The 46135-nt window shown below is 37.6% G+C and carries 33 protein-coding genes and 1 pseudogene; 22 read left to right on the top strand and 12 right to left on the bottom strand.

Going from position 1 to position 46135, the window contains the following annotated elements; genetic code table 11:
* Window positions 1-133 (bottom strand): helix-turn-helix domain-containing protein (locus tag BT112_RS19495; protein ID WP_175545829.1); only part of this gene is annotated, 133 nt, incomplete at its 3' end.
* A gap of 169 nt (window positions 134-302) precedes the next feature.
* On the opposite strand from BT112_RS19495, the gene BT112_RS19490 reads away from it, so the two are divergent.
* Window positions 303-512, top strand: coding sequence for a hypothetical protein (locus BT112_RS19490; protein WP_072319142.1), 210 nt, complete (start codon window positions 303-305; stop codon window positions 510-512).
* A gap of 14 nt (window positions 513-526) precedes the next feature.
* Here BT112_RS19490 and BT112_RS19485 read toward each other — a convergent pair whose 3' ends face one another.
* A complete protein-coding gene (locus BT112_RS19485) occupies window positions 527-817 on the bottom strand; it encodes a hypothetical protein (RefSeq protein WP_072319141.1) in 291 nt (96 codons plus the stop codon).
* A gap of 97 nt (window positions 818-914) precedes the next feature.
* On the opposite strand from BT112_RS19485, the gene BT112_RS19480 reads away from it, so the two are divergent.
* The 19 genes from BT112_RS19480 to BT112_RS19390 all read left to right on the top strand — a co-directional run bounded on the left by BT112_RS19480 (window position 915) and on the right by BT112_RS19390 (window position 29985).
* Window positions 915-1463 (top strand): AAA family ATPase, encoded by a 549-nt coding sequence (locus tag BT112_RS19480; protein ID WP_072319145.1) that lies wholly within the window; start codon window positions 915-917, stop codon window positions 1461-1463.
* Between the two features lie 100 nt (window positions 1464-1563).
* Window positions 1564-2478 (top strand): toprim domain-containing protein, encoded by a 915-nt coding sequence (locus BT112_RS19475; protein WP_072319140.1) that lies wholly within the window; start codon window positions 1564-1566, stop codon window positions 2476-2478.
* 236 nt (window positions 2479-2714) lie between these two features.
* A complete protein-coding gene (locus BT112_RS19470; protein ID WP_072319139.1) occupies window positions 2715-3104 on the top strand; it encodes a plasmid mobilization protein in 390 nt (129 codons plus the stop codon).
* Window positions 3092-4396: a relaxase/mobilization nuclease domain-containing protein gene (locus tag BT112_RS19465; protein ID WP_072319138.1), complete on the top strand. Its 1305-nt coding sequence runs from the start codon at window positions 3092-3094 to the stop codon at window positions 4394-4396. Before BT112_RS19470 ends, BT112_RS19465 begins: the two co-directional genes overlap by 13 nt.
* 18 nt (window positions 4397-4414) lie before the next feature.
* Complete coding sequence (mobC, locus tag BT112_RS19460; protein WP_072319144.1) at window positions 4415-6397, top strand: conjugal transfer protein MobC; 1983 nt, start codon at window positions 4415-4417, stop codon at window positions 6395-6397.
* 141 nt (window positions 6398-6538) lie between these two features.
* Window positions 6539-7111, top strand: a complete 573-nt coding sequence (locus tag BT112_RS19455) for a restriction endonuclease subunit S (RefSeq protein WP_072319137.1) — start codon at window positions 6539-6541, stop codon at window positions 7109-7111.
* A gap of 3 nt (window positions 7112-7114) precedes the next feature.
* Window positions 7115-7540, top strand: a complete 426-nt coding sequence (locus BT112_RS19450) for a hypothetical protein (RefSeq protein WP_072319136.1) — start codon at window positions 7115-7117, stop codon at window positions 7538-7540.
* A 1-nt stretch (window position 7541) separates the two neighbouring features.
* Window positions 7542-9077 (top strand): type I restriction-modification system subunit M, encoded by a 1536-nt coding sequence (locus BT112_RS19445; RefSeq protein WP_072319135.1) that lies wholly within the window; start codon window positions 7542-7544, stop codon window positions 9075-9077.
* Window positions 9070-10341, top strand: a complete 1272-nt coding sequence (locus BT112_RS19440; RefSeq protein WP_072319134.1) for a restriction endonuclease subunit S — start codon at window positions 9070-9072, stop codon at window positions 10339-10341. Before BT112_RS19445 ends, BT112_RS19440 begins: the two co-directional genes overlap by 8 nt.
* Window positions 10342-10348: 7 nt before the next feature.
* The gene (locus BT112_RS19435; RefSeq protein ID WP_072319133.1) at window positions 10349-12640 is read left to right on the top strand and encodes a Piwi domain-containing protein; all 2292 of its coding nucleotides are present in this window, start codon (window positions 10349-10351) and stop codon (window positions 12638-12640) included.
* The gene (locus tag BT112_RS19430; RefSeq protein WP_072319132.1) at window positions 12628-13491 is read left to right on the top strand and encodes a hypothetical protein; all 864 of its coding nucleotides are present in this window, start codon (window positions 12628-12630) and stop codon (window positions 13489-13491) included. The genes BT112_RS19435 and BT112_RS19430 overlap by 13 nt, the downstream gene beginning before the upstream one ends.
* Window positions 13492-13600: 109 nt before the next feature.
* A complete protein-coding gene (locus BT112_RS22015) occupies window positions 13601-17341 on the top strand; it encodes a YecA family protein (protein ID WP_072319131.1) in 3741 nt (1246 codons plus the stop codon).
* Window positions 17342-17353: 12 nt separating this feature from the next.
* Window positions 17354-20593, top strand: a complete 3240-nt coding sequence (locus BT112_RS19420; RefSeq protein ID WP_072319130.1) for a type I restriction endonuclease subunit R — start codon at window positions 17354-17356, stop codon at window positions 20591-20593.
* Complete coding sequence (locus tag BT112_RS19415; RefSeq protein ID WP_072319129.1) at window positions 20586-21296, top strand: M48 family metallopeptidase; 711 nt, start codon at window positions 20586-20588, stop codon at window positions 21294-21296. Before BT112_RS19420 ends, BT112_RS19415 begins: the two co-directional genes overlap by 8 nt.
* Before the next feature lie 145 nt (window positions 21297-21441).
* Window positions 21442-24693, top strand: a complete 3252-nt coding sequence (locus BT112_RS19410; RefSeq protein ID WP_072319128.1) for a DEAD/DEAH box helicase — start codon at window positions 21442-21444, stop codon at window positions 24691-24693.
* Between the two features lie 49 nt (window positions 24694-24742).
* Window positions 24743-26497 (top strand): AAA family ATPase, encoded by a 1755-nt coding sequence (locus BT112_RS19405; RefSeq protein ID WP_072319127.1) that lies wholly within the window; start codon window positions 24743-24745, stop codon window positions 26495-26497.
* On the top strand, window positions 26490-27803 hold the full coding sequence (locus BT112_RS19400; protein WP_072319126.1) for a 5-methylcytosine restriction system specificity protein McrC: 1314 nt from the start codon (window positions 26490-26492) through the stop codon (window positions 27801-27803). The genes BT112_RS19405 and BT112_RS19400 overlap by 8 nt, the downstream gene beginning before the upstream one ends.
* Before the next feature lie 102 nt (window positions 27804-27905).
* Entirely contained in the window at window positions 27906-29255 is a 1350-nt protein-coding gene (locus BT112_RS19395) for an ATP-binding protein (protein ID WP_072319125.1), read from the top strand.
* A gap of 223 nt (window positions 29256-29478) precedes the next feature.
* Window positions 29479-29985, top strand: a complete 507-nt coding sequence (locus tag BT112_RS19390) for a nucleoside deaminase (protein ID WP_072319124.1) — start codon at window positions 29479-29481, stop codon at window positions 29983-29985.
* A gap of 538 nt (window positions 29986-30523) precedes the next feature.
* Here BT112_RS19390 and BT112_RS19385 read toward each other — a convergent pair.
* The 9 genes and pseudogenes from BT112_RS19385 to BT112_RS19345 all read right to left on the bottom strand — a co-directional run bounded on the left by BT112_RS19385 (window position 30524) and on the right by BT112_RS19345 (window position 42498).
* On the bottom strand, window positions 30524-31096 hold the full coding sequence (locus BT112_RS19385) for a DUF2652 domain-containing protein (protein WP_072319123.1): 573 nt from the start codon (window positions 31094-31096) through the stop codon (window positions 30524-30526).
* 11 nt (window positions 31097-31107) lie between these two features.
* The gene (locus BT112_RS19380) at window positions 31108-31827 is read right to left on the bottom strand and encodes a ferredoxin reductase domain-containing protein (RefSeq protein WP_072319122.1); all 720 of its coding nucleotides are present in this window, start codon (window positions 31825-31827) and stop codon (window positions 31108-31110) included.
* A gap of 4 nt (window positions 31828-31831) precedes the next feature.
* Window positions 31832-34961, bottom strand: a pseudogene (locus tag BT112_RS19375) (efflux RND transporter permease subunit).
* Window positions 34962-34973: 12 nt separating this feature from the next.
* The gene (locus BT112_RS19370) at window positions 34974-36038 is read right to left on the bottom strand and encodes an efflux RND transporter periplasmic adaptor subunit (protein WP_072319121.1); all 1065 of its coding nucleotides are present in this window, start codon (window positions 36036-36038) and stop codon (window positions 34974-34976) included.
* A gap of 7 nt (window positions 36039-36045) precedes the next feature.
* Window positions 36046-37398, bottom strand: coding sequence for a TolC family protein (locus tag BT112_RS19365; protein ID WP_072319120.1), 1353 nt, complete (start codon window positions 37396-37398; stop codon window positions 36046-36048).
* Window positions 37399-37517: 119 nt separating this feature from the next.
* Complete coding sequence (locus tag BT112_RS19360) at window positions 37518-38123, bottom strand: TetR/AcrR family transcriptional regulator (RefSeq protein ID WP_072319119.1); 606 nt, start codon at window positions 38121-38123, stop codon at window positions 37518-37520.
* Window positions 38124-38502: 379 nt separating this feature from the next.
* Window positions 38503-40092, bottom strand: a complete 1590-nt coding sequence (locus BT112_RS19355) for an MFS transporter (RefSeq protein ID WP_072319118.1) — start codon at window positions 40090-40092, stop codon at window positions 38503-38505.
* Between the two features lie 2 nt (window positions 40093-40094).
* Window positions 40095-41141 (bottom strand): HlyD family secretion protein, encoded by a 1047-nt coding sequence (locus tag BT112_RS19350; protein ID WP_072319117.1) that lies wholly within the window; start codon window positions 41139-41141, stop codon window positions 40095-40097.
* Window positions 41142-41151: 10 nt separating this feature from the next.
* The gene (locus BT112_RS19345) at window positions 41152-42498 is read right to left on the bottom strand and encodes a TolC family protein (RefSeq protein ID WP_072319116.1); all 1347 of its coding nucleotides are present in this window, start codon (window positions 42496-42498) and stop codon (window positions 41152-41154) included.
* Between the two features lie 121 nt (window positions 42499-42619).
* Here BT112_RS19345 and BT112_RS19340 point away from each other — a divergent pair, with 121 nt between their 5' ends.
* Both BT112_RS19340 and BT112_RS19335 read left to right on the top strand, forming a co-directional pair.
* Window positions 42620-43408, top strand: a complete 789-nt coding sequence (locus BT112_RS19340) for an AraC family transcriptional regulator (protein ID WP_072319143.1) — start codon at window positions 42620-42622, stop codon at window positions 43406-43408.
* Window positions 43409-43839: 431 nt separating this feature from the next.
* The gene (locus BT112_RS19335; RefSeq protein WP_072319115.1) at window positions 43840-45678 is read left to right on the top strand and encodes a sulfatase family protein; all 1839 of its coding nucleotides are present in this window, start codon (window positions 43840-43842) and stop codon (window positions 45676-45678) included.
* Between the two features lie 163 nt (window positions 45679-45841).
* Here BT112_RS19335 and BT112_RS19330 read toward each other — a convergent pair.
* The coding region (locus BT112_RS19330; protein WP_139276312.1) for a transposase at window positions 45842-46135 on the bottom strand (294 nt) is incomplete at its 5' end.

Below are 46135 nucleotides of genomic sequence, written 5' to 3'. Positions count from 1 at the left end.
AGGTCAGCTGGTAACGTTGAAAAAAAGCGATGTACTTGCTTACGGTATTACGGGAGATCCCCAACTGGGAACTGATCCGGCGCTTACTGACCCCGGCACTGTATAACTTGAATATCTTTTTTACTTTTCGCATTTCTATTTGTTTGTTGGCCATAATCTTTTTAACAAAAAAAGACTATTGCGCACACTTCAAATAGAATCGATTTTTAGTGGTTCACTTTCATCCGTTTTAGGTGGTTCACTTTCACCCGCTGTGCTATGCTCACTTTCACCCGTTTTTAGTGGTATACTATATCCGTTTTTTGCAAGCAGCCGCCCAGCATTTTCCCGGATTTCATTATTCAGCTTCAGAACTCCTCAAATACATTACCGTAGCTAAAGATTTTACCTTAATGCTATCCTCAGGAGAATTTATTAAATTTACTCCTATTAACGATTCATTATTTGAAGATTGGCTCATAGCAAATAAGGTTCAAAATATCAGAAAAGAAGAAGGCTGGATAACCGAATAACCAGCCTGAATACTTTACTTCCCTTTTCCTAACTCATTCAACTTTTCTTTGAGTTCAATAAGTCCAGCTTTTTCGAGATATTGACCGGCAATACTTTTCAATTCTACCAGGTTTTCTTCGGGCACATTAGATAGAAGTCCATCATTTTTCTCATCATCTTTCACGACCAATCCACGCTCAATTACATGGTTTAGTAATAGCACATTTTTACGTGAGATCCTCAAATCAATCTTCACTGTGTCATTCATGCCAGGGATACTTAAGATCGTATCATAAACTTTGGCTACATCATTTGTTGTCAACATAATCACACGTTTTAAATCATTCAACATTAATAACAAAAGTATTAAGAGTAAAAGAAATCATCCTCATCAAAATATGAAGGAGATAATTATTAGAACTATGAAAAACAAATCAAGCACTATTATTATTACAGGAGGTCCCGGAATGGGAAAAACATCCGTGTTAGAACAACTTTCAATTATGGGATATCATTCCGTTGAAGAAACCGGTAGAAGCATTATCCAAAAAGAACTTAAAACAGATGGAAATCGTTTACCTTGGCTTGATAAAGAAGGGTTTGCAATGGCTATGTTTCAGCAATCCCTTAAAGATTTTCAAAATGTATCGGAGAAGAGTGGATTAACATTTTTTGACCGTGGTATTCCCGATGTTATCGGATACCTAAAATTGTGCAATATTTCCATTCCTGAAACAATGTGGCAGGCAGCGGAAGAAAAGCGATACTATCCTAAGGTTTTTATTACCCCACCTTGGAAATCAATTTATGTTAATGATGCCGAGAGAAAACAGACTTTTGAAGAAGCGGTTGCCACGTATCATATAATGAAGGAAACCTATTCTTTCTTGGGATATGAATTGGTTGAATTGCCTAAAACGACAGTTTTAAAAAGAGCAAAATTCATTCTTAATTATCTTTTAACCTATTGATTACCATCCCATTCAAAATATAGAGAGGATAGGTAGAAGCCATACCACTTGTTTAACTTTACGTCAGTAAACTGAATAGTGAAGGTGAAAATGTGTGGTTATGGATTTCAGGAAACAAAAACTTTCCATTGCGGAAGCAAAAGAAATGGACATGGTTCAGTACTTGTCCTCATTAGGTCATGAACCTTCGAAAATCAGGAACAATGACTACTGGTATCATTCTCCGTTAAGGGAAGAAAATACAGCCTCATTTAAGGTAAATCGAAAGCTGAACCGATGGTACGATCATGGCCTTGGTGAAGGAGGCAATATTATCGATTTTGGGATTGCATATTTTGGTTGTTCCGTTGGAGAATTTCTAATAAAATTGGATAGCGGTATTTCTTTTCAAAAGCCATTTAAAAATCGCTCCAAAACAGAAAATCAACCGGAGCATCTACTTAAAATTGTAAAGGATGATGAGCTCAATTCATACGCATTGATTCACTATTTGGAACAGCGAAAAATCCCTGTTGAAATTGCAACCCAATATTGCCGGGAAGTATATTATGAATTGAATGCAAAAAACTATTACGGGATTGGTTTTAAAAATGATTCCGGTGGATTTGAAATACGTAATCCTTATTTCAAAGCAAGCAGTTCTCCAAAGGACATTACGAAAGTAAAAAATGCTTCCGATGAGGTGACCGTATTCGAGGGCTTTATGGATTTTCTTTCGTTCAAATGTATCAGTAGAAATGAGCTAAATAAGACTCCTGATTTTGTCATTTTAAATTCCCTTTCCCTGTTCGAAAAAGCACGTCCATTTCTGGAATCGCACAAGTCAATAAACCTGTATTTGGACAATGATGCTGCCGGGAAAAAAGTTGCCAGGGAAGCATTGTCTAATAGCAAGAGATATAACGATTATAGCAAGCTTTACCAAAACCACAAAGACCTTAATGACTGGTTGGTGCATATTGGAAAGCAGAAGAAGAAGAAGAAGAAGAAGAAACGCTTAGGGAATAAACTGTAATAGTGTTTCTAAGCATTTTTGAAAACTTCACTATTTAGTAAATCGCCGGAATCCCTGAAAGTACATAATAAGCCTCTGGGAGACTTTGACAAAACGATGAGTTTGCTACGTTCCTGCAAACGGCAAGATGAACGGTTGTTAAACAACCGACATCTTGCTGCCTATCACTCGGAACTCGTGGGCAGGGCGTATAGAATGAATTTTTTGAGTTTGATAACAGGATAAAGGAAAAGAAGATGGAAGGAAAAAAATCAAACAGAACACGCATTATCGGGCTGCGTTTAACACCCGATGAGTATGCGAAAATCGAAAAGAAATGGCAACACAGCACCTGCCGAAAGCTAAGCGAATATGTTCGTCACAGTCTTTTTGAAAAGCCTATTGTAACTACATATCGCAACCAATCTGCCGATGATTTTATGGCAGAAATGGCTCAGCTTAGAAAAGAACTTAACCACGTAGGCAACAACTTTAATCAGGCAGTAAAAAAGCTCCATACGCTTCAAAAAGTTACAGAATTTAAAAGCTGGCTGATTGCCTATGAAGTGGAAAAAAGAACCCTGTTCAATAAGGTGGATGAGATTAAAAATCACATCAAAAAAATGGCGGAAATATGGTTGCTGTAATCAAAACAGGAAACTCCATTCACCGCATTTTAAACTACAATGAGAACAAAGTGAAACAAGGAGTTGCGGAATGTATTGGGGCAGGAAATTATCCTGTTGATCCGGATAAAATGAGCTTAACCATGAAGCTGAACCGCTTTTTAAAACAGATGGAATTAAATGAAAAAACAAAGCGAAACAGCGTCCATATTTCGCTCAATTTTGATGTTTCAGAGCACCATTTATCAAAGCAAAAACTGCTTGAAATAGCTGATAGTTATCTGGATAAAATCGGTTTTGGGGAACAACCTTATTTGGTCTATCAGCACCACGATTCAGGGCATCCACATATCCATTTGGTAACTACCAATATTGAAGCGGATGGCAAACGAATTGACTTGCACCATTTGGGTATCCGTAAATCTGAACCCGCTCGTAAAGCATTGGAAAAAGAGTTTGGTTTGGTGCAGGCTGAAGCTCAAAAAAAGGATGAAAATTATAAGTTAAAATCTATAGCTGTCGGCAAGGCAATGTATGGTAAATCGCAAACTAAAATGGCTATTCAGAACATTCTGGAAAATGTGTTGAATCCATACAAATATACCAGTCTTCCGGAGCTGAATGCAGTACTTAATCAATACAATGTAAAGGCAGAACGGGGGACAGAAAATTCAAAAGTTTACCAAACAGGTGGATTGCTATATCGGGTACTAGATATTGATGGTAATCCGATAGGTGTCCCTATCAAAGCCAGTCTGTTTTATAACAAGCCTACCCTGAAATTTCTGGAGCAGAAATTCAAAGAAAATGTGGCGAAACGAACACTTTTTAAACGACGGGTTAAAAATGTGGTGGATAAGGAATTGTTATCAAAAAAATCATCCATTCCAGAACTAATATCTGCGTTGAAAAAACAGGGTATTCAGATCGTACTCAGGCAAAATGCTAACGGAATTTTATATGGAATCACCTATGTGGATCACCAAACCAAATGTGTTTTTAACGGAAGTGCTTTGGGCAAAAGATACAGTGCCAAAGCCATTCAGGAAAGGTGTTTACCGGAAGGAGTTTCGGGACAGGATTTGCTAAGGCATCCCGACCCGAAACAGACCATTGGGTTACAGCCACAGACTACCGCTGCGGCAGAAACCAAAGAAGCTGATAAAGAGGTTCAATCTGCTACTATACCAACAGGAAAAGAAAATGTATTGGAGGTTTTAACTCAGGCAGAAAACACCTCAGATTATTTACCTAATCAGCTTAAAAAGAAACGCAAAAAGAAGAAAAAAAGAAATCTGAATAATAACCAGTAGAAAAATAAAGCTATGGCAATGCACACCGGAGAAAATGAACAGGCACTGAGAAAAATACTGGATATGACCAGGCTTATCAGTATTACCATATTAATCATCCATTTCTATTTCTACTGTTACAGTGCTTTTGAAATATGGGGATGGCAAAGCACTTTTAGTGACCGTATTTTAAGCAATATTTATAAGACGGGATTGTTCAGCAATTTTCATAAATCGAAATTTATTGCCCTTGTTTTTTTGGGTATATCCCTTTTAGGAGCCAAGGGGAGAAAGGATGAGAAATTAAATCACAGAACAGCCTTTGCTTACCTGATTACCGGATTGCTCATTTATTTTATCAGCTATCTCTGTATGAAGTTGAACACACCTATAATAACGACCGCTATCCTGTATATGGCATTTACAGGAGTAGGCTTTCTGCTGGTATTGACAGGAGGCACCTTGCTTTCCCGAATTATCAGGAATAAAATCAATAATAAGGACATCTTTAATAAGGAAAATGAAACCTTTCCTCAGGAAGAACGATTGCTGGAAAATGAATATTCCATTAACCTTCCGGCGCAGTACCAATTAAAAGACAAGCAACGGAAAAGCTGGGTCAATATCATTAATCCATTCCGGGCGATTATGGTATTGGGAACTCCCGGTTCCGGAAAATCCTACTTTGTGATACGTCATGTAATTACCCAGCATATCCGTAAAGGATTTACCATGTTTGTGTACGACTTTAAGTTTGATGACCTTTCCAAAATAGCCTATAATACCTGGCTGAAAAACCAACATCGATATACCAAACCCCCGGCATTTTATGTGATTAATTTCGATGACCTTACCCGTAGTCATCGTTGCAATCCCTTAGAGCCTTCTGCGATGACCGATATTACCGATGCAGCAGAAAGTGCCCGCACTATTTTGATGGGGTTAAACAGGGAATGGATTAAACGCCAGGGAGACTTCTTCGTGGAATCCCCGATTAACTTTTTAACGGCTATTATCTGGTATTTAAAAAAATACAAGGATGGTGAATTCTGTACCTTACCGCATGTAATTGAATTGATGCAGGTAGATTATGATAGCCTGTTCACATTATTACGAACCGAGAAGGAAATTGAAGTGCTGATTAATCCATTTGTTAATGCGTACCTCAATGATGTTATGGAACAATTGGAAGGTCAGATCGCTTCCGCAAAAGTGGCAATGGCAAGGCTTTCATCCCCACAACTATACTATGTGTTATCGGGTAACGATTTTGATCTGGATATTAATAATCCTGATGACCCAAAGATTGTATGTATGGGAAACAATCCACAAAAAATACAGATTTATGGAGCGGTATTATCCCTCTATGTAAACCGGCTAATCAAGCTGGTGAACAAAAAAGGAAAGCTAAAGAGTAGTCTCATTTTTGATGAATTCCCGACCATCTACCTGAACAATATGGATAGTCTGATTGCTACTGCCCGAAGCAATAAAGTTTCTACCTGTCTGGGTATTCAGGATTTTAGTCAGCTTCGAAAGGATTATGGTCGTGAACAGGCAGATGTGATTATGAATATTACGGGGAATATTGTTAGCGGTCAGGTTACAGGTGATACTGCCAAACAACTCTCCGAACGCTTTGGGAAAATCATGCAGGATAGGGAAAGTTATTCTATTAACAGCGGGGACACTTCCATCAGCCGATCCAAACAATTGGAAGCAGCCATACCACCTTCCAAAATATCAGGGTTAAGCTCCGGTGAATTTGTGGGCATGGTGGCTGATAATCCAGATTGTAAGATTGACCTAAAAGCTTTCCATTGTGAGATTATTAATGACCATGACAGCCTTAAGCGTGAGGAACAAAATTATAAGGACATTGAAATCATCCGAAAGTTGGATTCAGGTATGGTACAGCGTAACTATTTCCAAATCAAACAGGATATTCAGGACATTATACAGTCAGAAATGGAGCGGTTGCTGAATGATCCGGGATTGAGCCATTTGGTGGTAAAGAAATAATAGCATATTCGTTTTTTTTCCTTGGATAAGAATGACTTTTTCTGTTGTTTTCAAAATTTGAAAAACTCTACAAAATAATTTTATCAAATATTGAATGTTTTTTATATATTTGTAGTGAATTTGAAATAAGCTACAAATTAAATGAAGGTAAAATTAGGAGATATTGCTCAATTACAGTTTGGTTTATACGTGAAGCCTAAAAGTATTGGTGATGCGGTGTATTTGCAGGCTAAGCATTTTGATGATTGGGGGAATCAAACGGATGAGGTTGACACTTTCGTTCAGATAGATAAAAAAAAGAAAGCTCACCTTCTTGAAGATGGAGATATTCTGTTGGTTGGAAAAGGAATGAGGAACTTTGCTTGGACTTATAATAAAGAGTTCGGTCCAGCCATAGCATCTTCAATATTTTTTGTTATCAAGCCTGATCCTTTAAAAGTAATACCTGAATTTTTGACTACCCTATTTAATATGCCACAAACGCAGGCTTATTTCCAGACTCTTGGTGCTGGGAGTTCTATTCCTTCCATTCGTAAATCTGAATTAGAGGCTTTTGCAGTGAAGCTTCCTCCTTTGGAATTACAACAAAAAGCAATAGCTATTAAGTCCTTGCATTATAGAGATATGGAAATATCAAAACAGATTATTTTAGAAAAACAAAAAGTATATCAGGGTATAATAGGAAAAATCATTAATGGCGTTATGATTAATTAGATAATGAAAAAATTAAGTGAAATATTAAAAAGGCAAAAGGAATTAATGGGTATTGAGAATAGCTATGCTATTGAAATATCTTTTGACATCAATATCTTTTCGGAATTAATTCTTGAACATAAAACTTATCAAAAATTCCAGAAAACTCAGAATAGGTACACCTATCATCCTGAAGATAAAAATATTCCTGTTAAGGGACATTATCACATTTACCCAAGGAATAGCAAAAAAGAGATTTATGCCGTAAATATCGATGGCACAGCACATCACAAGAGTAATAGAGGTTTTGAAATTCCAAAAAAGGAAGCTATGGAATTAAAGAAACTTGGTGTGCAAATTCCCGATAACAGGATTCTCGAACATAAGGAAATATTCATTAACGAAAATATAGAATCATATACCTCTATATATATAATAATAAACGATTAGCATGAGTAAAAAACCAATTACACAAAACGAGATTAATAATATTGTTTGGAAGGCATGTGACACCTTTAGAGGGGTTATTGATCCATCCCAGTACAAGGATTATATCCTTACTATGCTTTTTGTGAAATATGTATCAGATGTATGGAAAGACAAAAAGAATTTCTATGCAGAAAAGTATAGCGGTGATGAAATCAGAGTGCAAAGAGCTTTGAGGAATGAGCGTTTCCAATTGCCCGATACTTGTACTTTCGACTATTTGTTTGAAAACAGAAATTCGGCAAATATTGGAGAGTTGATCAACACTGCACTGGAAAGTATGGAGGACGCCAACCGAAGTAAACTGGAGCGTGTATTCCGAAATATTGACTTCAATTCAGAAGCTAATCTTGGTCAGACTAAAGATAGAAACAGAAGACTCAAAAATCTATTGGTTGACTTTTCTGCGTTAGATCTACAGCCTTCCCATTTAGAGGATAATGATGTTATTGGTGATGCATATGAATATCTAATTGAAAAATTTGCCAGTGATGCCGGAAAGAAAGCGGGGGAATTTTATACGCCTGCTCAAGTTTCAAAACTTTTAGCCAAGCTACTTAATCCCCAGCCTGGTGATCGTATTATTGACCCGACATGTGGTTCAGGTTCTTTGTTGATTAAACTTGCTAAAGAGGTAGGGAATAAAAATTATTCACTCTATGGTCAGGAAATCAACGGTAGCACCTGGGCTCTTGCTCGTATGAACATGTTTTTGCATGAGATAGATGATGCTACTATTGAATGGGGCGACACCTTAAACAATCCTAAGTTGCTGGAAGAAGATAGCCTACTTAAAGGAAATATAGTAGGAGCAAATCCTCCATTTTCACTAGATAAGTGGGGAGCTGACAACGCTATTTCTGATCAGTTCAACAGATTCCATAGGGGAACTCCTCCAAAGAGCAAGGGAGATTATGCTTTTGTATCTCACATGATAGAGTCTACGTATCATGACACAGGTCGCGTTGGTGTTATTCTGCCACATGGGGTTCTTTTCAGAGGAAGTAGTGAAGGTAAAATAAGAAAGCAGTTAATTGAAGAAAACTTGTTGGAAGCTGTGATTGGATTGCCAGCTAATTTGTTTTACGGAACAGGTATTCCTGCAAGTATTCTCATTTTTAATAGAGCAAAAGGGGAAAATAAAGATATCCTCTTTGTTGATGCTAGTGAAGGATATGAATCCAGCACCAATCAAAATCGTCTTCGTGATAGTGATATAGACAAGATTGTCAATACATACAAAGCATTTCAAAAAGCCATTCCTTTAACTTCTAAGGAAGGTAAGGTATTAGAAGAAAAGTATGCTTATAGAGCATCTGTTCAAGAGGTTGCCGAAAACGAGTACAATCTGAATATTCCCCGCTATGTGGATACATTCGAAGAGGAAGAAGAAATTGACATCCCAGCAACTCAAAATAATATCAAAGAATTAAAGAAGGAGCTTGCAACGGTAGAACAACAAATCAATAATTACCTAGTAGAATTAGGGTTTAATGAATAAGACAGTCGAAATAACATATAAAACCAAACATACAAAAGTTGGAGATATCCCAAAGGATTGGAGTTTGGATAAACTTAGAAAAAATGCAATTGTTCTCTTTAGTAATGTTGATAAACATATTAAGGAAAATGAAATACCAGTTTCATTATGCAACTATCAAGATGTTTATTATCATGATTATATAACCTCTAGCATTCCATTTTCAGCAGGTTCAGTAAAAGAATCCGAGTTTTACAAATTCCAACTACACAAAGGAGACGTAATAATAACAAAAGACTCTGAGGACAGAAAGGATATTGCGGTGCCAGCTTATGTCATTGAAGAAATCCCCAATTTAATTTGTGGTTACCATCTTGCAATTCTGAGACCAAATGAAGCTCATTTAGATGGTGTTTTTTTATCTTTTCTGTTGCAGTCCCACAACATTAATCATTATTTTCAAAAATTAGCAAATGGGGTTACACGATTTGGCTTAACAACTGAATCAATAAAAAATGCCTTAATTCCTATTCCTCCATTACCAGAACAAGAAAAAATAGCAGAGATACTTAGTAATCTAGATTTAGCTATTTCTACTACAAACAGTCTAATAGAAGAGATTAAACTTCGAAATAAAGGTCTTGCACAGAATTTACTTAAAGGAAAAAAACGGTTAAAAGGATTTGAGGGAGAATGGAATGAGGTAGCTATAAAAGACATTGCTAATAGAATAACAAGAAAAAATGAAGAGTTGGATGATACAGTTGTTACCATATCTGCACAGAGAGGTTTAGTGCGTCAAGAAGACTTCTTTACAAAAAGAGTGGCAAGCAAGACTCTCTCAAATTACTATCTAATATATAAAGGTGAATTTGCTTATAATAAAAGTTATTCAAATGGCTACCCGATGGGAGCTTTTAAAAGGTTGGATGGCTTTGAAAAAGCCGTTGTAACAACTCTTTATATCTGTTTTTCGCTAAAAAAAATTGTCAGTTCGGATTTTATGAAACACTTTTTTGAAGCTGGTTTTATGGTTCGACCTTTAATGAAAATTGCACAAGAAGGAGGTCGTGCTCACGGTCTTTTAAACATTGGCATACAAGACTTTTTCGGTTTAAAACTTACCATCCCAACATTTAAAGAACAGCAGGCTATTACTTCGGTACTTTCAGAAGCGGATAAGGAGCTAGACTTATACAAAAAACAATTAAACATCTTGAAAAAGCAAAAGAAAGGCTTGATGCAAAAGCTTTTGACTGGTAAAATAAGAGTAAACATAAAATAAAAATGACATGCAATTAAATTACTTCCCCATACGGTTTGATTTTTCAGATTACCAGATAATAACGGAGACATATTCTGATGAACGATTGCAAGAATTGAGGCAAAACTATAATAGTTCTTACTCATTTTTTAGGGATGGTAATTTGATTGCTATTTCCAATAAAGATGATGAGAAAGGCCTGCTTAGCGGTAAGGTAGAAAAGCGATCGGTATTTGGTGATGCCAAGGTAACCGCATCTTTAGTAAAACACATTTTTTTTAGAACGTTTAAAGATAGGTTTCAAGGCTTTATACCGGTTGATTTTTATCCTTTTAGGTTTTATTCACGCCAAGATAAAGATGATTTAATTTTAAATTTTCTGCCAGAAAGATTAAAACATAAAATTGCGTTCAAGAAACTTATCGAGATACAACTCCGCGAAACAAACATTAATGACTCTAAAGGTTTTGCTTTTTTAGTTAACATTCGTAGAAACTGGGTATTTAATATTTCATGTTTGGAACTATCTCAGGAAGGCTTTGATTTGATTGATTTTGAAGTATTACATACTGAAACGCTTCCGGGATTAGATAATATACTTGCTCCAAACGAAGATTTTGTAGGTGTAATAAAATCGATCAGTGACAATATAGCGATAGTTTCCACAAATGATGGTGACGAGAGTTATCCACTGAACGAACTCTTTATTCGTAAAACGAGGAGAAATATTCAAGCCTATTTAAACTTTGCTATTAATGAGCAAAAATGTGATCAAATATTAGAGGCTGTAAAACAAGAACGTATTAAAAAGCAAAATCCTGTTAGCCAGCTTGCTGAAATAAATAAGATTGCCAAGCACCTTTTTTCGGATGGTGATAATCCAATTTTGTTTCAAAACCGAGATGGTTTTTGCTTTAAAGTAGATACATCGCCATTGCAAGTTCAAAATAGCATGAATTTGCAAACACCAACATTTATCTATGATCATGCTGGCACAAAAAAGAATAATATAAATGCCGATATGGGACTGTCAAATTATGGACCTTATGACAGCATTAGTTTTGATATAAAAAATTCAAGAATAATAAGTATTTGTCATAGAGCCAAGAGAGGTGATTTCACAAGATTCTTGTCTCATTTAAAGGATGGTATAGCAAACTCCCAATACTTCCAAAAAGGATTACTTAAAAAATATGAGCTTCAAGATATTAATTTTGATATACAGGAAATTTCTGATTATGGCTTAAAGGACTATTTAAGTATAATAAGTAATTATGATAATGAGAAGCCACATCTTGCTATAATCGAGATACCTGATAGATTTAAGGCTCTTTCAGACAGAGACAATCCATATTATAAGATTAAGGCGAAACTACTTTCTTTAGAAATACCGGTACAGTTTGTAAGATCATCTACCATATCTAACTATACGGAATATATATTAAACCCACTAGCTCTTCAGATTTATGCAAAGCTAGGAGGAACACCGTGGGTATTGTCCGCCCAAAGGTCGGTGGACAGAGAAATCGTAATAGGGATAGGACATAGTTGGCTGAGAAGTACAATATACAAGGGAGCTGAAAGTAGTCGTGTAGTGGGAATTACCACCTTTATGTCGAGCGACGGACAATATCTTTTAGGAGACAAGGTAAAAGATGTTCCGTACGAAAGTTATTTCGAAGAATTACTCAAAAGTCTTAAAAGTTCAATTGGCCGTCTTTCAGATGAATATGCATGGCAAGAAGGAGATACTGTAAGGTTGATTTTTCACATATTTAAACCGATTAAAAATGTAGAGTTTGGAGTTATTAGCCAGCTAGTTAAAGAGATTGGACAGTTTAATATCAAGTTTGCTTTCGTAACAATAAGCAAAAGCCATCCAAGTATTTTATTCGATACTAGTCAACAAGGAGAGTCAAAATATGGATCGCGTCAAATTATAGGGAAGTATATTCCACAGCGAGGAAGTAATGTCTTTATAGATGATGAAACCTGTTTAGTACAGATGCTGGGAGCAAGGGAACTAAAAACGGCTAAGCATGGTATGAGCACCCCTATTCAAATTAAAATAAGAAAGCCTCAAGGAAATTATGATGATCCCGAATTAAAAGACTTGATGTTTTATGATTTGAATTATATCACCCAGCAGATTTATTCATTCACCTATTTATCCTGGAGAGGTTTTTTACCGAGAGAAGAACCTGCGACTATGCTGTATTCTAATCTTATTTCAAGACTACTTGGAAAAATGAGACATATACCTGAATGGGATGCTGATAAATTGAACTATACCTTAAAGCGAAAAAAATGGTTTTTATAGAAGAAAAGCATAGTTATTTGAGCAGTCTAGCCAATCAACCTAAGCAAGCTGCTTTGGTTGCCTTGGTTACCGATGAGGTATTTCAATTACCTCAAGGTAGCTTTTCAGAACCTGATACAATTTATTACTCGTCTATTCAGGCTATTAAAAAGAATTCAAAAGAAAGTTTTGAGTCTCAATATGCCAAAATATCAAAACGTAAAGTTTCTGAGAACTCTGTTGCTCCTTTTATACATGACGATTTCCTGATTTTTACATTGGTTATAGGGGTGCTGAAATTTGAATGTGATAAAGAATGGCTTTTGGGTGTCATCCGAAACCGAGCTAGAGGTAAAGTTACTACTAGCTTTGAAAATTTATTGATTGGTAATTATCTAAGCAAAGCCAACAATCAGTCTATGGTTTTGGTGTTTCTCTTTTTACTGGATAAATCAAAAATAACCAATGACCAATTGAATGAAGCGTATAATACAATGAGCAACACCAAAGAATCATTTAACAGCGACTTCATACGTATCGTGTATTACCGTGCATTTGATATTATTATCCAGTTTAAGCTGCCAAGAGATGCCGATGAAGTATCTCGTTTATTAGAATTTGAGAGTCGTTTTAAAAAGCGAATCAATATTTTTTCAATTGTAGTATACAACCTTTTTATTATTGGGATTCTTTGTGGAGCATATAAAGTCTTTCAATTGCTACCTGAAGACAAAAAGCTATTTGTGAATGACTTGAATCTAATCTTAGGATTAGGTGCAGTTATAGGTTTGTCAGGAAACTTTATACCTAAACTAAAAACCAGGTTTCAAGAAATGATATTAAGAGCCTTTGGCTATGAAAATGTAAAGTAATTATGGCAATATTCTTATATGAGATAAAATTCACTACTATATTTCAAATGCTGAGATTGAATAAAAGTGTGCAGAGTTTTGGATTTGGTAACTAAAAAACAATTCAATAATGAGCAAGAAGATAGGAAGAAACGATAAATGCCCATGTGGCAGTGGCAAAAAATACAAGAAGTGTTGTATGAATTCTGGTCGTACGTTTAGTACTTCACATACTCAGCAACAACCTCGCCCATTTTTCTCTGAATACAATTCAATTGACCTTCTAAAGTCCTTCGCTGGTCTCACCTTGCTCGCCCAAAATCACGGTAAGAACGTCCGTTTCGAAGAGCTTTCGAGGATGTCCCTAAGAAACTTTACTGACGATAAGCCTAATGTGTCTCAAGCAGCATTAACGACCTTCCTAAATGAGAATTACCCCTCACATTATCTGGAAGATCCTGTCACGAACCTATTCACAGACTTAATCACATTCTATGGTGGTGACTACATTATTTTCCCGGGCATTACAGAAGGTGGTAGCTATGTGCCCTCCAAGCTATTAACGGCAATTTACAATTGGCCTGATTCAGGCATTCCAGACTGGTTTAAAAGCAATTGCATGCATGCAGCTCTGCTAATATTAAATCTATCAGACAGAGTTGCTGCCCGTTTAGGATATGGCCGATACCAATTTGAAAAAGTTGAGAGTAACCTCATATCTATTCCTGATTCAACACACCTTGCAGAATTAAAAGCAGCCGTTACTTTTTCTGAGGAGGAAATAACCCAATTACTTCAATCTAAGCAAATAGCAAGGGAAGCGCTGGACATGTTTGTAATTGACATCAACGATCCTGAATTAGCTAATGATCATATTGAGGAAAGTCCGTTGCTGACTAAACCAATAATTCACCACAATGGTGAATACATCATTACCTCCCCGGCAACACTCAGCTATGCTTTGGTCGATTTCATTCATTCAGAAGCAAGCACATCGGGCTGCCTCCCTGCTGTTAGCAATGCCTATCATAATGTCATTTGGAATTACACACAGCTTCACTTGAAGCAACTTGGCTTTTCAGGAATTGATATTCCTGCAATTTCAGAAAATACAGACCCTACCATAAGAGAAGCGATCTATCGCTTTGATGATGACAAACTTGCATTTGTTCAATACAGAACATCAGGTGAAGCAACACATGAGCAAAGAAAGCAACAGATTATAAACAGCACCCTGGCGTTACCTGAATTTGCTGGTCACCAGTTTATGGACATCTCCCTGATTTCTTCAATGGGTAAAGACATGTTCTTCATGTATGGCAATACTGTAAACTCTGTGAGTATAGGAATGCCAATCTATGATTTTTACACATTGGTGAAATTGAAAGAACATGACGCAATTGACCTTTGGAATTTCGCCAACGCAAGAGATAGTCAGATCCCAGGCAGCAACATGTTTGGAGCTTCTTTTTTGGATGTCTTTAAAGTATACAAGGAAAATGATGATTCCTTTTATGTTTCAGATGATAGTTCCGGTGTTATCCTTCACGTAGAGCCGGGATATGCAGGTAGTTTATATCAGGAAGCAAAGCTTCTTTCTGATGAGCATTCAGCAACACGATTAGTCGAAGGTAGGCTTGCGAACATCCCTGTGACACGAAAGGATAAGTATGCTCCAATTTATTGCTCCATTGATGAATTGTCAGCAGGCAATCTCAATATGGCTGTTGAAGGGTTTCCTTTACCTGTTTGGGTTTCCCCGAATAAAAACTCATTTGACATCCCTGCATCTGCAAGAGGCTTGTATTTTGAAATGACTGACGCCATCGCTTTTTGGTTATGGCAATGTCAGGAATTTATAAATGCCGACTTATCTCATCTTGAGCAAGCTCCTATTGCTTTTAGATTCGAATTTGAGCAGGAAGACCGTTTCAATCCTATAGAACGAAACTTTGAACGTGATCCTGAATTGGCCGGTCATTTCAACATATCAATTGATGGCAATACTATCTCAATTTCGATACCACCTGCCATTATACCATATCTGTACGGGGCAGACAATCAAGGAGAGCGAGAATTAACAAGGCAGATTCTTCGAGGAATAAATCTCCTGTTGGAGGCTCAACAGAAGCCGACTATCGAGAATGAAAGGATTAATCAAATTGTTGATGCGGCTGCACCACTCGGAGTGAAGAAGAAAATTTTTATTCTGGATTCAGCTGATAATCTATTACTCGATCCTTCAAACCTTACAAGCCATAGATATATACAAGGCTACAATGTGAATACCATATTAAATAGTCTTATTCCGGGCTTGGACAACTTATGCCCTCCAGTTGGAGAGATTACTGATAAAGCTGTAAAGACCAAATTGACAAGGGATGTAGTGATGCGAGTATTGCTACCTATGTTGCAGACAACAATTAGCCAATACCCTAATGAACCTCTCCTCAAAAGGTTATTCAATCTCAATGAAAGCTTAATCCATAAAAGAGAAGAACTAAGAGTCAAAACACCAACCCGAATTGCATGCTTTGTTACTCAGGAACAACAAACAAGTGATTTGCAAGATAACCTTGCTAAACTCAATCAAACGACCATTGCGGTAAGGTGTTTAATAGAACATCTGGCTGCAGAACCCTCCACTGGCAATAAGATCATTAGCACAACTGCTATAGATGAGCTAGTAGCCATAATGAACGCAATAATCGATTGGGGTTCTATGGGTGATCAGATTGAATTTGACCTTTTCGAAATAGAAATGGGCATTTTGCCTTCAGGTCGTATAGGTACAAGCAAACAACTCTTCCGAGAAATTTTTGACCCATATCACGCCTCCAAGTCGAAAGAGAATGTGCGTGATGCTCAAGACACTTTCGAACAAGTATTTCCACAACTGAATCCTATGGAGGGCTCAGACGTACCCGAAAGTCTTGATAATGCTTTCACAGAAGAGTTTGGAATCTCCTTCACAAGGTTGTGTGAGGTAGTAAATGACTTGGGAATTGTAGCCTATTCCCAACCTAATGCATGTGCAACCATGCTGAAAAAGGATTTATACATTGAAATAAACAAGCATGATCACACCTATACTGAGGAAGAATTTAATACAGCAATAGCATATCTGAGTTTATTCAATAGAGGAAAAGTACATCGTGTTCCTGCTGGTTTTGACAATATTGACATTTCACCTTGGAGGTTTAACAGAAGACTTTCCCTGCTTCGCAAGCCTTTAGTTTTGGTTGACAACCCCACAGACCCAGACAACCCCACCGTTTACTGGGGATTTAGACAGCTACTTTCAAGTAGAACGTATTGGTATGACCAATGTACCACCAACAGACTAAGGGTAAGTGAAGATGGACCAGTACAAAGGGTCTTAGGCAAGCTGGCACAACATAATGGTAAAAGATTAGTGGAATCCGTTCTGAATGAATTTGAAACAGATGACTTAGTGATTGATTCTGAAGTTCCAATCAATCCAAAATCAGACCTCAAAAATGATACTGACATAGGTGATGTTGATGTTCTGGTAATAGACACTTCCACAAAGACCATTTACAGTTTAGAATGTAAAAGCATGGCTCCAAGTCGAAACATCAAAGAAATGATTGGCGAGGTTGACAAACTATTTGGGAGTGATTCAGAAAAAGGTTGGATCGATAAACATGTGGAGCGAGATACCTGGTTAAAGGCAAATTTGGATCAACTCAGTACAAAGTACGACTTGGACTTATCTGATTATACAGTGAAGTCCTTTTTTGTGACTCAGGAAGATATGTTGACACCATACCTAAAAACAAGGCAATTGGCTATGCCATTTGTCACGCTGTACGATTTAAAAGAAAAAGGATTAGAAGCTCTTAATTAAAAGATTAATACAATGGCAGTACCATCATTTAAAGAAGACCATATATCACAGCTTCCCGCACTGAAGCTGCTTATGAATATGGGCTGGAAATACCTCTCTCCAGAGCAAGCTTTAGAAGCCCGTGGAGGCAGGACATCCAATGTGTTGTTGGAGACCATTTTGAAGGATCAACTTCAAGTCATCAACACCATTGAATACAAGGGCAAAGAGTTTCCCTTTTCTGATGCCAACGTAAACAACGCTATTCTTGCCATTCGTGACCTTCCGGTTCAGGATGGTTTTATTGCTGCCAATAAAGCCTTTTATGAACTCATCACCTTGGGCAGGAGCTTTGAGCAGTCGGTTTTAGGTGATAAAAAGAGCTTTTCATTCCATTACATTGATTGGAAACATCCTGAAAACAACACTTATCACGTATCAGAAGAGTTTAGTGTGCTCAGAAGTGGCAGCAGTGAACATTACCGCCCTGATATTGTATTGTTTATCAATGGTATTCCAGTTGTGGTTATTGAGTGTAAGAGTCCAAAGATCAAAGACCCAATCGACAAATCAATTGAGCAACATCTTAGGAATCAGCTGGAAGATGGAATACGTGCATTATATCAATACTCCAACTTGGCCATGGGACTGGCCACCCATGAAGCCAAATACGCCACAACTGCCACTCAAAAAGAGTTTTGGAGTTTTTGGAAAGAACTCTTTAAAACAAAAGCGGAAGAAACTGCCTGGCTCGATAAGCTCCAAGCTTTAAAAAATCAGCCACTACCTATCAACGAAAGAACAACGCTTTTTCAAGAACGGTATAAAAACGTTTTGACTTTCTTCCAGAACCTCGAAAAAGAAGAACAGGCGATAACAGAACAAGACAAGCTACTATTTAGCATTTGTAAGCCAGAGAGACTTTTAGACCTATTCTTCAACTTCACTCTCTATGATGATGGGATCAAGAAAGTCACTAGGTATCAGCAATACTTTGCCGTTCACAATACCTTGGATAAGATCGTAAAAACAGATAGCGAAGGATTAAGAAAGGGCGGTGTAATCTGGCACACTCAGGGAAGTGGCAAATCCCTCACTATGGTCATGTTGGCTCAACTGATTGCTACGCATCCTCAAATCAAGAATCCTAAAATCATCTTAGTTACTGACCGTATTGATTTGGACGATCAAATAACAGAGACGTTTAAAAAATGTCAAATACCAGTAGAAAATGCTCAAACAGGCAAGCACTTGGTAGAGCTTCTTTCCGGCACAGGTGATACAGTTATCACTACTTTGATTCATAAATTTGAAGCGGCTGTTAATCAGGCCAAAGAAGGATTTGATTCACCCGACATTTTTGTTTTGGTAGATGAAGGACATAGAAGTCAATATGGTACATTCAATATCAAAATGCAAAAGGTATTTCCTAAAGGTTGTTTTATAGCCTTTACAGGAACTCCTTTAATGAAGAAAGAGAAAAGTACTGCAAATCGCTTTGGAGGTTTGATAGATGTTTACTCTATTACCGATGCAGTTGAAGATGGAGCAGTAGTCCCCCTACTTTATGAAGGTCGCCATAACTTAATTGAAGTGAATGAAAAGCCTTTGGATAATTATTTTGATCGAATATCCGAACCGCTCACCCCTTATGGTAAAGCTGCTCTCAAGAGAAAGTTTAGTTCCACCAATCAGCTTAATAAAGCGGAAGAGATTATCTACGCCCGTGCTTGGGATATTTCAGATCACTACGAGCAAAACGTTCAAGACATACTTTTTGGAAGTTTAAAAGCTAAGGGGCAGTTAGTAGCTCCAAATAAGACGACGGCTTTACGTTATCGGGAGTTTATCAAAGAACACAAAAAGGTTAGCTGTGAAGTCCTGATCTCCCCTCCTGATGTGCGAGAAAACTATGAGGATGCTTTTGAAGAAAGCGACGATTTGATATTAAAGTTTTGGAAAGCCATGATGGATAAATATGGCAGTCCGGAGAACTATGAAAAGTCGTTGATCAACTCGTTCAAAAAGCAAGATCACCCTGAAATAATCATTGTGGTAGACAAACTGCTTACTGGCTTTGATGCTCCCAATAACTACGTTTTGTATCTCACTCGCCAGCTCAAAGAACACACGCTACTACAAGCGATTGCGAGAGTAAACCGTTTAGCTCCAGGCAAGGAACACGGTTTAATTATAGATTACTATGGCAATCTGGAGAATCTTGACAGTGCATTAGAAACCTATTCAGGTACAAACAACTATGATGCAGCTGATCTGGAAGGTACATTGACCAACATCAGTGAAGAAATCAAAAAGTTACCGCAAGCGCATTCAGAAGTATGGGACATCTTCAAAGAAGTCAAAAACAAGTATGACGAACCTGCCTATGAAATGCTATTGCAGGATGAGGCCATTCGCCACATCTTCTATGAAAAGGTATCGGCTTTTTCTCGCTTGTTAAAGCTAGCCCTATCGAGTTTTGAGTTTATCAGTAAAACTCCGGAGCAGCAAATAAATAAGTACAAACAGGATGCTAAATTTTTCCTTGGATTAAGAATTGCGGTCAAACGAAGATACTTTGACGATCTGGAATATAAGGAATACGAGCCACAAGTTCAGAAACTCATTGACAAGCATATTACCACAGAAGGTGAAATTCTTCGTATTACTGAAATGGTCAATATTTTTGATAAAGAAGAAAGGGATCGTGAAGTTGAGAAGATAACCAGTAAGGCAGCCAAAGCCGATCATATTGCTAGCAGGACTATAAAAGCTATCAATGTGAAAATAAATGAAGATCCAGTTTACTATAAAAAACTTTCAAGACTGATTAGAGATACTATTGAAGACTATCACCAGCATCGTATTTCAGAAGCTGACTATTTAAATAAAGCGAGAGAATACGAAGATCAATTTCATAATGGTAGACAGGACAATGTGCCGGAGAACCTTACTGGAAATGATACCGGTATTGCCATTTATAATTTAGTGAATGAGATTTTTAAAGGAAACTTAAAGCGTTCGGAAGGCTCACAAAACATTGCTGCATTGATGGCTGAAGGTATTGACGAAGTTATTAAGTCTATTGTATTTGAAAACGGGAAGCCAATAATTGATTGGGTAAATAAATCAGATATTGAAGGAAGGATAAAAATTGATATTGACGATTATTTATTCGATTTAAAGACACAGCAAGGTATAGAATTGCCCTTTGACCTAATAGATGAATTGGTTGAAGAAGGAATCAAAGTAGCTAAATTGAAATATGTCTGAAACGCTTAACATAAAATCTATAGAATTTGGTTCGAGAAAAATCACCTTTGAACTTTCTTATAAGGATCGAAAAACCCTTGGCATTCGGGTGTATCCTGATTGTAAAGTAAAAGTGATTGCTCCGTATAATACCACAGAGGAGAAACTGGAAGCTAAACTTCGGGAAAAAGCACCTTGGATCATTAAACAGCAGCTTGAATTTTTATCCTATCATCCATTAACACCACCAAGAAAATATATTAATGGAGAAACTCATCTTTATTTAGGTAGGCAATATAAACTTAGAATAGAGAAGTCGGAAACTAATGAAGTAAAGTTATTTAGAGGAAGATTATTAGTGTTGAAAAAGGATAATACATCCGCTAAAAGTCTATTGTCTGAGTGGTATAGAGAAAAAGCATTCGTTCATTTTGCGGAAACATTAAAAAAAACAATTCCACTTTTTAAACGATTTGAGATTGATGAACCTGAGCTCCAAATTAGACTAATGGCCACTCGCTGGGGAAGTTGTACCTCTCAAGGCAAAGTAATTTTAAACCCTGAATTGATAAAGGCTCCTAAAGGAAGTATTGAATATGTCATTATTCATGAATTATGCCATTTGGTTCATCATAATCATACCCGAGCATTTTATGCTTTACAAGAAGCAATCATGCCAGATTGGAAAAAATGGAAAGAAAGACTTGAAACGTCTTTGATATGATTTTAAGAGATTTATAAAATGAAATTTATGGGAAGTATGCTTTGATAATAGTACTAGGGTTAATATAAACAAAGAGCCATGATTTTTGAGGTATCTACAATGTTATTTATTTGAATCCTTACAAAATAAGTTAAACATCTACATTATGAAAATAACACTACCGTCTTTAAAACGTATAGTTTATGAGAAAATTAAAAGTAAGAATATTATAAAACAATTGATTATTCCTGAACAATCAATTGAGTTTAATATTTCAGAAGTTAATCGCTTTTACTTGGTAATAGAAGATAATGAAAGAAAAATATGTTTCACCACCAAGGAAAAGTATCTGCCACGTGGAATAGAGTATGCACTTATAACAAATATTCTACCGAGTAAGCAACGTTTTGAAGATGGTAAGATAGTAATAAAGAAATGGATTCAGCATCCTCAATTGAAAGAGTGCCAGACCTCAGACGTTATTCAATCCTGGAAGAATGATTTCATATATAAAGAAGAGGAAACGGGTAACCCTGGATTAAGACAACCGCAAATAGCTGCTTTACATATGATTATGGGGCATCTGAAACTTCCTCTAGATGCGGCAACAGTGGTAATGCCAACAGGTACAGGTAAAACAGAAACAATGTTGGCTACACTTATAGCTAATAGGTGTGAAAAGCTATTGGTTACCGTTCCATCTGATTCCTTACGCAATCAAATAGCTGGAAAGTTCTTTAGCTTGGGATTATTGAAAGAATTTGGAGTTGTTGGGGAAAAGTCGCTATACCCGATTATTGGTGTTATCAAAAATAGATTTGAAAATATAGAGGAGATTACTGGATTTTTAGAAAAATGTAATGTGGTAGTAACTACCATGAGTTGGCTTACTAATCAGGATAATGCGACTCAAGAACTATTTGCAAAAAGTTTCAGTCATATCTTTATTGATGAGGCTCATCACATAAAAGCCTCTTCATGGAATGAGTTTCGAAATAAATTCGATAGTGAAAAAATAATTCAGTTTACAGCAACCCCATTTAGAAATGATGGGAAAAGATTGGATGGAAAAATTATTTCGAACTTTCCCTTAAAAAACGCACAAGAACAAGGCTATTATAAAAAGATTGAATTCATTTCCATTCGAGAATATGACAAAAATAAAGCAGATCAAAAAATTGCTGATGTGGCTGTTGAACGCTTACGTTCAGATATGGCAAAATCTTATAATCATATCCTTATGGCTCGTTGTGCCACAAAGAACCGAGCGGATGAAATCTTTAAATTGTATAAAGAGAATACAGACCTTAATCCTGTTTTAATCTATTCTGGAGTACCTAGTTTTAAAGAATCATATAACAAAATACATCAAAAACAAGCGAGAATAATTGTTTGTGTAGATATGCTTGGGGAAGGTTTCGATCTACCGGAACTAAAAATTGCAGCATTTCATGATATTAGAAAAAGTCTACCTATTACGCTACAATTAGCTGGACGTTTCACAAGAACCAAATATGACGAAGAGCTTGGTGACGCATCTTTTATTGCCAATATTGCTGATTTGGAGGTAAGAGCGGAATTGGCTGATTTATATGCTTCGGATGCCGATTGGAATGAGATTCTATCAGATGCGAGCTCAGAACAGGTAAATGAACAGGTAGAATTCAAAGATTTTATGAGTGGTTTTAAGAAGTTGAGCAATGCTAACATTCCTTTTCAAAATATCAGACCTAAATTAAGTACAGTTGTCTATAAGAATAAAACCGATTCTTGGTACCCAAAAAATTTTCAAAAAGGAATCTCAGGTTATGATAATCTTGAATTTAAATTCCACGATATTAATAGGGATCATAATATGCTTGTTATTGTAACGGGCAAAAGGTTTGAAGTAGATTGGGTACATGACAAAAGGGAGATTTATAATATCCAATGGGATATTATTATCGTCTATTGGGAAACTGAAAACAACCTATTATTTATCAATAGTTCGGATAATGGAAGTCTTTATGCAGATTTGGCTGAGTCAATTATTGGCGATAAAGCTGAACTAGTCCGAGGAATAAACGTTTTTAAATCCTTTCATAACATCAAAAGAGTAAAGTTGCAAAATGTCGGATTGAGACAGTTTTTGGGCAAGAACATACGTTTCAGGATGATGGTGGGAAGTGATGTTGGGGAAGCGTTGAGCCTAGCTGAAAAACAACGTGGTGAAAAAGCCTTTGTAATGGGAACTGGTTTTGAAGTTGGTAACCCCGTGAATATTGGAGCTTCATATAAAGGTAGGATATGGACAAAACTTCAGGGAGATTTAAAACAATTTAAAAACTGGTGTACAGCCTTAGGAGATAAATTAGTAAATGAAAATATTGATCCAAATCAAATTCTTAGAGAAACATTAATACCAACACTTAAAACTGACCTTCCGACTGTTTTTCCGGTATGGATAGATTGGGACACAGATATCTATTTAGATGTTGAAACCAAATATAATTTCATTATTGATGGAATAAAATATGATTTATCTAACATAGAATTGTGTTTGGTCAATCCTTCTGTGGGCGGGGATTTATTATTCTCACTTAAATCTGACACAAAAGAAGTTGTTTTTAAGCTTGAACTATTTGAAAGAAAAGATGGTGATGAGTCATTTGCAGACTTTAAAATAACTCAACAATCAAAAGAAAAGATAGAAGTTCAGTATGGGCGTATTAAAATAGATGGAGTTACTTTCTTTGAAAAATTCATCCCCACTGTTTGGTATGCTGACGGTTCTGCGCTTACAGGAAATGAATACTATGAACTCAAACAGCAAATAGGCATTTATCCGAAAGATGAACTTATATCTTGGAATTGGGATGGTGTGAATCTAAGAAATGAAGCACAAGGTATACAACCTAAGAATGTTGATTCTATTCAGTACAAAGTCATTGAACAATTAAAGCAAGAAGATTTTGATATCATCTACGATGATGACTATTCTGGGGAAATCGCCGATGTTGTTACTATAAAAGCACATAGTGATAAAATTGAGATTAAACTCTATCACTTGAAGTTCGCTTTGGATGGCGTAGTAAGTAACCAGATTAAGAATTTTTATGAGGTTTGTGGACAAGCTCAAAAATCCGTGCATTGGAAACATAAATCCGGCAAAGAATTTATCAACCACCTCCTTAGGCGAGAAACTAAATCAAAAAAGGGCCTATCCTGTTCCCGACTTGAAAAGGGTAAAAGAAGTGATTTGGTAAAATTGTTAGGAATATTAAAAAATGAAATTCCTGTAGAATATGAAATTTTGATTGTCCAACCAGGTCTCTCAAAAGCAAAGGCATCAAATGATATTTTAGCTTTGTTAGGTGTTACGGCTACTTATATCAAAGAGTTTGCTGATATTAACCTCAAAGTAATAACAAGCGCCTAAACCAACTAGAGGGGGCTAATGGTAACAAATTATTAATCAAAAATATTAAATGAAACCACATTGGGCTAAACAAGAAGTATACGATTACTTTGATTCATTTTTAGAGCAAAGCATTCTAAGCAATAATAGTTTTATAACAGAGGGTAGTGGAATTTTTTCAATTGAAAACTTAAATAATTGTGTATCTGCCTTTGTCGATAATCCTGACACAAGTGCGCGAAATTTTGACGAAAAATCAAAAGATCAATTTGCAAATGCTTCTAAAGAAACAAAAGAAGTTTTTGCCCATTTTATATGGCTATGGGGTTTATCTACTTCAGATATGAGAAGTTGGGGCAAACAAAGTGCCGTTATTCGCTTTTTAGGAGAGGAATATAATGATTTATTATCCGATGTATTTGTGGATGGTGGGATTGGGTCAGCCGGACAACGGCATAAACTGAACAAGCCCTTTGAGATTTCATATTTGCTTTTGTTATTTAGAGATGTAAAAATCAATTTATTATCTAATGAGATAAATGATATTCAATCTTTAAAGGAATATATTGAATCCCTTTGTAAGGAATTGTATTATAAGAATGATGATACAGAATTAACAACAGATAAAAGGCTAAAAAAGGTAAGCAAAGAATTTCTTGCTTTACATCACATAATCTTGCATTTGTGTAATCCACAGAAGTATGAAGCCATCGCAGCTCAAAAACACAAAGACGCTATCATAAATACTTTTTTCAGTTTACTGGACAAAGAAAATACTGACGGTTTATGGGGTGATATTGATGGAAGCATTTTGTTAATCAGAGAAGAGTTGAAAGATTATGTAGGAAATGAATTTAGCTTTTATGACAAAAAAATTCAAGACGCTTGGAATTTTGGAGAAGATAAAAATGATTTTGTTTCTATCGAAACTTTATTTGAATACAAAAAAGCAATGATTTTTTATGGCCCTCCAGGAACGTCGAAAACTTATTCAGCTACTCGGTTGGCAGAATTAATCATCACCAAGCAGTATTTCAGGAACAAACACAACATCAAAGAATATTTTGAAAATTCAGATCAAATTTTTGAAAAACAGATACATCACTTGCAATTACATAGCAATTACAATTATGAAGATTTTATAGTAGGTCTGCATATTGAAGAGAGCAAAAGTATAGCAAAACCTGGTTATTTGCTGAATCTTATTGATAAAGTCCGTGAAGATGATTTACCTCATATTTTGATATTAGATGAAATAAACAGAACAGATATATCCAGACTGTTTGGAGAATTATTCTCTGCGTTAGAATATCGAAATAAAAAAATTAAACTTTCAGTGGGCAACTTTGAAATCGCTCTACCCGATAATTTATATTTCATTGGAACAATGAATGAAATTGATTTTTCATTGGAAAGAGTAGATTTTGCTTTACGACGAAGATTCTTATGGCAGTTTAAGGGATTTGATAGAAATATATTATGGCAGATAATCAACGAGAAAAGAAACTCATTAAAAATTGGCATTAACAGCACGGAAATAGAGACATTTATAAATAAATGTGAGCAGTTAAATAATGAAATTTCTAAAATTCCTGAATTAGGAGAAAATTATCAAATAGGCCATACTTTTTTTGCGGAGATAGTCGATATATTCAATTCCTTTAAGAATATTCATTCAGGCAGACGTTATTTCCTAAATCAACCTGTAAATATTTTATGGGAAGTTAGTATTAAGCCAATATTACAAGCATTTTTAGGAAATATGGATGCTGATTCAAAGAACCAAAAGATAAACCAATTGCAAAAAGTATTCATTAATGATTAATGATTACATTCATATTGAAGCTTTTGATTGCTTACCTTTTCCAGAAAACGAAGTATCTGCTAATGTTTTACAGGCATTTATCGCTTCACAAAGTGAAAGTGTATTTTGGTTTTCAAAAAAGTACCGTATTGATGAAGATTCAAAATTAGCTGAATACGACTATAGAAATCATTGCTGGATAGCAGGAAGATTCGTGGGAGAGGCTTTTTTCTCTATTAAAGATCAGGACTATAAAATCACTATCAAACCTCGATTTGGAGAAAAAATGCTTTTTAGAATGTTAGAAGAAATCTTTAATATTCGCATCACTTCTTCCATAAGTCAGGCAAATAAAGATAATGATTGGCAACACTATATCAAACGTATCATTGCTTTTATTTGGCTACAAAAATTAGCGAATGCCAATTTACACGGATTACCTAAAGTTCATGTAAAAAAGAAACATAAGGGACAAATAATAAGAGGCAGATTAGATGTAAGAAAGTCTATAAAGCCGTATTGTCAAAGTAAAGAAATTGTTTCAATATATAGAGAGAGGGAAATTGACAAAACAATTGCACAAATTATTTTTCAAGCGCATAATATCCTTAAAACAGAATTTGCAATTGGTCAAATAAATATTCCTGATTCTGCTCAAGAGGCAATTAATCAAGTGCATAGCGCAATACAAAGCAAAGAACATATAAGCTATGACGATTATAGAAGAATAAGTTATAAAGAGATTTATCTAGGTTGGAAACCTTTTGTGGATTTATCTTGGGACATTATCCAACGGAAACAAATCAGCCTAAAACAAGACAAAAATCAAAATGGATTTGGTTTCTTTATAGATATGGCAGAAGTCTGGGAACAATATTTAAGAACTATTTTAAAAAGAAATCTAGCTAAAATTGGTTGGCATTATATAAATGAGAAACAAATAGCTTATCCGAATCATTTTTATAAAAGAGAATTAATACCTGATCTTATGTTTCAAAAAGGAGATGAAATTGCTATTTGGGATGCAAAATATAAGAAAATGCTAGGTAGATACTTTGACCTTGATCGTTCTGATTTCTTTCAGATACATACTTACATTCAAAATTTTCTAAATTATAAGACTGTTAAAGTTGGAGGGTTATTATATCCAATTTCTAACCATCCAAATTTTAACGATTATAAAAGCCCATATCTAATTAATGAGAAAGGAGCTAACATAAGTTTCATTATTGATGGAATAGAATTAGAAGAGAATGAAAAAGACCAAAATCCATCGATTAAAGAGCAAGAGTTTATCAATCGTATAATAAACATTATAGAAAATTAGGCTTTTATTAAATTAATATGATCTTATTTCCCCACCATATTTTGAGTAGGATGGAAAAGCACATAATAGGTAGCTTTGTATTTGAGAAAATGCAGAGCGAAAATGGAGCGAGGAGAAACTCAGAATATTGAATACAAGCTAGTTTGGAGAGATGAATATCTGAAATGGATTTGTGGTTTTGCCAATGCAAAAGGGGGCCATATTTATATAGGCATTGATGATAATGGAAATATTACCGGTGTAGATAATTATAAAAAGCTGATGGAAGACATTCCAAATAAGTCTGTAAATCATTTAGGACTTGTGGTTGATGTAAATCTACATGCGGATGAAGGAAAAAACTATCTTGAAATTATTGTTCCGATTAGTAATATACCCATTGCTTATCATGGAGTTTATCACTACCGAAGCGGAAGCACCAAACAAGAACTTAAAGGAATTGCTTTACAAAACCTGTTGCTCAATAAAATGGGAAAGAAATGGGAGGATATGGCTGTTGAAGGAATAACCTTTTCCGACCTTAATGGTAATAGCATTCAAGCATTTATTATTAAGGCAATTGAGAAAGATCGTATTCCTCCAAATACACTAAACATTAGCAAAGAAACGCTATTCAAAAACCTCGGACTCCTTACGGAACAAGGGCAGCTAACAAATGCCGCCGTTTTATTATTTGGGGAAAATCTAATCAAGGTATCGGTAACGGCAAGTTTCAAGATTGGACGATTCGGAAAATCCAGCCATGATCTTTTGTTTCAAGACATCGTTGAAACCAATATTTTTGAGATGGCTGATAAGGTAATCGAAATGCTTAAAACCAAATATTTGGTTAGACCTATTTCCTATAGAGGATTGGAACGTATGGAACCGTTGGAATATCCGGAAACGGCATTAAGGGAAGCGGTTTTGAATGCTATTATTCATAAGGATTATTCCAGCACATATACCTTTCTTCGAGTGTACGATGACCGATTACATTTATGGAATCCGGGAACTTTACCAGAGGAATTGACAATTGATAAACTAAAACAAGAACATTCATCCTATCCCCGAAATCGAAATATAGCCAATGCATTTTTTAAAGCTGGTTATATCGAATCCTGGGGGCGAGGGATAAATAAAATCATAGATGCCTGTAAAGAGGCAGGATTGCCTGAGCCGATTATTGAGGAAGATCAAGGTGGAGTAAGTGTTATTTTTCTAAAAGATATTTATACTGAAGAAATTCTGAAAACATACAATCTTGAATCTCGACATATAAAGGCCTTATTGTTTATAAAAGAGAATGGTCGAATTAATAATAAACAATACCAGGAATTTTTTGAAATCTCCAAGAGGATGGTGTCTTATGATTTACAAATGCTTGTTGATAGGAATTTTATAACCAAAATAGGTTCCACAGGAAAGGGAACCTACTATATTCTCCAAAGGGGAAATAAAGGGGTAAAATAGTCTCCAAAAGGGCAATAAAGGAGCAATTGTACAAAAACTATATATATTGAATCTACTTCTATCTCCACACAGGTAATTACTTTGTTCCGATTTCCAAAATCCAAACGCTCACGCAAGGTATGTTTGTGGTGTTGGTAAATACCTTTTGTAAACTGGAAAATTCATTTATAGTAGAGTAATACCTGCAAGGATTGAATAAATTTGCAACTCAAATGCTAAAGTAATGAACGAAATTATGGATCAGGATTATCATCCTAAATTTATGTTGAGAGCAATTGAGCTTTCGAAAATGGCATACAAGAGCGGCAAAGGTCTTCCAATTGGCTGTGTAATTGTTAGAAATGGTAAAATTATTGGAGAGGGACATAATGAAATTTTTGAGCGGGTCAATCCAACATCACACGGAGAAATGGTCGCTATTGAAAGGGCTTGCAGAAATATCAATGATCTTCAATTATCTGAATGCCAAATGTACACTACATTAGAACCCTGTCCTATGTGCTTAGGTGCTATTTATTGGGCAAAAATTCACAAAGTCTATTATGCGAATACAAATGCTGATGCCGCTAAAGTTGGGTTTGATGATACATTTATATTTGATGAATTACGAAAAAGTGCCAATGAGCGTAAAATTAATTTCTTATATGTGCCCGACAAAAATGCAATAACCGTTTTAGAAGAATGGAAATCCAAAGATTTAATATCTGCCCAACCTTGGAATGATAAATAATGTCAATTAATCTTGTCCATCAAATTATTGTTCCATTCCAAGTGTAGATACCAGGCACAATGAGATTAATACTGATAGTAGTAAATTGTGATAAAATATTCTTTAGTCCAATATATGAAGTCCATAAAGAGTTCATTGAAAGAACATACTATAATTCTTCAAAGGGGCAATAAAGGGGCAAAAACGCCTTTAAAGGGGCAATAAAGAAGCAATTTAACAAAACTACTTCTTAAACCATTTGTAAATAAGTGGTTTGATTTTTTAAGCAGCTAGTATATCAGCTAAAAGCTTTAAATCCTCTATTAATTGGTTCGAGTTTTGTACCATATCGTTCACAAAAGAAGGGCTGTCTTGATTTTCAAGACAGCCCTTTTTTATTTGGTTATGTATCTCAGAAGAATATCAAATATGTTAAAATCATTGCGCTGAAAGGACCTTTAATTTTTCTGAACAATGGTCCTCCAGATACATAAAAAGCTATTGTGGAAAATATGCTTACTACAGCAAAAGTACTTTTTCTACTCCCTGTTTTAAATTGCTATATATATTTTATCAAACCTACAGGGGGACTGTAAATACAGGTATCACAACCATAGATTCCTCCTTTTTCATTAAATTGGATGGGACGCGAATATTTATTTTTAATCGCATTTAAGTACTCCTGTGAAAAAAGGATATACGGTTGCTGTTCTGCATAATGATACTTTAATAGTTTATGGGCTTCCACCACCGTAGCGCCATAGAGTTTGTTGAATTTTCCAATCACATATTCGGAGAACGTCCCGTAATGCACAATAAATTTTAAAGAAAGAAGAATTTTTGTTTTTAACTGCTGATGCAATTCTTCCAGACATTTACCAAAAGCATCTTTCATTACTATAGCCTGTTGGATAATACTTGCCATCTCCGAAGGGTCTCCGTATTTATAAAAAAGTACGGCATCACCTTCTATTTCTGAGATTTCAAATGCTAATGTATTGTGATTGATAATGCTGTTTAGCAACTTTTCGGTAATATAGCTTCCTACATACAAACTGTGACTTAATACAAAATCTGTAAACCCGCTAAAATCCGGAATCAGAATCACCCCTTTTTGTTCTACTTTTTTCATATTATAATATTTTACAGTCCTTTTTTCCCCTCTAACCAGAACCCTTGTGCATAGATTTTTCCTTTATGATGCTGCTCTTTAAGCACTTTCCTGAAGTTTTGTAGCGATCTAACATTTCCGGTAAGAATCACATTGGCATCCTTCCATTCCTCATTTTTAATAACAGGTAAATTCCGTATTTTTTCTTTGTTCCGAAATACATCATGCTTAGGGAAAACCGTATAATTTTTCAGTCTCAATAGTTCAGGTACAGCTTTGTTTTCCTTATCCAGTTCAATATAAAATTGGTACTGGTGTTCGTTTTGCTGCAATACCGGTAAAAAGGCTACCATTAAACTTAATGAGGTTTCATCACCGAAAATAAGTTGCTTTTTCACTTCAGGGTCAAATTGTTTTTGCCCGGCCGGTATGGCCATTTTAACGACATCTCCCGGTTGAAGCTGTTTCATAAAATTACATCCCGGAGCATGGCCATGCAGATGGGCAATGACTTCCAATATGCCTTTTTTTCTACTCCCGTAAGAAACCGTATAATGTCTTGTGTCTTTTGCATTTATGCGAAATGAAATGGAATATCCGAGTTCAAAACGGAGTCCTTTGTAATCGCCTTTAAACCGTATTTTTTTGAGTTGTGGGTTGATGTTGGTGGTCTCTACAACTTCTACCGTTCTCATCATGGAAGAAGCGAGTGTTTCCAAGGCATCGTTTACCCATTTTGGTGCTGTTGGCATCTCCTTAATTTTTTGAGGTTACTAAATTATTGATGGCTTCCGCATTACGGTTTTTACTTTTAAATTTTCCAGCAAGTCTATCAAAGGCAGAATAGACCACAGGCACCACAATCAAGGTTAGCAGCAGTGAACTTATAAGCCCGCCAATGATTACCCAGGCCAATCCGTTGTTTAGTTCCGCACCGGCCCCGGTGGCCAGGGCAATGGGGATCATACCGATGAATGGCTATGGTGGTCATTAGAATAGGGCGTAAGCGGGCGTGATTGGCACTTACAAGGGCAGTAAAAGTATCTTGCCCTTGTGCTTTCTGTTGATTGGTAAAATCGACCAGAAGAATCGCATTTTTAGCTACTAAACCAATAAGCATAATAATACCCAAAATGGTAAATATGTTCAGCGCATTATTGGTAAGCGCCAAGGCCCAAAGTGCACCGATAAAAGAAAGGGGAATGGAAAAAAGCACCACCAACGGGTAGAGGTAACTGTCATATAAAACCACCAAAATAAGATAGACCAGTATAATAGCTGCCAATAATGCGATGAGTAGGGTTCCAAAGCTATCGGACTGATTTTCCATATCGCCACCCCAGATATAACTTACGCCATTTTCTCGCGGAATCTTGGTAAAAGCTTCTTCCCAATCTGCGGCAATATCACCGGAAGGTCTTCCTGCCGCCTGTGCAGAAATGGTTACCGCTGCGCTTTTGTCCCGGCGTTCCAGAAAACTGGGCCCGGTACCTTCCGTAATTTTCGAGAATTGTGAGAGTCTGACCCTTTTGCCTTCAGCATTAACAAAAGAAATATCCCTGACATCCTGAATAGATAACCGGTGCGCTGCATTGTATTTAATGTTAATGTCGTATTCATAAGCACCGGCACGGAATTTTCCGTCGGTGTTGCCGTTAAAAGCGGTTTGCATGGCCAGTCCCACATCCTGTAATGTAATACCCAAAGCTGCCATTTTATCCCGGTCTATGGAAACCTGTACTTCGGGATTCCCTTTTTCGGCACTGGTTTTTATTTGGGTAGCTCCCGGAACTTTGGCTAAGGAATCCAGGGCCTTTTTGGAAAATTCCAGTGCATCTGTATAATCAGGGGCAGTAATGGTTAAGGATATCGGTGCATCGTCAGCACCTCCGACTATACTTACCGTAGCGGTTTTAATTTTTACCCCGACCAAAGCTTTTTGCAATTCCCGTTTCACTTTGGCGGCAAAAACAGTGGTTTTATCCTTGCGCTCAGACTTGTCTTTCAGGGCTACCGTAATTTCGGATTTAAAAGGAGTTTCCTGAGTGCTGAACGTTCCGTCACTACTTTGCCCAACAGTAGTGACTAAGCGGGTAACCTCGGGATGTTGCCCGAGTATTTTTTCCGCTTTTTGAGTGGCCAGATTCGTGTTTTCCAAAGAAGCATCTTTGTTGAGTTCCAGTTGTACCACAAATTGTCCGCGATCTACCGGAGGAAGGAATTCCCCACCGATAAAGCCCATTACCAAAAGTGAACACGAACCTATAAATAATAATATCACAACGAGGGTGGTTTTCCCTTTATGAACCAAAGACCATTTTAATAAATCACTTACAAAATGGGTGAATTTATCCAGTCCTTTTTCAAAACCCAGAATGATTCTTTCAAAGACATTTTTCCCGGTGATCTTTCCTAATTTGCCGAAGCGGGAAGAAAGCCACGGAACAATGGTAAAAGAGGAAAGTAAGGAGAATAAGGTAGCGAGGATGACGGTAACACAAAACTGGGCAATTAAATCGGAAACCAAACCGGTACTCATGGCAATAGGGAGAAATACGACCACAATAACCAGGGTAATTGCGGAAACAGTAAAACCGATCTCTACCATGCCATCATAAGCGGCCTGCACCCGGTTTTTTCCCATCTCCATATGACGGTAGATGTTTTCCAGTACTACAATAGCATCATCGACCAGAATACCAACTACCAGCGAAAGTCCCAATAGACTCATCAGGTTGAGTGTATATCCCAGGAGGTACATCCCGATAAAGGTAGCGATAAGTGATGCGGGAATGGAGATCATGACGATAAAAGCATTTCGGATGGTATGCAGAAAAAACAGCATGACTACGGCGACCAGTACTACGGCTAATATTAAATCGTGCATTACGGCATCAGACGCTTGCAGGGTGAATTCACTGCTATCATCGACGATAGGTAACTTTACATGATTGCCGGCATACTGCGTTTCCATGTGTTGTAAAGTGTGGCGTATGACCCTGCTTACTTCCACGGCATTGGCATCAGATTGTTTCATTACCTGCATTATAATGGCATCCTGACCATTCACACGGGCAATTTTATTGACCTCTTTCTGGGTATCCCTTACTTCGGCAATATCGCGTACCCGAACCTGAATTCCGTCTGTTGAACTCACCACTAAATTGCGTAGCTCATCGACGTTTTCATACTTACCCGATAAACGGATCAGTACCCGATTGTGACGGGTTTTTAAATTTCCGGTAGGATAATCAATATTGGAGGTCAAAATTGTGCTGACCACTTGGGGTAAGGTCAGATTGAAGCCTTTTACTTTTTCGGGATCAATGTTCACCTGGATTTCCCTTTCGGAGCCTCCGATTACATTGACCTGGCCTACACCTTTGGTGCTGGAAAGCACCGGTTTTATTTTTTTATCCAGTAAATCATAGAATTCGGTCTCTTCCATGTTGGCGGTGGCACCAATCGTGATAATCGGTAAGTCGCTAAGCGAAAATTTACTAAGTGACGGTGGGTCAGCATCTTCAGGTAAGTCTTTTTCAATCGCATTTATTTTACGCTGCGCATCATTCAGGGATTCGTTCTCATCGGCATCCGAGTTGAGGGTTAACATTACTGTGGAAAGTCCTTCAAAAGATTTGGATTCTATTTTCTTTACATTTTCCACCGAAGAAATGGCATCTTCAATTTTCTTGGTCACCGAGTTTTCTACTTCGCTGGAAGAAGCCCCTGGGTATGGAGTAGAAATGGTAATCATATTCAGGCTGAATTGCGGTAACAGTTCATAGCCCAACCTACTGTAGCTATAAAGTCCGCCTAAAATAAGAATGGTGAAAAGAACCACGACAATCGTGGGACGTTTGATAGGTATTGCTGCTATATTCATAGGGTGATATATTTATCGGATAATTTGAATTGCAGATTGATCTTCCAAATTGATCTGTCCGCTGGTCACGACCACATCCCCAACCTGTAAACCGTCAAGAATTTCTACCTGATTATTATAATTCTTTCCTGTTCGTACTTTTTGCAGGTGAACTTTATTGTTTTTTACCACAAAAACCTCACTTTCTCCCAAGCCTTCGGTAAAAGCATTACGGGAAATAACTTTTATCGTGTTTATTGGTTCGGAAGGGGTGCTAAAGATGGCTGTAGCGTACATCCCTGCCTTTATGGGGTGAGTCGTGCTGTTTTGCAAGGTTATTTCTACCGGGAAATTCAGGGAGCGGTCTGCCTTTGCCGCTACAAAAGCAACTTTACCTGTAAACGTGGTGTCCGGATACACATTTAATCGTATCTGCGCTTCCCGGCCTGCCGCTATATGAGAAACCTGTAGTTCCGGTACGCTTACCTGAAGCCTTAGTGTATTGATATCTACAATTTCAAAAAGTGAGGTCGTCGTATTTACAACAGCCCCTGTTTCTACGAATTTTTTATTGATAACACCGTTTATGGAAGCTTTAATACGGGTGTCTTCTAAGTCCAGGTTGGCGTTTTCCAACGTTGATTTGGCATTGTCTAATTGCAATTTGATTTGCTCTAACTGTTCCCGGGTAACTCCGCCTGTTTTAAAAGCGCGTTGATAACGCTCGTAGTTCTCTAAAGCATTGCGGTAGTTGGCATCCGCATTCCGGTAGGACACATTGATCTGATCTTTTTTAAGATAGGCCAGGGTTTGCCCTTTGCTCACCGGGTCTCCTTCTTTAACCGTAATTTTCAGAATGGTCCCTGAAGTTTCTGGGGTGACGATGAGTTCCTGTTCTGGTTTAAACGTTCCGTTACTCCTGTAGCTAAGTTGTGGGGTGATGCGTTTTACCGTATCTGCTTTAACACTAATTGCATCGTTCTTTTGAGTAATAAGAGCGGTTTCCTGCTGGTTTTGCTCTTTATTGGAAAGAAGGAGGTATATTGCCCCGCCAAGTACCAGGCAGAAGATGATAATGGTATATACTGTTTTTTTCATTTTGTGCTTATTTTAAGAGGGTTTGTAATTCGCCTTTCGATTTTAAATATTCCAGTTGTGCCAGGCGATAATCGAGTATCGCCTTGTTATAATTATTCTGTGCTTCGATCAGTGAAGTTTCTGCATCCAGAACATCGGTTAACGGAGCGAGTCCGTTGGTGTAGTTGTTCTGAATATCTTCCACGACTTCTTTGGCCAGCACTACATTTTGCTGCTGGTTTTCTATGGTGATCTCACTGTTTCTGATTTGATTTTTAGCGTTTTCGAAATCTGCCCGGAGCGATAGTTTTTTATCCGCTATATCCAGTTGAATGGCTTCCACATCCAATTGCGCCTGTCTTACTTTAGCGCGTGTTCTGAATCCTGAAAAAACAGGGATGTGCAGGTTAAGGGCAATACTGGAATAATCGGTCCAGTACACCTGCCGGGCTTCACCCTTTCCGATAGGAAACGTATCGCCTAAACCCTGATAATGATATTGAGCGCTAAGACTGAGCGTAGGATAATTGGCGGCTTTGCTTTCCTGCAACGCATAGTTGCGTAAGGCTTTCTCCTTAACCAGGGATTGATAGGCGTTCAGTGAGCTTACGTCAAAAGTTTCTTTTTCACTAAGAGGTAGGAGCGGAACAGGTTCTGACGTTAATGTAATCAGCGTTTCCATAGGTAGCCCTGTTAAAAGCTTAAGCGTGTTTTTACTGATTTGAATGGAATTCTGTAGTTCTTGCCGCTGCGCCTCAAGGTTAGCTACTTTTACCTGAATACGCTTTACATCGATTTCTTTAGCCAGTCCGTTCTCAAATTGATTATTAATAATGTGCTGAATTTTCACGGTATTTTGATATGTGGTATCTACTGCAGCCAGATTAGCTTGCAAAATGAGGGTGCTGTAATATTGAGAAGCTACTTTTTCGATCAAAGTTTCTTCGGTGAGTTTCTGATTGATCTGGTAAAACTCGCGGGTAGATTTTGCCGCTTTCAACCCGATAAAAACCGATTGATCAAATAACTTCTGGGTGAGATTAACGCCGCCATCAGCGTTCCATTTTTGTCCTAAAGGCGCCATGATTACCGTGCCGGGTTCTCCCAGAATTTCTCCGGGCAAGGCTGTTTCCTGAAGAATGGGGTTATTGATCAGGCTGCCATCCAAAGCGATAGTTGGCATTATTTCAGCTCTCTTTTCCTGAATTAGATAATCACTTTTGGTAAGCTCCAATTGTGCTTTTTTAGCTTCTGCTTTATTCTCGAGGGCGTAATTCAGCGCCTCTTTTAAGGATAGCTCTTTTGATTCCTGAGCATTTACTTGCAGACACGTATTAAAGAACACTCCAAAGAGGACCAGTAGTTTTTTTATTATTTTCATTTAATTTATATTTAATCCGACTGTTCGGTATGTTTATAATTAAAATTAGTTAGGCTAAGAGTTATTTATTCAATATATTATTAAAACCGACCATTCGGTATGTATTCGTGTAAAATTTTTTAAGCTTTTACACTTTCGTAAAGACTGTTCCAGATTTCTTTTACCTCATTAAAAAGCTTATCAGAACTGCTTATCATTATCATGTGCATTGCAATTCCATCACTACTATATACAAATAGCTTCGCTAAATTTTTAGGTGAAAACGTAGTATTGATTTCCCCGGTTGCCATTGCATTGGTAATGACTTTTTCCCAAGCCTTCAATTCTTCCTGAATCCTATTTGTCTGTTGCTCTTTAATTTCTGGTAATAAACGAAGGGCATCAAATAGAATATAATAGATATTATTGGGGAAATCCCCATCAAAAGTTTCCTTATACCAACTGTGCAATATTTTATCGCGGTCCTGATGAATTTTCAGATTGGCCTTATAAAAAGATTGTAAAGAATCTGAGGGTAAAGTATTGTAATCCAAATGAAGCATTTGTCTGAAATACACATCAATCACTTCTTTAAACACCTGTTCTTTACTGCTGAAATAATGATAAAAAGCCCCTTTTGAAAAGCCTGAGCTCTTTACGATCTCATTCATGGTTACCTCCTTAAACCCTTTTTGTAAAAAGAGGAGTAATGAAGTTTTTAGAATATGTTTTTTAGAATCCTTCATAAAACCGAACGTTTGGTATGCAAATATAGAAACAAATTATTCTTTACCAAATTCTCATGTAAAATTTTTTAATCCTGAGGGTTCGCCGGGCTATACATGAAAATTAAGGTCTGACTTCAAAAACTGGGTAAAAGACCATTGTAGTTCAGGAGGTCTGTTAGCTAAAAAACAAATCGTCCACATCAAATAGCTTTTGTAGCTCGTATCTTATATTATTTTTTCAGCTCATTATCGGGGATCAGTTTATGATCTGTTTTTGGATTTACAATCCTTGTTCTCCCTGAGCTCTGTTTTTGAATATTCTTATCAGCAGTTTTTTTATATCTTATATGATCGATACTCGTTTTTTATCGCATCCTGTTTCTCATCGGATATAAACTTAATAGGGAATGTTGGTTTTGCGTATTCTCAAGACCACATTCCGGATTTGGGGTGATAAAAGAAGAATGGCGATCACAAAAATTACCCCGACGAGCATCAAAAAATAATAGTCTCTTGTGGCCCTGATCAATAGCTGTTCCCCTATTAAATGATTGAAAAACGTTCCTGATATTTCTTTTGCAGTATATATATCACTACCCGCATTTATATGTTGGTTCTGAATATCCTGTAAAGCGATACGCCATTGGGGAGTAGTTTCGGTTAATGTTTCCCGGAATTTTTCCCGTACCGCTGATGTGGTGTATAATTGAAACTCGTTGTTAAAAGCCATACTTACGGTAAAACCGGTAAATCTTGCAAAAATGCCGAGTAACGAAGCATTTATCGAAATTTTCGGCGGGGAGGCAGAAGTGGTAAATGAAACGATCGGAACAAACAGTATCCCTGTGGCGATACCATAGATAAGCATGGGCAGCATAAAGTCACCGGTTTCTCCCTGTTTGGAAACAAAAAGTATCATGCAGGTATAGTATAGTGCCATACACCCGAACCCCGCTATGATAATTTTTATCAGGTTATAACCCTTCAGGATAAAGCGGGAGGTAACAAACATACTCAGGACGGTTCCTGCAATTACGGCGGTCCATATAGGTATAGTACTTAACGGATCATGGCCCAAGATGATGTCAAGATAACCATAGGCAAGCCCTGTACTGCCTTTGAAAATGTAGAATGTAAAAAGCAGTAACAGACCGATGATAAAATTCTTTTCTTTAAAAATCCGTAAATTGATTAGTGGTCGTTTAAGTTTCGATTCTCTACTGATAAACAATATAAGGATGAGCAAATTACTGAAACATAGAAACCGGATGAATGAGCTGTCCAACCAGCCCAACTGATGCCCGTAGATGAATATATAACCCAATGACAGAATAAAAAATATATAAAAGAGATACCCCACCCAATCTACCTGGTAGAGCGGTATTTTTTTTGTAAATCTTGCCTGGCCGTTCATCGTTAGTAACACCACAAGGGTCAGGATGATGAGTAATATAGTGTTGCTGTAAAACAACCAGTTAAAGTTGTAAGTATGCAGTATTACACTGGAATAGATGGAGTAGAACGGGGGAGAGATTTGTATGCATCCGTAGAGTACACTATAGGCAATAACCCTGGCCCGTGTAACCTGGAGTCTCGGAAAAGTCAGTTGCAGGACAATGCCCGACATCAATGCACAGGTGATGCCCTGTATAAACTGGCAGACGACAAATAGTACCCAGTCTCTGGAATGAAAACAGGCAAAGGAGCATATAGTGTTGACAACGAGCGCTATAATCAGATATCTTCTGGGAGCAAAATACTTTACGATACGAAAATCAAGTGCCAGAAAAGCTACGGTTGAGCCATAAAGGACGATCATGGCATATTGAACATCGGTAGGCTGTATGCCGTAAAACCCCATGGTCGTAACAGGACTGCTGTAAAAGGCGAAGCTGAACAGGCAGGTCATCAAAATAGCCAATATCACAGCTATTGCCAACCACTTGGGCACCCATAGTTTGAAAACCGGAATTTTGTGTGCTTGCATAATCAATCTTTTATGACGTAAACATTGGCATTCATTCCGGCTGCGATTTTAGCCAATTTCTCGGAGGTGTCGGTAAGCTTGATCCGGACCGGAATACGCTGGGTGATCTTAACAAAGTTTCCTGTGGCATTATCCGGCGGAAGCAAGGAATAGCGGGAGCCGGTAGTGGGAGAAAGCGATTCGATAATTCCGTTGTATTTTTCATTCGGAAAAGCATCGACCTCTATGGACACGGGCAGCCCTGAACGGAGATGTCTGATCTGGGTTTCCTTGAAATTTGCGATAACCCATTTTTCTTCGGCTTTGTTCACCAAAAATGCCAATGTCTGCCCCGGCTGTATCAATTGACCTTCCTGAATGGTCTTTTTACCAAGCTGTCCGTCAAAAGGTGCGGTTATTACGGTATATTTAACATCCAGTTCCTGCCTTTTAAGCAGTGCTTCCTTGATCTTGATTTCTGCCGCTATAGCCCGGCGTTGTGCCCCCAGATCTTTGAGCCTGGATTCGGCTACGTGCAGAGAAGCTATAGCCTGATTATAATCAGATTGTGTAATGGCTAAAGAAGCATTCACACGATCAAATTTTTGCCGGGTCGTAGCTTCATCAGCCAATAGGTTTTTATAGCGTTCGAATTCATTTTGTTGCTGTTTTAATTTTGCTTTAATACCCGAGAGTTGTGCTTTTATGACCGCGATGTTTTTGGTTTGTGTTTCTACGTTGGCAGCCAAAACAGGTAACCTGGCATGCGAACTCATCAGTTCCGCCGCTGCAGCATCCCTTTTCAGTCCGTACTCGTTAAGCTCAATAACCACAAGGGTATCTCCCTTTTCAACCTGTTGATTGTCTTTGTAATAAATTTTATCGATGTAACCCCCTACTTTTGCGTTTACGGGAGACAGATACGCATCTACCTGTGCGTCATTCGTTTGCTCGTAACGATACCCTTTTAAGAAATAAACCGTTCCCCAAATGATAACTGCTGTACATAGTACGATTCCCAACCACGTTGTCAGGGTTATGATTATCTTGTCTGATCTTTCTTTGCTCATGTTTTTTATTTTAAAGAATTCCTGTGATTGCCAATAATCGGATATGGCTCAGTTTTAAATCTGCCTGTGCGGTTATCAGGTTAAATTTAGCTTCCAGCAAAGCGTTTTCTGCTTCCAGAAGATCCGTTAAAAGTGATTCCTGATTCAGGTAGCTGTTTTTGATTACGCGAACCGTTTCCTTACTTTCTACAATATTTTTTTCTGCCATTGCTAAACTTTCCATAGCCTGTAGCCTTTGTAAATAAGCTTCTTTGACTTGAATTGAAATTTCATCTTTTTTAATTTTGATTTTTTCTTTTACCTGATTGTCTATCATCCGGACACGTGCTACAGCGTGTTTGTTTTTGTGTAGATTATCTATGGAGAATTGCATTTTGATTCCCGTTTGCCCAAATCCCCATAAGTCCTTCGAATAAGGATAGAATGAGATCTGCGGATATGTGTAATTATAATTGGAATACAAGGAAACCCGTGGAAAGAGAGTGGCTTTGACCTGTTTGATATTCAGTTCGCTTAGTTTGTTGTCGCTGTCGGCTATTTTGTACTCGGGCGATTGGCTGAACGCAATATCCATGTAATCGGTATAATCCGAATCGATGACGATATCCGTATTTATCGCTTGCTGATAAGGAATCTTTAATTGTCCCCGGACATCACGACCCATATAGATGTTGAGACGGTGTGTGGCAAGGTCGATTTTCTTTTTAATATCTGAAAGATTTAATTCCAACTGTGACAATTTCACCGAGGTTCTCAGCACATCGCTTTTTAATACGATACCGTTGTTATATAAGCTTTCGATCAGGGATAATTGTTTTTTCTCCGCATCGATTTCAGTACAAATAAAATCACGGAATTTTAGCAGTTTAAAAAGGCCGAAATAAGCAACGGCAATAGTGTATTTTATATTTTGCATCTGCAGGTTCACTTCGTATTGTCTGCGTATATTTTCTTCCTGCTTTATTTGAATATTTCTCTTTTCCTTACCACCGTTGAAAAGATCGAAATTAAAGCTGTATCCTACTCCGTAGCCATAACCTTTGACAGGTACCTCCTGTGGAGATGCGAATAGTCCGTTGTTATAAATGAGAAACCTGGAATTGAGTTTTACATCACCAACAATGGAAAGTTCCGGAAGCAGGCGATCCTTGGCCTCAAGTATCTCCAACTGGCTTTGTCGAAGATTTAAATCCGATAATTTTAGCTGATGATTATTCGTTTCGGCAATTTTCCATATTTCCTCTAAAGTATAGTTGGGGACGGAGTCTTTTTGCTGAGCATGCAGCAAGTCCAGGTGTGCGAACAGAAAAATTACAGTGGTGAACAGTATTGTTTTTTTATGCCGGTTGATCTCCATAGCTGTCGGTTTTTATTAGGGTATGTTCCACAATGAATAGTAGTATTTACAGGGCAAAATTATCCCGGCGTACGCATTGTTTTTTTATATAATTAGCCTGATATTTGTTATATTTGGCCACATGGAGATTCTTGAGCAACTCAGAAGCAGTGTTGACCGAAACCCGGATTCGATATTGGTCATGAGGCAGCAAACCGAACAGCGTTTGCCTTCCCATGAGCATGATAAGGCACAGTTACTGTTAGTTTTCGGAGGAATTGCGTATCTGCAGACTGCGGAAAAAGACTATTATATTCCGTCTAATCATTATATCTGGATACCTGAAAATTACTCCCATAACCTGATGTTTAATACACAGGACCTGTTTATCATTAATATTTATTTTCCCGGAGAACGTTCGGATGATTTTTATGCTGAACTCGGAATTTATCCTGTGAGTAAGCTTTTGTCGGAAATGCTTTCTTTCAGCGAAAAATGGCAGGGCGATTATTATAAAGGCTCCTGGGAGTTTGAGTTTTTAATGACGTTGAGAAATCTGTTGTCTAAGGAAAACCTTAAAAGGTTTTCGATTCAGTTACCGACCACAGACGATAAAAGACTCCATAGTATAGAAGAGCATATCAGAAATAAACTGAATGAAAGTCTTACGCTCGATGGTGTTTCCAAACAGTTTGGGATGAGTGTACGAAGTCTGACCCGGTTATTCCAGGCCAAACTTCGGATAACCTTTATCCAGTATGTAAAAATGCTGAGGGTCATACGTGCCATGGAGTTAATGAAAGATACGGATCTGAATATGACCGAGATTGCCTATGAGGTTGGGTATTCGAACATAGCCGCTTTTAGCAATAACTTTCAACAACTCACCAACATCCGGCCATCCGTTTTTAAAGTAATGTCTTCGAAATAACGAAACAGGCCTGTATAAAGTCGGGGAAACAGCCCGTTTTGTAATAGAAAATAGTGGAAGCGGTTATACCGGGTAGTGCAATATCTATTTACCTGTTTTTTATTTAACAGGCTCACTTATACACACACAATTATCTTTGTACGCCGGCCTCGTGGTGACCGAAACAATCTACAATAGGGGTAAGGTGTAAACGGTTTGTATATCGTGTCGTTCATGACCTTAAGCAGCAATTGTACAAAAATATGTGCTGTGTTATTTACCTATAAAATGGCCAATTTTGTTCGGTTTATGGTCTTATTCGAAATAGGGGGAGGAGCTTTTCAGGTGTTTTCGTATCTTTAAAACGTATTGTAGAAAGGTGTTTTGTTCGTAATTCTTTTCCACCAGAACACCCTGATTTTTCCCGGATTGTTTCACCATATAGTAAAACCATGAGGATAAAGGTTATTTCCCTGCTTTTTACGGTATCGTTTCATATAGCATTTGCTCAGAAACGACCGAATATTGTTATTTTTATCAGTGACGACCAAAGTCAGATGGATGTCGGTTGCTATGGGAATTCCCAGGTAAAGACCCCTCATATGGACCAACTGGCCAAGGAGGGAATGAAATTCAATGCTGCTTTTGCAGCTTCACCGATGTGTGTTCCTTCCAGAAGTACCATGCTTACCGGATTATACCCTTTTAGCAATGGGGCCCAGATGAATCACTTCGCATTGAGACCCGGAACGAAAACCCTTCCGGAATATCTGAAAAAGCTGGGGTATTACGTGGCTATAGCAGGGAAGATAGACGTATACCCGAAACCGCCGTTTGACAAACATATTGGTGAATATTTCGGGAAATACCTTCCCGAAGAAAACAGGGATGATCCGAGGAACGAGACCGTACATTTTATTTCTGATTATTTCCGGGACGCCCCGGATAAACCTCTTTGTCTCATCGTTGCTACCTGGTTGCCTCATGTGCCCTGGAAAGAAGGCGGGGAGTGGGATCCGGACAAACTGACATTGCCCGGTTACCTGGTCGATACACCGGAAACCCGGAAAGCTATGGCTGCATATTATCACAGTATATCCAGAGCAGATAAAATGCTGGGAAAAATGGTCAATGCCGTAAACGATGCAGGAGAAGAAGCGAATACAATATTTATGTTTTTCTCTGACCAGGGAGTACAGTTTCCAGGGGCAAAATGGACGACGTATAATGAAGGACTCCGGGTTCCCTTTATTGTAAAGTGGCCGGGAAAGATAGCGCAGGGTACGCAGACAGACGCCATGATATCGCTGACCGATCTGACGCCTACACTGATAGACCTGGCGGGCGGAGAGGTTGTGGAGGGATTGGACGGAAGATCCTTCCGGGAAGTGATACTTGGAAAACAGGATAAGCATAGAGAATATATTTTTGCAGAAAGCTCCATGGAACCCCAATACTGGTATAATTATGTGCCTTCGAGGACGATTGTAGAGAAAACCGGGTACCACTACATCCGTAATTATAATCCGGGTGTGCCGTTTGTTACGCATATAGATGATGTAGAACGTAATATGTATTATTTTGATTCGTGGGAAAAAAGGGCAGAAAAAGACAGCCTTGCCCGTTTTCTGCTGGACCGGTACCGTTTCAGGCCCCCGGAGGAGCTATACGATCTGAACTCGGACCGTTGGGAATTGCACAGTCTTGCCGGAGACGATACATACCTCGCCACCAGGAAGCGACTCAGGAAAATCCTCGCTGATGTGCTGGATAAGCAGGGAGAAACCGAAGATCAGATCAGGCATGGAACGTTACCCGATTTTTACGATCGTTCGTATGAGGTTCGGCAGGGAATCAGTGTCAACGATATGTCTTTCGAAAAGAAACTCTGGGAACCCGAAGAGAAACTTTACATCACAGCATACATCCGGGGTATGGACCACGACGGAGTGATTGCGGAATATTTCAACCGTTTTAAGATTTTTGTAAAATCGGGAACGTTGGGTATAGCTTTCGACGAAGAGGAAATATTTTACAGTGCAAAGGTCGATGCCCAAGAAGGACAATTGGTCCTGGCCCTGGAGAAAACAGGGGATTTCGAATTGAAATACGCCGGAGAAATCCTTATTAAAAATCGGGTAGGCGGTGATTATACGGGAATTCGTTCCGGGTACGTTTCATGCGGACTGTCGAGAGAAAAAAATCCCGGACAGGGAATGCCCCTCTATTTTGGCGGAGAAATAAATAACTTCAGAGTGTCTCTGGATGCCTTATCGAGAACACCGGACTAAGTGCGTGACGGGGTTTTGGAATGCAGGATTAAAGTAATAAAAAAAGAGGCCGTCTAAAAAGTTTTAGGCGGTCTTTTTATATTGAGTCTGTTTGCTTGTTTTCAACTTGGAGTTGATAAGAGTTAAAGGTTAAAAAGTTAATGAGTTAATAGAAGTTGTGGGATTACGCCCTTAACCCAACCTTTTTAAGATTGTGTGCCATAGCCACAAGCCCTATTTCGGTTTCCACTTTATCCAGTCCTCTGAGCATAAAGCGCTTGAAGCCCATATTCTGCTTTATATTCCCAAAGACAGCCTCCACCTCCCAGCACCTCCTTTTTCGGTGGGCAATGCCCTGTTCTGAGAGCAACAGTGCTTTGGCCTTGGCCTTTAACCGTATTAGCTCATGGTTTCTCTGGATGGTCCGGTTGCCTTTGGTTTTATGACATAAGCCCCTTAGAGGGCAACCCCTACAGTT

The sequence above is a fragment of the Sinomicrobium oceani genome, assembly GCF_900119185.1.
In the GTDB taxonomy this organism is placed as follows: Bacteria; Bacteroidota; Bacteroidia; order Flavobacteriales; family Flavobacteriaceae; genus Sinomicrobium; species Sinomicrobium oceani.
The sequence above is the reverse complement of the archived record's forward strand: the minus strand, read 5'-3'. Positions and strand labels throughout refer to the sequence as shown.

Coding starts and splice junctions, on each gene's coding strand:
- BT112_RS19485 (WP_072319141.1), bottom strand. CDS start 817: ATGTTGACAACAAATGATGTAGCCAAAGTTTATGATACGATCTTAAGT.
- BT112_RS19480 (WP_072319145.1), top strand. CDS start 915: ATGAAAAACAAATCAAGCACTATTATTATTACAGGAGGTCCCGGAATG.
- BT112_RS19475 (WP_072319140.1), top strand. CDS start 1,564: ATGGATTTCAGGAAACAAAAACTTTCCATTGCGGAAGCAAAAGAAATG.
- BT112_RS19470 (WP_072319139.1), top strand. CDS start 2,715: ATGGAAGGAAAAAAATCAAACAGAACACGCATTATCGGGCTGCGTTTA.
- BT112_RS19465 (WP_072319138.1), top strand. CDS start 3,092: ATGGTTGCTGTAATCAAAACAGGAAACTCCATTCACCGCATTTTAAAC.
- mobC (WP_072319144.1), top strand. CDS start 4,415: ATGCACACCGGAGAAAATGAACAGGCACTGAGAAAAATACTGGATATG.
- BT112_RS19455 (WP_072319137.1), top strand. CDS start 6,539: ATGAAGGTAAAATTAGGAGATATTGCTCAATTACAGTTTGGTTTATAC.
- BT112_RS19450 (WP_072319136.1), top strand. CDS start 7,115: ATGAAAAAATTAAGTGAAATATTAAAAAGGCAAAAGGAATTAATGGGT.
- BT112_RS19445 (WP_072319135.1), top strand. CDS start 7,542: ATGAGTAAAAAACCAATTACACAAAACGAGATTAATAATATTGTTTGG.
- BT112_RS19440 (WP_072319134.1), top strand. CDS start 9,070: ATGAATAAGACAGTCGAAATAACATATAAAACCAAACATACAAAAGTT.
- BT112_RS19435 (WP_072319133.1), top strand. CDS start 10,349: ATGCAATTAAATTACTTCCCCATACGGTTTGATTTTTCAGATTACCAG.
- BT112_RS19430 (WP_072319132.1), top strand. CDS start 12,628: ATGGTTTTTATAGAAGAAAAGCATAGTTATTTGAGCAGTCTAGCCAAT.
- BT112_RS22015 (WP_072319131.1), top strand. CDS start 13,601: ATGAGCAAGAAGATAGGAAGAAACGATAAATGCCCATGTGGCAGTGGC.
- BT112_RS19420 (WP_072319130.1), top strand. CDS start 17,354: ATGGCAGTACCATCATTTAAAGAAGACCATATATCACAGCTTCCCGCA.
- BT112_RS19415 (WP_072319129.1), top strand. CDS start 20,586: ATGTCTGAAACGCTTAACATAAAATCTATAGAATTTGGTTCGAGAAAA.
- BT112_RS19410 (WP_072319128.1), top strand. CDS start 21,442: ATGAAAATAACACTACCGTCTTTAAAACGTATAGTTTATGAGAAAATT.
- BT112_RS19405 (WP_072319127.1), top strand. CDS start 24,743: ATGAAACCACATTGGGCTAAACAAGAAGTATACGATTACTTTGATTCA.
- BT112_RS19400 (WP_072319126.1), top strand. CDS start 26,490: ATGATTAATGATTACATTCATATTGAAGCTTTTGATTGCTTACCTTTT.
- BT112_RS19395 (WP_072319125.1), top strand. CDS start 27,906: ATGGAGCGAGGAGAAACTCAGAATATTGAATACAAGCTAGTTTGGAGA.
- BT112_RS19390 (WP_072319124.1), top strand. CDS start 29,479: ATGAACGAAATTATGGATCAGGATTATCATCCTAAATTTATGTTGAGA.
- BT112_RS19385 (WP_072319123.1), bottom strand. CDS start 31,096: ATGAAAAAAGTAGAACAAAAAGGGGTGATTCTGATTCCGGATTTTAGC.
- BT112_RS19380 (WP_072319122.1), bottom strand. CDS start 31,827: ATGCCAACAGCACCAAAATGGGTAAACGATGCCTTGGAAACACTCGCT.
- BT112_RS19370 (WP_072319121.1), bottom strand. CDS start 36,038: ATGAAAAAAACAGTATATACCATTATCATCTTCTGCCTGGTACTTGGC.
- BT112_RS19365 (WP_072319120.1), bottom strand. CDS start 37,398: ATGAAAATAATAAAAAAACTACTGGTCCTCTTTGGAGTGTTCTTTAAT.
- BT112_RS19360 (WP_072319119.1), bottom strand. CDS start 38,123: ATGAAGGATTCTAAAAAACATATTCTAAAAACTTCATTACTCCTCTTT.
- BT112_RS19355 (WP_072319118.1), bottom strand. CDS start 40,092: ATGCAAGCACACAAAATTCCGGTTTTCAAACTATGGGTGCCCAAGTGG.
- BT112_RS19350 (WP_072319117.1), bottom strand. CDS start 41,141: ATGAGCAAAGAAAGATCAGACAAGATAATCATAACCCTGACAACGTGG.
- BT112_RS19345 (WP_072319116.1), bottom strand. CDS start 42,498: ATGGAGATCAACCGGCATAAAAAAACAATACTGTTCACCACTGTAATT.
- BT112_RS19340 (WP_072319143.1), top strand. CDS start 42,620: ATGGAGATTCTTGAGCAACTCAGAAGCAGTGTTGACCGAAACCCGGAT.
- BT112_RS19335 (WP_072319115.1), top strand. CDS start 43,840: ATGAGGATAAAGGTTATTTCCCTGCTTTTTACGGTATCGTTTCATATA.